Source organism: Streptomyces sp. NPDC055400 (assembly GCF_053644375.1).
On sequence record NZ_JBSHLM010000005.1, the window covers coordinates 265296 to 322467 of the forward strand.

A 57172-nucleotide genomic window follows, 5' to 3' on the forward strand; every position below is an offset into this window, starting at 1 on the left:
CAGAACCACCCCGGTCCGCCGCCCGCCGACGACCTGCGCCACCGCATCGGGTGGCTGCGGCACGAGCCCTGGCTGTACGCGCGCCGCGCCCCCGGCAACGCCTGCCTGAGCGGCATCGAGGCGGGCTTCGCCCCCGAGCCGTACGGGAAGCCCACCGGTGAGCCGGGGCCGGTGAACCCGGACTCCAAGGGCTGCGGCGCCGTCATGCGCTCCGCGCCCTTCGGCCTGACGGACCTGGGTGCCCGCCGGTCCTTCGAACTCGCCGCCCAGTGCGCCCAGATCACGCACGGACACCCCACCGGCTACCTCGCCTCCGGTGCGTTCGCCGCCCTCATCAGCCACCTCGTCGACGGCGAGTCCCTGGAGGGCGCGGTGCTGCGCACCCTGCGGCTGCTCGCCGGTTACCGGGGCCACGAGGAGACCACGGCCGCGCTGGGCCGGGCCGTCGCGCTCGCCGAGGAGGCGGGCGACGCGACCCCGGAGAGGGTCGAGACGCTCGGCGCCGGATGGGTCGCGGAGGAGGCCCTCGCCATCGGGGTGTACGCGGCGATGGCCCGCACCCGTCCGCAGACCTTCCACGTCGGCAAGGAGGGCACGGTGTGCAACCCGAAGCCGCCGCGCACCCCGATCGAGGCCGCGTTCCTGCTCTCGGTCAACCACTCGGGCGACAGCGACTCCACGGGCTCCGTGTGCGGCAACATCCTCGGCGCGCTTCACGGTGACGTGCACCTCCCGCACCCGTGGCTGACGGAGATCGAGGGACGTACCGCCGTCGCCCGGCTCGGCGACGACATCGCGGCCGAGATCCGGCCCGGCGAGAAGCGTCCCTGGAACTACTGACGCCGCGACCCGCGCCTGCCGGCCAGCACCGCCCGCTCCTTCGCCGCGCGCACCGACGCCGACAGCCCGTCGATGTCGTACGCCCCATGATGGCGCCGACCGTTGACGAAGAACGTGGGGGTGCCCGAGACGCTGCTGAGGTCGGCCGACTCGAGGTCCTCCGCAACCCGTCCCCCGCCGCTGTGGGCCCGCAGATCCTTGTGGAACCTGTCGGTGTCCAGACCGAGTTCACCCGCGTACTTCAGGAGGTCGGCGGCCCGCAGGGCGTCCTGGTGGGTGAACAGCAGGTCGTGCATCTCCCAGTACGCGCCCTGCTTCCCCGCCGCTTCGGCCGCCTCCGCGGCGAGCTGGGCGTGCGGGTGCACATCGTTCAGGGGCAGGTGGCGCCAGACGTAGCGGATGTCGCCGAAGCCGGCGAGGAGTTCCCGCACGACGGATTCGGCCTGTCCGCAATAGGGGCACTCGAAGTCGCCGTACTCGACGACCGTCACGGGCGCGTGCCGCGGTCCGCGCACGTGGTCGCGCTCCGGGTCGACCGGCACAGCCAGGTCGACGATGGCTTCGGCCGTGCCGAGGAGAGCCCTCATCCGGGTGGGGCGGGGCAGGAGTCCGATGACCCAGGAGACCAGCCAGGTCATCAGGAACGCGCCGACGACCGCGCTGAGGATGCCGATCTTCGCCTCGGCCAGCCGGTCGCCGTCGAACGCGAGGGTGGCGATGAGCAGGGCCACCGTGAATCCGACGCCTGCGATGGTTCCCCCGGCCGCAGTGGCGCCCCAGCCGACGGACGGGCGCAGCCGGCCGCGGCTGAGCCGGGTCGTCAGCCAGGACGCGCCGACGATGCCGAGCGGCTTGCCCAGGACGTAGCCGAAGAGGATGCCGAGGGTGACCGGCGAGGCGAACGCGCGGGCCAGTTCGCCGCCGCTGAGCTCGATGCCGGCGTTGGCGAGGGCGAACAGCGGCACGATCACATAGCTGGTCCACGGGTGGTAGAGGCGCTGCAGCCGCTCGTTGGGGGACAGGGCCGACGCGAGGCCCCGGCGGACCGACCGCTCCAGTTCGGGGGTCGGCTGCTCGCGGAAGAGCCGGAACAGGCCGCTCGCCCGCTCCAGCGCGGTACGGCTCGCCGGATACGCGAAGGTCAGCAGCCCCATGGCCAGGCCGATCACGACGGGGTCCACCCCCGACTCCAGCAGCGCCACCCAGGCCGCGGCGGCCAGGACCACATACACCCAGCCGAGCCGGGTCCCGGTGGCCCGTACCAGCAGGATCACGCCGAACAGGCCGAGTGCCACCAGCAGGGCGGGAACGGCGATGTCTCCGCTGTAGGCGACGGCGATGATGATCAGCGCCACGAAGTCGTCGACGACGGCCACGGTCAGGATGAAGATGCGCAGCCCGCCGGGCAGCCGGTTGCCGAGCAGCGCCAGCATGCCGAGGGCGAAGGCCGTGTCGGTCGACATCGCGGCGCCCCAGCCGTGGGCGGTGCTCTGCCCCGCGTTGACGGCCAGGTAGACGGCGACGGGGACGACCATGCCGCTGAGTCCCGCGACGAGGGGCAGCGTGACGCGCCGGCGTTCGCGGAGCTCCCCCATGTCGAACTCGCGCCGCGCCTCCAGGCCGACGACGAAGAAGAAGAACGCCATCAGGCCGCTGTTGACCCACTCCCGCAGGTCGAGCGATACCCCGGCGGACCCGATACGGACGGAGAAGTGCGTCCCCCAGAACTCCTCGTACGTGCCGGGTCCGATGTTCACCCAGGCCAGTGCCGCGAGCGCGGCGACGAGCAGCACGGAGGCGCTGCCGGTCTCGGTGCGCAGGAAGTCGCGCAGCGGTGTGTGCAGCTCCTCGCCGCTGGTTGTCTGCCCGTCGAACCCCGAGCTCATCGGCGGCATTCCCGTCTCTCGATGGCCCGCGCGGACCTGGCCGGCGGCTGCTCGGGCGAGCGCCCGAGCGCGGTGAGACGGTAGTGGACACGCGGCCGCCGTGCGATTCGACACGGCGTACGGGTGTCGCGGCGCGGGTGAGGGAAGAGGGGCCACACCATGTCCGGGCAGCAACCGGGAAGCCGAACGCCGCGGCGGATCCGCCTTCTGTTCCCTACCTGGCGTTCCTGTCGAGCTTGAGGGCGTTGGCCCAGAGCGCGGTGGACGTCTCGACCAGCTCGTCGAGCGTGTGTTCCTCACCGAGCCCGTACGCGTAGTAGGCCATGCGACTCACCATGCCCGAGAGCGCCCGCGCCGCCATGAGGGGGTCGAGGCCGCGGTCCGCGAGCCCGCGGTCCTGGAGGTCCTTGATGGCGCGCGCGTTGCGGTCGGCGAACGCGCGGCTCCGGCGCCGGCGCACTTCCCGGAACCCGGAGTCGCCGGCCGCGACCTGGTCGAGGATCAGCATGAGCTTCGCGTTGCGCTTGTACGCCTCGAAGTAGGCCCGGTTGCTGGCCTCGATCACGCCGACGGGCGAGCTGTCCTCAGGACCGAGGCGCGGCATGCCCGGGTGCAGCATGTCGTCCTGCGCGGCTTCGAGCACGGCCTGGAAGATCTCCTCCTTGCCGGCGAAGTAGGTGTAGAAGGTGCCGGTCGAGCAGGCGGCCTCGGCGGTGATGTCGGTGAGGCGCGAGTCCAGATAGCCGTCGCGTTCGAACACGACGCGGGCCGCGGCCACGAGCGCGGCGCGGGTCCGGGCGCCGCGCGCGGTGGCGGGGGGTTCACGCAGGGCGGAGGTGTCCGCGAGCGAGGGGATGTCCTCCCCGTCCGCTGGGTGGCCGCGGGTGGTCATGTCGTGGGGCCTTCCTGTGCTGGCTTCTGCTGCTCACGTGCGTGCCCGCCGGTACGGGAACGGAGGCGATCTTCGCACACCCGCGTGCGCCGATCGCCTCCGTTCCCCCTTGGCCCGGCAGGGCCGTTCGCCGGTGCCGTGCGGTCAGCGGGTGCGGCCCCACTGCGGTTCCCGGCGGCGCAGTTCACGCATCGCGATGGTGCGCTTGTGGACCTCGTCGGGGCCGTCGGCGAGGCGCAGGGTGCGCAGATGCGCGTACATGCTGGCGAGCGGGAAGTCGTCGGAGACGCCGCCTCCGCCGTGCACCTGGATGGCCCGGTCGACCACCTTCAGCGCGACCTCGGGTGCGGCCACCTTGATCGCGGCGATCTCGGTGCGCGCGTGCCGGTTCCCCACGGTGTCCATCAGGTACGCGGCCTTGAGGGTGAGCAGCCGGACCATGTCGATCTCGATGCGGGACTCGGCGATCCAGTCCTGCACATTGGCGCGGTTCGCGACGGGCTCGCCGAAGGTCGTACGTGCCTGGGCCCGGTCGATCATCAGGTCGAGGGCGCGCTCAGCCATGCCGACGGCACGCATGCAGTGGTGGATGCGGCCGGGGCCGAGCCGGGCCTGGCTGATCATGAAGCCGTCGCCCTCTCCGGCGAGCAGGGCGGTGACCGGGACGCGGACGTTCTCGAAGACGACCTCGGCGTGCCCCTCGCGGTCCTTGTACCCGAAGACCGGGAGATTGCGCACAACGGTGACGCCGGGGGTGTCGATCGGCACGACCATCATGCTCTGCTGCCGGTGCGTCGCGGCTTCCGGCTCCGTCTTGCCCATCACGATGAGCACCTTGCAGTTCTTGTGCAGGGCGTTGGAGGTCCACCACTTACGGCCGTTGAGGACGTAGTCGTCGCCGTCCCGCTCCATGCGGAGCTGGATGTTGGTGGCGTCGGAGCTCGCCACGGCGGGCTCGGTCATCGCGAAGGCGGACGCTATCTCGCCGTCGAGGAGCGGCTTGAGCCACTTCTCCTTGTGCTCGTCGGTGCCGAAGAGGGTGAGCACCTCCATGTTGCCGGTGTCCGGTGCGTTGCAGTTGGTGGCCTCGGGGGCCAGGTGCGCGCTGCGGCCCATGATTTCGGCGAGCGGGGCGTACTCGAGGTTGGTGAGGCCGGGGCCCCACTCGGGGTGCGGGTGGAAGAGGTTCCACAGGCCGCGCTTCTTCGCGTCCGCCTTGAGCTCTTCGAGGATGGGCGGATGGAAGTGCGGATCGCCGGACTCCGCCATCTGCGCCTCGTAGACGGACTCGGCCGGGTAGATCCGCTCGTCCATGAAGGTGAGCAGCTTCTCCTGGTACTCCTTGGCCCTGTCGGTCAGCTCGAACACGTGGTTCTCCTCACGGGGGATGAATTTCAGGGACCGGCGCAGCAGCGCGGCGCGGCCGGCTAGCGGGACCGGGGATCGGGCTGCGCGTCTGCCCGTGTTGCTTGTGCTTCGAGTGCTTCGTGTGCTGCCGCTGCCTGTGTCGTCTCTGTCGCACCGTCCAGGTGGAGCAAGGCCCTCAACTCCTCGGCGGTCGTGGCCGCTTGGCGGTGGACGATCCCCGCGAGGCCGGCACGTCGTGCCGCGACGATGTTGTGTTCGAGGTCGTCGACCATGACGGTCTGGGCGGGCTCGGTGCCGAGCCGCTCACACGCGATGGCGTAGGCCCGCCGGGACGGTTTGCGCACGCCGATCTCACCGGAGATGGCCACGGCGTCGAACATGGACCCGAGGTCGAAGCCCGCGTAGCAGTCGTCGCCCAGGGAGTTGGAGAGCAGGCCCACGCGGTGTCCCGCGTTCCGCAGCTCGGCGACGAGGTCGAGCATCGCCTGGTCGGGGCGCAGTTCGGTCTGCATCAGGGACAGGAGTCCGGGGCCCTGTACATCGGCTCCGTGTGCGCGCAGCCGCTCGGCGAAGCCGTCCTCGAAGTCACGCTGGCCGAGTCGGCCTTCCTCGTGCTCCACGAGGAGGGCGCCGGAGGGCTCGTCCTTCGCGAGCAGCCGGAGCGGGAGCCGCGGATCCACCCCGAGCTTGGTGCCGAAGGCCTCGAACGCCTTGAACACGCTGGTGGTCAGCACTCCCCCGAAGTCGAAGAGGACGGCGCTGATTCGGGTACCCAAGAGACAGCCTCCTGGTCGCAGGTTCGGGAAGCATTCGCAACGTACCTGAACCCGGACTCAACTTCAATGGCTGCCCCTGTGGTCGACCGCCTCAGGGCATGCGCGAAACCCGGACATCCCACGCGTGTCGCCCCGGTCCACCGGCCCCTCCGGCGAAAGTGACCGGACAGCCGACCACCCGCCCCTTGCCATTGCCGACGCTCGTGACGCTCTTCGGGGCGGGCCTCGGCTGGTGGAACTACGCGGGGACCGAGTACGTCGCCCTCGGTTTCGACGTCGCCCTGCTCTTCGGCTGAGGTCTGAGGGCGGCCCGTGTCAGCGGCAGGTCGTGGGCCCGGTCGCTGCTTCTCGGCGTGGGCGACGCGCTGCTCGGCCTGATCGTCGTCGTGGCCAACGCGCTGATCACATAGCGGGCCGGGCGCGCGTCGTTCGCGGAGTGTCAGGGCGTGCCGTGCGCGGCCATGACGTGCTTGATCCGCGTGTAGTCGTCGAAGCCGTAGCGGCTCAGGTCGCTGCCGATGCCCGACTGCTTGTATCCGCCGTGGGGCATCTCGGCGAGGACCACCTGGTGGCAGTTGAGCCAGACGCAGCCGAAGTCGAGTTCGGCGCTCAGCCGCATGGCGCGGCCCAGATTTGCGGTCCATACGCTGGACGCCAGGCCGAAGTCGACGCCGTTGGCCAGGGCGACAGCCTCCTCCTCGGTGTCGAAGGGCTGGACGGTGACGACGGGGCCGAAGATCTCGCCCTGCACCACGTCGTCGTCCTGGCGGACGCCGGAGATGACGGTGGGCGGGAAGAAGTAGCCGGGGCGGTCGACGCGCCGGCCCCCGGTCTCCACGTGGGCGTGCACGGGGAGCGCCGCGATGACGGACTCGACGCGGGCGGCGTGGGCGGCGCTGTTGAGAGGACCGTAGAAGGCGTCCTCGTCCGGTGAGCCGGTCCGGGTGTCGCGCGCGGCGTCGACGAGGGCCGTCAACAGGGCTTCGTGGAGCGGGCGTTGGACCAGGATCCGGGTCACGGCAGTGCAGTCCTGGCCGCCGTTGAAGAAGGCGGCGTCGGCGAGGGCGCGGGCCGTGCGGACGGGGTCGACGTCGGCGAAGACGACTGCCGGTGCCTTGCCGCCCAGCTCCAGGTGGACGTTCTTGACCTCGCGGGCGGCCTCGGCCATGACCTCGGAGCCGGCCCGGGTGCTGCCGGTGATGGCCACCATGTCGACGTCCGGGTGGGCGACGAGCGCGCGTCCGGTGTCCCGGTCGCCGCACACGATGTTGACGACGCCCGGCGGGAAGACGCGCGCGGCGAGTTCGCCGAGCAGCACGGTCGACCAGGGGGTGGTGTCGGACGGCTTGAGGACCACCGTGTTGCCCGCGGCGAGCGCGGGGCCGAGCTTCCACACGGCCATCATCAGCGGATAGTTCCAGGGCGTGACCTGGGCGACGACACCCACGGCCTCGCGGCGGACGTACGAGGTGTGGCCCTGCGCGTACTCGCCGGCGGCAACGCCCTCCAGGACCCGGGCGGCGCCCGCGAAGAAGCGCAACTGGTCGGCGCCGCGGCCGACCTCGAGGGTGCGGGTCGTCTCACGCGGCTTGCCGGTGCTGCGCACCTCCGCGTCGACCAGCTCGTCCGCGTGGGCGGTCACGAGGTCGGCGAGGCGCAGGAGTGCCTCCTGCCGCTGGGCCGGAGTGCTCCGGCGCCAGGCGGGCAGGGCGCGCCGTGCGGCGGCCACGGCCGCGTCCACGTGCGTGGCGGACGAGCGGGGCGCCGTGCCGTAGACCTCTCCCGTTGCGGGGTCGGTCAGCTCCATGCGGTCGGCGACCTCGGTACTGCGGCCGTCGACGATGTTGTGCAGGGTCAGGTCAGACATGGCAGCTCTCCGTGCGCAGGGAGGCGACGGTGACACCCGGGGCGAGACGCCCGTCGGTCACCTTCAGCTCGATGAGGGCGGCCTTGCCGCTGTCGAGGGACCGCTGGAGCGCGGGCCCGAACTCGCCTGTGACAGTGACGGATTCGCCGTGGGCGCCGAAGGCGCGGGCGTACGCGGCGAAGTCGGGGTTGCCGAGCCCTGTGCCGCTGACCCGCCCCGGGTAGGCCTGCTCCTGGTGCTGGCGGATGGTGCCGTACTTGGCGTTGTTCAGCACGATGATCAGCGGCTTGGCGCCCTCGGCCACGGCGGTGGCCAGCTCCTGACCGTTCATCAGGAAGCAGCCGTCGCCCGCGACGGACACGACCCGGCGCTCCGGATCGTGGATCGCGGCGGCCACCGCGGCGGGTATGCCGTAGCCCATGGACCCGTTGCGCGGGGCGAGTTGGCGGGTGTCGTCGTGGTAGGTGAGGAAGCGCTGCGCCCAGATGGCGTGGTTGCCGGCACCGAACGTGATGACGGCGTCCGCGGGGAGCCGGTCGTCGAGCGTGGCGAAGACGGTGGCCAGGTCGAGCGGATCGTCCTCCGGGACCGGGGTGCGGAACGCCAGGTGTGCGGCCCTGTCCTGCTTGGTCCGCACGGCCCACGGCACGGGGCTGCCGGGGCGCAGGGCGCGTACCGCGTCCGCGAAGGCCTCGGGGGCGGCGAGCAGGGTGAGTTCGGCGGGGTACAGGGCGCCCGGCGGCTGCGGTTCGGGCAACACCTGGACGAGCCGGGGTCCGGTTCCGTCGGCAGGAAGCAGCGTGAACCCGTCGGTCGCGACGTCACCCGGTGCGGTCCCGAGGGCGAGCAGCAGGTCGGCCTCGCGCACCCGCTGAGCGAGCGCGTCGTCGCGACCGAAGCCGAGCGGGCCGACGTATACCTCGGACTCGTTGTCGATGAGGTCCTGGCAGCGGAAGTCCACCGCCACGGGCAGGGACCACGCCTCGGCCCAGTGCCGTACGGCGGCGCGGGCGTCCGAGGTCCAGCGGCCGCCACCGAGGAAGAGGAGGGGCCGCTCGGCGGTCGTCAACAGCCGTTCCAGGGAGACGAGTTCGGCCGGACTCACGCCGCCGCCGGGGACGGGCAGCGGGGTGGCGTCGGCGACGCGTACGACATCCGTGAGCATGTCCTCCGGCAGACCCAGGACCACGGGTCCCGGCCGGCCGCTGCTCGCGACGGCGAACGCGCGGGCGACGTACTCGGGGATGCGCGCGGCGTCGTCGATGGTCTCGACGAGCTTGGCGCTCGCCCCGAACGTGCCGCGCAGGTCGAGTTCCTGGAAGGAGGCCCGGTCGGTGTGCCCGCGCGGCACCAGGCCGATGAACAGAACCACCGGCGTGGCGTCCTGGTAGGCGGTGTGCAGGGCGACCAGCGCGTTGGTGGCACCGGGACCCCGGGTCGTGAAGCAGACTCCGGGGCGCCCGGTGAGCTTGCCGTGGGCCTCGGCCATGTAGGCGGCGCCGCCTTCGTGGCGGCACACGACCAGGTGGACGGGGGCGTCGTGCAGGGCGTCGAGCGCGGCGAGGTAGCTCTCGCCGGGCACGCCGTAGACGGTCTCGACGCCGTGTGCGGACAGCTGGTCGATGAGGACCTGGCCGCCGGGACGGGCGGGGTGGTGCTGGGTCATGCGGTGGCCTTCTGAGGTGCGGAGGTGTTCTCGGGCGTGGTGGCGGACCGGCTGCCGAGCAGCGGGCCGGCCAGGAAGGAGCCGGCCGCGGTGCAGGCGGCGATGAGGACGAGGAGGAGGGCGACGCCCCAGGACGCGCCGTCGGTGACGCCGGTCAGCCAGGCGGCGACGAGCGGGACGAAGCCGCCGAGGACACCCGAGAGGTTGTACGACATGGCGACGGCGCTGTAGCGGAAGGTCTCCGGGAACAGGCCCGTGACGACGGCGCCGATGGTGGCGTACGGGATGGAGATGACGGCGACGCCGAGCGTCACACCGAGGACGACGAGGGCGGTCTGTCCCGTGTCGACGAGCCAGAAGACCGGGAAGGCGACCAGGACGGACAGCACACCGCCGACGGCGCACACCTTCCACGGGCCGACGCGGTCCGCGATCCGGCCGCCGATGTAGATCACGACCATCTCGGCCACGGCGGCAAGGAGCGTGGCATTCAGCATCACGGACTTCGCGATGCCGAGCTGTTCCGTGCCGTACGAGATCATGAAGGTGGTCAGCAGGAAGAAGCCGCCGATGCCGAGGAAGGCCGCGAGCACGCTGATGATCATGCGGCCCCAGGTCTTGCGGAAGGCCTCGATGAGGGGAGCGGGCGCGGGTCCGTTCTTCTCGGCGTCCTCGATCATGGCGCGGAAGACCGGGGACTCCTCGATGCGCAGGCGCAGGTAGAGGGCGAAGACGAGCAGACCGAAGGCGGCGAGGAACGGGATGCGCCAGCCCCACGCGTAGAAGGCGTCGTCGGGCAGCAGGCCGACCAGGGCGAAGGCGCCGCTGGAGAGCAACGTACCGACGGGCGAGCCGAGTTGGGGAACCGCCGAGTAGCTGCCGTGCTTCTCCTTCGGCGTGTGTTCCAGGGTCAGGAGCATCGCGCCGCTCCACTCCCCGCCGACCGAGATGCCCTGCACGAAGCGGAGTACGGCGAGCAGCACGGGCGCCCAGATGCCGATGGTGTCGTACGACGGGAGGAGGCCGATGCAGCCGGTGGCGACGCCCATCATGACGACCGTGATGATCAGCGCGGCCTTGCGTCCGTAGCGGTCGCCGATGTGGCCGAAGACCGCGGCGCCGACGGGCCGGGCCGCGAAGCCGACGGCGAAGGTCACGAAGGAGGCGATGGTCGCCGTCGTGGCATCGAGCGAGGGGAAGAACAGCTTGTTGAAGACGAGCGCGGCCGCGGTGCCGTAGAGGAAGTAGTCGTACCACTCGAGGGCGGTGCCGATGAACGCGGCGGACAGGAGGCGCTTGATGTCGGCGGTGCCGGCGACGGTGCGGCCTGTTGGCGGCGTCGTGCTGTTGGAGCTCACGGAATCTCCCGGGGGACGGTGACCGCTGGGCGGTCGGGGGGACGGTGGAGCGGGGAGGGCGCCTCAGGTGGAGGCGGTCATGCCGAGCGGGTCGTGGGCGACGGTCCCGCCGACGGAGGTGGCCAGGATCCGGATCGCGCCGATGCGGTCCGGCGAGACGCGGGTGGGGTCGGCGTCCAGGACGGTGAAGTCGGCCAGGTGACCGGGGCGGAGGACGCCCTTGCGGTCGCCGTAACCGGTGGCGTGCGCGGAACCGACGGTCCAGGCACGCAGCGCGGCGAGTGCCGTGACGCTCTCGTCCGCGCCATAGGGCGTGCCGGTCTCGGTGAGGCGCTCCACCATGGACTGCATCGCGGGCAGTGGGGCGCCGGGAGCGACCGGCCGGTCGGAGCTGCCGGGCACGACGATGCCCAGGTCGAGCAGGGAACGCAGCCGGTACGACCACGGGGTGCGCCGCGGCCCGAGCGCTGCCGCCATGGCGTCTCCGAAGGCGTACAGGAAGTTGTGCTGCGGCACGGGGACGGCGCGCAGCTCGGCGAAGCGGGCGAGCTGGTCGGGGCGGACGACTCCGGCGTGCTCGATCCGGTGGCGCGCCTCGGGGCGTGGGTGAGCCCGTTGGGCTCGGGCGAAGGTGTCGAGTGCGAGGTCGACGGCCCGGTCGCCGATGGCGTGGGCGGCGACGGTCCAGCCGGCCCGGTGCGCGGCCACCACGGTGTCGGCCATTGCCTCGGGGTCGCCCTGGAAGTATCCGGTGGCGGAGGTGTCGTGGGGGCAGCCGCAGAACGGGTCGGTGACGGCGGCGGTGCGGCCGAGCAGCGAGCCGTCGAGGAAGATCTTTACGGGTCCCAGCGAGAGCCGGTCGTCGCCGAACCCGGTGCGCATGCCGAGGTCGAGGCCGAGGGTGATGGCGTCGTCGGCGTGAGCGGTGAGCGGGTGCAGCACGTCGGAGGCGGCCATCACCTGGGCACGGGTGTGCAACTGGCCGCTGTCACAAGCGAGTTGATAGGCGGCGAGCTCCACCGGGCTGTGCCCGATCCAGCCGCCGCCGATGCCCGCTTCGGTGAAGCTGGTGATGCCCTCGGCGAGGTAGTGCCGGGTGGCGGCGCCGATGGCGTCGGCGAGGGCGGCCACGGGGTACGGCAGCACCTGGCGTTGCACGAGCTGCTGCGCGGTCTCTTCGAGGAGTCCGTTGGGCCGGCCGTCCGCGTCCCGGGCGACGACGCCGCCGGTGGGGTCGGCGAACCCGTCGGCGAGCGCTCCGGCCTCCCCCAGGACAGGCGAGTTGACGATGCAGGCGTGCCCGGAGGTGTGCTTGAGCCACACCGGGCGGCCGCCCGCAGCGCGGTCGAGGGCGTCGCGGTGCGGCTGGACGCCGCCGAGTTTGTGGTGGTCGAGTCCGGCGCCGATCACCCACGCGTCCGGCGGCGTTCCTTCCGCGTGGCCGGCGACGGCGGCGTACACCTCGTCCACCGACCGGGCCTTGGACAGGTCGAGCTGGGCGAGGGTGAGGCCGAACCACGCGGTGTGACAGTGGGCGTCGTTGAAGCCGGGGACGAGGGTGGCGCCGCCCGCGTCGAGGACGCGGCGCGCGGGCAGGGCTTCGACGTCCTCGTCGAGTCCCGCGATCCTGCCGTGCAGGACGCCCAGGGTGCGGGCGGTGGGCCGGTCGTCGTCGAGGGTGAGGATGCGCGCGTTGCGCACCAGCAGATCGAGAAGCATGGGGTGGGTCCGTCCCTCAGGCGAAGTGGTGCAGTTGGGCGAGGGGCAGTTCGGTGACGGCGCCGGTTCCGGTGGGGACGTCGTCGACCAGGACGGGAGCGGGCTCGCGCGGCACGTGGACGCGTGGCGTGGCGGTGTTGTGCAGCATGTCGGCCCGGGTCAGGCCGCGTGCCCCGGCGATCGGCGCGTACTGCAGGCCTTGCGGCAGCGCGGCGCGGGCGGCCCGGTCCTCCAGGGCGGCCTGCGCGACGAAGATCCGGGAAAGGCGCGCGGGGGCGTCGCCGAGTGCGCCGAAGTAGGGGCGGTAAGTGCGGGGCTGGGTCAGGCGGGTGGAGCCGGAGCCCGATCCGGTGTTGCCCCAGGCCACGAAGCCGCCCTTGACGACGAGTTCGGGCTTGGTGCCGAACCACGCGGGGTGCCACAGGACGAGGTCGGCCATGCGGCCCGGCTGGAGGGAGCCGACCTCGTGGGCCAGGCCGTGCGCGATCGCCGGGTTCAGGGTGATCTTCGCCAGATAGCGCAACGCCCGTGCGTTGGCGGCGTGTTCTACCCCCCCGGCGCCGTTCGCGAGGGCCTGCACATGGGCGAGCTGCCAGGTCCTGCGCACGGTCTCGGCCATCCGGCCCATGCCCATGGAGTCGGAGTTGACGATGCTGATCGCGCCCAGGTCGTGCAGGGCGTTCTCGGCGGCGATGGCGTGGCCTCGGATGCGGCCCTTGGAGATCTCGATGTCGCTGGGCGAGTGGTGGTTCTGCCGGTGGACCGTCATCGTCATCGGGAACAGCTCGCCGACGGTGTTGGCGGTGTACGGAACCGTCGGGGTGGTCGACGAGGGAAGCACGTTGGGTTCGGAGAGGATCTCCAGGAGGTCGGGGTGACCGCCGCCGCCCTCTACGTGGTAGGCGTGCACGGTACGGCCGCGGGTGGCGCCGATGGTGTCGCGCAGATAGCCGGACTCGTTCATGGAGTCGGTGTGCATGGCGACGGGCAGGTCCGCCTGTTCCGCGGCGCCCAGGCACGTCTCGATGATGCGCGGGGTGGCGCCGAAGTCCTCATGGATCTTGAAGCCGCCGGCGCCCGCGAGTACGGATTCGTCGAGCAGGGCGCGTGAGGTGGAGGAACCGCGGGCGAGGAAGCCGATGTTGAGCGGGGTGCCGCGCCAGGACGCCATCAGGGTGTGCAGGTTGTGCGCCGGGTTGCAGCCGATCTCCCACACTCCGCCGAGGCCCATGCCGACGAGCGTGGTGACTCCGGCGGACAGCGCTGCGGGAGCCACCTCGGGCGAGGAGAGGTGGACGTGGCTGTCCACGATGCCCGGGGTGGCGATCAGGCCCTCGCCCGGGATGACCGAGGTGTGGGAGTCGATGGCGAAGTCGACGTCCATGACATCCGGGTTGCCGACGCCGCCGACGGCGACGATCCGGCCGTCCTTGATGCCGATGTCGGTCTTGCGGACGCCCAGCACCGGGTCCATCAGGACCACTCCGGCGACCACCATGTCGAGCGCGGAGTCCCGCTCGGAGCGCGGAGATGCGAGCAGTCCGTCGCGTACCGTCTTGCCGCAGCCGCCGAGCAGTTCGTCGCCCGGTGTGCCGTCGTCCTGTTCCACCTCGACCCACAAGCAGGTGTCGCCGAGCCGGATCCGGTCGCCGGTCGTGGGCCCGTAGAGAGCGTTGTACGTGCGGCGGTCGACCTGCGTCATGACGCCTCCTCATGGCGTGCCGTCACCACGTCGACTTCTCGTACGGCGCCGGGTCCGAAGGACAGAGCGGTGCCCGCCGGGATGTCGAGCCGCATGCCCGCGGCGGCCTCGCGGTCGAGCTCCAGGGCCGCGTTCGCCTCGGCGAGCGGGTAGTGCGAGGACAGGTAGACGGTGCGGTCGCCGTTGTTGCGGACGGTCAGCCGCGAGCGGGGCCTGCCGGTGTTGATCAGGACCGGGTCGGGTGCGGTGCGGACGGCTCCCGGGCCGGGTTCGCCGCTCCCGCCCGTGGTGGGGATCGGGTGGTCGATCGCCACCAAGGACGTACCGCTCGGGAACAGGGCCTCGACCTGGATCGTGGTGACCATCTGCGGCACCCCGTCCATGACGTCGTCCTCGGTGAGGACCTTGCGGCCCGCCGCGATCACTTCGTCGAGGCTCAGGCCGTCCCAGGCGGCTTCGAGAACCTCGTCGCAGATCAGGGCGATCGCCTCCGGCGCGTTCAGCCGGCGCCCGCGCGCCCTGCGGCGGCGCGCCAGTTCCGCCACGGTGAACAGCTGGATCCGCTCCAGCTCTCGAGGGGTCACATGCACAGCTACCCGGCCCTCCCTGCAGTGGAATTCCGGCCACGGCCTGCCGGACACTCCAAGAATTCACGGGGTCCGGCGCGAAGCCAACGTTGATATGGCGCCGATGGAACGGCCAGGATTGTGCACATGAACAGTGATCCCGTCCTCTTCCCGCCTCCTGATCCCCGCGTCACCGAGCTGGCCCGGCGCTGCCTCGAGGACATCGACAGCCTCGTCGGCCTGTGGGTGGAGTGCGTACGGCCGGTCCGTGCCTCCTACGTGGACCGCGTCTCGGAGGAGGACTTCCGCGCCACGGCCTGGCAGGCGTTCGAGTACCTGCTGCGCAAGGTCGCCTGCCTGCCCCTGCCCGAGCACATCGCCACGGTCTCCGAAGAGATCGGGGAGAGGCGCGCCCGTCAGGGTGTCCCTCTGGACTCCCTCCTCGCGGCGGCACGCCTCGACTTCCGCGTCGTCTGGGCCGCTCTGGTCGACAAGGCGGGCGAGGAGGACAAGGCCGAGCTGGTGACGTCCGCGTACCACGTGTGGGAGGCCGTGGAGAAGCACGTCACCGGGATCATGACGGCGTATCAGCGCACCATTTTGGACATGGGGCGCCGCGCGGCGGACGAGCGGCGCATGTGGTTCGCCCGGCTCCTGGACAGCGAGGGCCGCAACCCGACGGTGGTGCGGGACGCGGCGCTCGCCCTCGGCTTCCAGGCCGACGACCGGTTCCTGTGCGCGGTGGCGCCGCCACAGCACGGGGCCGGGCTGCGCAGGACCGCGGCGGCGCTGCGCACGGCCGAGGCTCCCGTCCAGTTGCAGGAGGTCGCGTCGGATCTGGTGCTCGCCGTGCAACTGGGCCGGCGCACCACGGCGGAGTCGGTACTCGCGCTGCTTCAGGACACGCCGTGCGGGGTCGCCTCCGCGGCGGCGGGCCTTGCCTCAGTGCCGCGTGCGGTGGTCCTCGCGACGGCCACGGCGCGCGTCCTGCCCGCGAACGCCCCGGGTCCACGGCGGCTCGAGGACAGCTGGCTCGATGTCCTGGTGCAGCGCGCCGAGGGCTTCGGGCGGGATCTCGCCGACGACGTCCTCAGCGGGCTGCACGCGGAAGCGGTGCCCGCCGTCGAGGCGAGGCGCCTGCTCGATACCGTACGGTCGCACCTGGCCGGGACCGGGTCCGTCGCGGACACCGCGGCCGCCCTGTACTGCCATCGCAACACGATCCAGCAGCGCATCAACCGGTTCGCCGGGCTGACCGGCCGCGATGTGCGGCGCCCCGAGGACGCCGCCCTGGTGGCCCTCGCCCTGCGCGCCCGTGACCAGCACGAGAAGGACCACCGGCCATGAACAGCAAGCACGTCGCGTTCGACGACCTCGACCGCAAGATCGTCGCCGCCCTGATCGCCAACGCCAGGACGAGTTTCGCGGAGATCGGCGCGGCCATCGGCCTGTCCGCCACCGCGGTCAAGCGGCGCGCCGACCGGCTGCGGGAGAACGACGTCATCACCGGCTACACCGCCACGGTCCGGCCGGCCGCGCTCGGCTGGAGCACCGAGGCGTTCGTCGAGGTGTACTGCGACGGCGCGGCGCCGCCTCGCCGGCTCGCCGAAGTCGTGCGCAACCATCCGGAGATCACCTCCGCGATGACCGTGACGGGCGGCGCCGACGCGTTGCTGCACGTCAGGGCCACGGACGTCGGCCATTTCGAAGAGGTGCTCGAACGCATCAGGGCCGAGCCGTTCATCCGCAAGACGATCAGCTACATGGTCCTTTCCCATCTGCTGCCGGACAGCGCGGAGGCCGGCGCCCGCGAGCCCGCCCCGGACGACGCAGCAAACCAGCGCTGACCTCCCCATCTGCGCAGCATTACTGCGGGCACACGCAGCCAAATACACTTGTCGAGCGCGACTGCCGCTTCCTACCGTGGAGACACCCTCTGATCGTTGTCTTCGCCGGAAGCGGAGGTACCCGTCTGTGCCCAGGCGCTATCTGGTGTGCGAGCCTCGATATTTCGACGTTCAGTACGCCATCAACCCGTGGATGCGTGACGACGTGCGGGTCGACACCGCGCTCGCCATCGCGCAATGGCAGAACCTCATCGAGACCTACCGCGCGCACGGACACACGGTGGAAACCGTGCCGCCCGTCCCGGGCCTGCCCGACATGGTGTTCGCCGCGAACTCGGCGCTCGTCGTGGCCGGCCGCGTCCTCGGCTCCCACTTCCATGCGGAGCAACGCCGACCCGAGTCCGCGGAGTACGAGACGTGGTTCAAGGCGGCGGGCTACGACGTCCACCGCCCGGAGTCGGTCTGCGAGGGCGAGGGCGACCTCGTCCCGGCGGGCCGCTACCTTCTCGCGGGCAGCGGATTCCGTACGACGCGTGCCGCGCACGACGAGGCGCAGGAGTTCTTCGGCGTACCGGTCATCGGCCTGCGCCTGGTCGACCCGTACTTCTACCACCTGGACACCGCGCTGTTCGCCCTCGACGACCCCGACGATCCCGGCGGCACCGTCGCGTACTACCCGGAGGCGTTCTCGGCCGGGAGCCGCGAGGTGCTCGCGCGGCTCTTCCCAGGCGCGGTGCTCGCCACCCGCGACGACGCGATGGCCTTCGGCCTCAACTCGGTCTCCGACGGCCGCCATGTCTTCGTCGCCCCGCGGGCCACCGGCCTCATCGAACAGCTCACCCACCGCGGATACGTCCCCGTCCCCGTCGACCTCTCCGAGTTCCACAAGGCCGGCGGGGGCATCAAGTGCTGCACCCAGGAGATCCGTTCATGACCGTCGCCCCCGTCCAGGCCCCGCGTTCCTCCGCCGAGCTCATCAGCGCCGAGACGCCGGTGCTCGCGCACAACTACCACCCCCTTCCCGTCGTCGTCGCCCGCGCCGAGGGCACCTGGGTCGAGGACGTCGAGGGCCGCCGCTACCTCGACCTCCTCGCGGGTTACTCGGCCCTCAACTTCGGCCACCGCCACCCCGCCCTGATCGAGGCCGCCCACCGTCAGCTCGACCAGCTCACGCTGACGTCGCGCGCCTTCCACAACGACCGGCTGGCCGGCTTCGCCGAGGGCCTCGCGGAGCTGACCGGGCTCGACATGGTGCTTCCGATGAACACGGGCGCCGAGGCCGTGGAGAGCGCCGTCAAGGTCGCCCGCAAGTGGGCGTACGAGGTCAAGGGCGTTCCCGCGGACCGGGCGACGATCGTCGTGGCCGACGGCAACTTCCACGGCCGCACGACCACGATCGTCAGCTTCTCCACGGACGAGTCGGCCCGCGCCGGGTTCGGACCGTTCACGCCGGGCTTCCGCGTGGTCCCGTACAACGACCTGGCGGCGCTCGAAGCGGCCATCGACGAGACGACGGCCGCCGTCCTGCTCGAACCCATCCAGGGCGAGGCCGGGGTGGTCATCCCGGACGACGGCTATCTCACCGGGGTACGCGATCTGACGCGGCGGGCCGGCTGCCTGTTCATCGCCGACGAGATCCAGTCGGGGCTCGGCCGCACGGGCCGCACGCTCGCCGTCGACCACGAGGCCGTACGCCCCGACATGCTGCTCCTCGGCAAGGCGCTCGGCGGCGGCATCGTGCCGGTGTCGGCGGTCGTCGCGGGGCGGGACGTCCTGGGGGTGCTGCGGCCGGGTGAGCACGGTTCCACGTTCGGCGGGAACCCGCTCTCCGCGGCGGTCGGCTCCGCCGTCGTCGACCTGCTCGCCACCGGCGAGTTCCAGCGCCGGGCGGCGGATCTGGGCGAGGTGCTGCGCGCCGGGCTCGAGGCCCTGACCGGTAAGGGGGTCAAGGCCTTCCGGGCCCGCGGTCTCTGGGCGGGCGTCGACATCGACCCGGCCATCGGCACGGGCCGCCGGATCAGCGAACTCCTCCTGGACGAGGGCGTGCTGGTCAAGGACACCCACGGTTCGACGATCCGCCTGGCCCCGCCCCTGACCATCACCCGCGAGGAACTCGAGTCGGCGCTCGCGGCGCTGGGGAGGGTGCTCGGCTAGTCGGGCACGCTCGGTGTACGGCCCTGGCCACCGGCAGCGGTGGCCAGGGCCGTGACCTCGGGCCCAGCGCCGGAAGGACCGCTCTGCTCGGGGGAGCACGCACCAGACCCCGCGAGCCCGGCCTGATCCGACCGAGAGGACCTAGCGCCCCTCGCGCCCCACGTCCCGTACGAGATCCAGCGCCCTGCCCAGGGTGGTCAGACGGGCATCCAGGGTGTCGCCGGCCGGGTAGAGGCGGACCGTGTCGACGCCCGCGGCGCTCCAGACCCGCAGGCGTTGGCGGACCATGGGCTCGGTGCCGATGAGGGTGGTGGCCAGGACCATGTCGTCGGTGATCAGTTCCGCCGCGCCGTCCCGGTCGCCGGCCTGCCACCGCGTGCGGACCTCGGCCGCCGTGTCGGCCCAGCCCTGCCTGCTGTAGGCGTTGTTGTAGTAGTTCGTGGTCGCGGATCCCATGCCGCCCAGGCTGAAGGCCAGTTCCTTCTTGCGGCCCGCGACCATCGCGCGCAGCGCGTCCTCGTCGTCCGCGAACGCCACCTCGGCGCCCTGGCAGATGTCCAGGTCGGACCGCTTGCGGCCGGCCGCGGCGAGCCCGGCGTCCAGATGGTCGAAGTAGGCCTCCTGCGCGCCTTCCGGCACGAAGCTCGTGCCGAGCCAGCCGTCCGCGACCTCGCCCGTGAGCCGCAGCATCTTGGGCGAGAGGGTGGCCAGATAGATGGGCAGGTCGTGCTCGGCGCGCATCGACAGGCGCATCGGCTTCGCCTCGCCCCCCGGCAGCGGGAGGGTGAACTCCCGCCCCTCATAGGAGAGTTTCTCTCCCGCCACCGCCTGCCGGACGATCTCGACGGTCTCGCGCATACGGGTCAGAGGCCGCGCGAAGGGGACCCCGTGCAGCCCTTCGATCACCTGCGGTCCCGACGGGCCGAGTCCGAGCAGGAAGCGGCCTTCGGAGATGTTGGAGAGGGTGATCGCCGCGCGGGCGATCGCGGCCGGGGTGCGGGTCGCCAGCTGGATGATCCCGGAGCCGAGCAGCATCCTCTCCGTGCGCGCCGCCAGATATCCGAGCGGCGAGGGCGCCTCCGAGCCCCATGCCTCGGCCACCCAGCAGATGTCCATCCCGAGCCGTTCGGCCTCGGTCACGAAGTCGACCGTCTCGCGCCAACTGCCGCCCGAGGCCTCGATCGTCGTGGATGTACGCATCACTCGCCCCGCCCTTCCGGAGCGGGGCCGCCCTCGGCCAGGTCCTTGATCGCGTCGAGCGTGGCGGTGATGCTCCGCTCGAACTCCCGCAGCCGCACGAACACGATCTTCTCCTCCTTCTCCGGCATCCGGTCGATCGCGTACGAGAGCCCGGAGCGGCCGGGGCCCAGCTGCATCCACTGGGCAAGCTCGGTGCCGCCGCCGTCGAGCGGTGTCAGGGTGAACTTCCACAGGGAGCTCGGATGTTCGGGGTCCTCGACTGCCCAGGCGAACACGCGGGGCGCCTCGCACCGGACGACGTACGAGGTGGTCTGCCACTCCCCCAGCGACTCGTGCTTGCTGCGTCCGGCGAACCGCGCGCCGAGCGTGGGGCCCACCGCCCCGTCCAGCCAGTCGACCGACTGGAGTTCGGCGCTGAGCGTGGGCATCAGGTTGATGTCGGAGACGAACTCCCACACCCGCTCCGGCGACGCCAGGACCCTTCTACGGACCTCGACCGTCGGTTTGTCGGCGTAGCGCGCGCCCGTCCACTCCATTGCCGGTTGCCTCTCCGTCTGCGGGAAGTTCACTGTGCGGGGTCCTAGAGAGCGGCCCTGACCATGAGAGTTGCGTAGATAGACTCACTCGTCAAGAGGGTGGGACAGGGGCGGGGCCACGGAAGGTCAGCCGGCGAATCGCGCCTTGATGTCAGGGCGTTCGGCCAGCCGGGGCGGATAGCCCGGGCCGAGACGGGGCCGCGTGTTCTCGGCCGTCATCGGCTCCTTGCACTCGCTGCACACGACCTCGGCATGGCCTTCGTGGCCGCACCGGTCGTGGTGGAACACGACGGGCGGTCCGGCCTCCTCCGCGAGCCAGCGGTCGCCCCACCTGTTCATGGCGGCGAGCACGCCGAAGAAGTCGCGTCCCATGTCCGTGAGGACGTAGTCGTAGCGGACGGGCTCGTGCTGATAGGCGCGCTTCTCCATGAGCCCCTCGTCGACGAGGCGCCGGAGGCGGTCGGCCAGGGTGTTGCGCGCGATGCCGAGCTCCTCCTGGAACACGTCGAACCGCTTGATCCCGTAGAACGCCTCACGCAGGACGAGCGGCGTCCACCAGTCGCCGAGCAGGTCCATGGTGCGCGCGATGGAGCAGGGCCAGTTGGCAAAGGAGGTCCGCCTCATGCCGCCAGCATACGAGGGTCTCGGAACGAGACCCAGCAGTTCGGGCCCCGAGGACACGCCGGCAGCCGGCCGGTTCGGGCGTTCCGTACGGCTGTGGCACGTGACCTACGACGCAAACAGCGCGTCCCTGTTGTGGAGCCCCTCGCGGAACTGATCCAGTAGCCGCAGATCAGCCGGCGCGCGGCGCCGCACGAGGAGGGGGTTCACGCATGACGACCGGGTACTTCACGTCCGTCGACGATGTGTCCGCGCGGCTCGCCGCGACGGGCTACCTGGCGTCCCCCGCGGTGGCCACCACCGTCTTCCTCGCCGACCGCCTCGGCAAGCCGCTTCTCGTCGAGGGCCCCGCGGGCGTCGGCAAGACCGAACTGGCCAAGGCGGTCGCCGAGGTCGCCGGCGCCACCCTCGTCCGGCTCCAGTGCTACGAGGGCGTGGACGAGTCGCGCGCCCTGTACGAGTGGAATCACGCCAAGCAGCTCCTGCGTATCACGGCGGGCCGCGACGAGTCCTGGGACGAGACCCGCACGGACATCTTCAGCGAGGAGTTCCTGCTTCCGCGCCCGCTCCTGACGGCGATCCGCGGCAGCGACCCGAAGGTGCTGCTCATCGACGAGACCGACAAGGCCGACGTCGAGGTGGAGGGCCTGCTTCTGGAGGTGCTCAGCGACTTCCAGGTGACGGTGCCCGAGCTGGGCACGATCAGCGCGACGCGCCGCCCGTTCACCGTCCTCACCTCCAATGCGAGCCGCGAGCTGTCCGAGGCGCTGCGCCGCCGCTGCCTGTTCCTCCATATCGGCTTTCCCGAGGAGGAGTTGGAGCGGCGGATCGTACGGCTCAAGGTGCCGGGGCTCGACGAGGCGCTGGCGCAGGCCGTGGTGCGGGTGGTCGGGGCGCTGCGCGCGATGGACCTGCGGAAGGTGCCGTCGGTCGCGGAGACCATCGACTGGGCGCGCACGCTCCTCGCCCTCGGCGCAGGAACCCTCGACGAGGAGGTCGTACGCGACACGCTCGGCGTCGTCCTCAAGCACCAGGAGGACGTGCTGAAGGCGGCGGCCAAGCTGGATCTGGACGCCGTGTGAGCGCGACGGCGGCCGGTGTCCCGGAGCGGCTCACCGCGCTCGTGCAGGCACTGCGCTCGCACGGGGTGCGCATCGGCACCGGCGAGACCGTGGACGCCGGGCTCGCCATCGAGGCGCTCGGCCTGACCGACCGCGAGCACCTGCGGGAGGGCCTGGCGGCGGCGCTGCTGCACAGCGAGGGGCAGCGGGCCGTCTTCGACCCCGTCTTCGATCTGTACTTTCCCCGGAGCGTCGGCGCCCCGCAGGACACACGGCACGAACCGAGCGACTCGAAAACGTGGCAGCAGTCCGACACGGCCGACCTGCGCGAGCGACTGGCCGCCGCGCTGGCCGCCAACGACCAGGAGATGCTTGACCAGTTGGCGGCCGAAGCGGTGGACGGCCTGGGCGGCTACGGCATCGCGAACGGTGCGGGCGGCTCGGGCGGGTCCGGCTCGGGTCCGCCGGGCCGTTCGGACGGCTGGTCCTCGTACCAGACACTCGCCCGGCTGCGCCCGGAGACCCTGCTCGCCCGGATCCTCGCCGGGATCCGGGCCGGGGCCACCGGCGACGACGAGTTCACCGACCGGCTCCACGCGGATGAGATCCGCCGCCGCATCCAGGCGTTCCGCGGGCGCGTGGGCACGGAGGCGCGGCGCCGGGTCGCCGAGCGTCGGGGCACCGACGAGATCGCCCGCCGCGCCATCGCCCCGACCGCCGACCGTGTCGACTTTCTCATCGCGGGCCGCGCCCAGCTCGACGAGCTGCGCAGGGCGGTTCAGCCGCTGGCCCGCAAACTGGCCACCCGTCTCGCCGCCCGCAGACGCCGTGCCGCGCGCGGACGGATCGACCTGCGCCGGACGCTCCGTGGCTCTCTGTCGACGGGTGGCGTACCGATGCGGCCCGTGCTGCGTCGCCGCCGTCCCGCGCGCCCCGAACTCGTCCTGCTGTGTGACGTGTCGGGCTCCGTCGCGGGCTTCGCCAACTTCACCATGCTGCTGGTGCAGGCGCTGCACGACCAGTTCAGCAAAGTGCGCGTGTTCGCCTTCGTCAACCGCGTCGACGAGGTGACCGACCTCATCGGCCGCGACACGGCGGGGCCGGAGGGACTCAGTACCCGCATCCTGTCGGCGGCGGCCGTGACCGGCTGGCACGGGAGCAGTGACTACGGCACCTCGCTGGGCGAGTTCGCCGAGCGGTACACGGACGCGGTCGGCCCGCGCAGCACCGTGTTCGTCCTGGGCGACGCCCGTACGAACATGAGCGACCCCAACACGGGGGCGCTGCGGGACGTCGCCGCGCGCGCCCGCAAGGTGTACTGGCTCAACCCCGAACGGCGCTCGCTGTGGGACACCGGCGACTCGGCGGCCGACACGTATGCGGAGATCGTCGAGATGCATGAGTGCCGGAACGCCCAGCAGCTGAGCGCGCTGATCGCGCGGCTGCTGCCGGTCTGAGCGCTGTTCGCGGTGGCGGGGTCGGACGGGTCGGTTGTGCGCGCCGGGACGGTCTGACGCGCGTACCGGCGTCAAAGATGCGCGAGGAGCCGGTCCAGCGGGCGCGGTACCCGGTCGAGGTCGAGCCGCTCCACGAGTGAGCGCGCGTACTGCGCCTTGCGGCCGCTGTGCGTCCCCATGAACCGGCGCAACTGCCGCTCCACGCCCCGGTCGCGCTGCGCCGGCTGCTTCTGGAAGGTCCGAAAGGACCTCAAGTCGCCCTCCACGTCCAGGACTTGCTGCACGGTGTCCGCACCGAGGCCGCGGATCAGCTCGTCCTCCAGGTCCGCGACGCACACGTAGAAGCCGAGCTCCTCCATGTCCGCGTGGGTGAGGTGGGGGCGCGGGCCGGTCCGCTCCAGAACGCTGCGGAAGTAGTGCTCCTCCCCCGCGTCGCACAGCCCGGCGACAGTGACATCGAGCCCGTCCGGACCGCACACGGCGAGGAACCTGCCGATGCTCATCGCGCCGCCGAGCGGCAGCACCGCGACACCCTCCTCGTCGAGCCTGCGTCCCCGCCGCCGGGCGAGCGCCTCGACGGCCACCAGGTCGCTCTCCCCCTCGACCAGGACGACCTTGCGCACACCGGCCGTGACGGCCAGGTCGCGGGCCGCGTCCGCGGCGGACCCGCCGTCACCCCCGCGTGCCGCCCACGCTCCGGCCGCCCGACGGAACCGTCTCATCTCGTCCACACGCCCAGTTTCGCAGGCCCCAGGGTGTCCGCGTCCAGCCAATTAGCGCATACGTTCGAATCAAGGAGTACGCTGTCCACATGGCAACGCACCAACTCCAGGGGTCCCTGTTCGACCAGAGCGACGACGTGCGACTGCGGCCACTGGACGGGGTCCGCAGGACCGTGCTCGGCGACGGCGCCTGGATCGACCTGCTGCCGGGCTGGCTGAGCGGCGCCGACGCCCTGTTCGAGCGGCTGGCGAATGACGTGCCGTGGAAGGCCGAGCGGCGGCAGATGTACGAGCGGGTCGTGGACGTGCCGCGCCTGCTCGCCTTCTACGGCGCGGGCGAGCCCCTCCCGCACCCCGTGCTCGACGAGGCGCGGCAGACACTGTCCGCGCACTACGCGGCCGAGCTCGGCGAGCCCTTCACGACGGCCGGGCTGTGCCACTACCGCGACGGGCGCGACAGCGTCGCCTGGCACGGCGACCGCATCGGGCGCGGCGCCCGCGAGGACACGATGGTCGCCATCCTGTCCGTGGGCGCGCCGCGCGACCTGTTGCTCCGCCCCCGCGGCGGCGGCAACGTGGTCCGCCGGCCGCTGGGCCACGGCGACCTGATCGTGATGGGCGGCTCCTGCCAGCGGACGTGGGAGCACGCCATCCCGAAGACGACGCGGGCCGCGGGCGGACGGATCAGCATCCAGTTCCGCCCGCACGGGGTGCAGTGATCCCGCGACGCGGCACGGATGCCAGGATCCATGGCGTGACGGACACGAACGAACTCACGGTGCGCCCACGCGCCGACGCCGACCTGCCCCACTGCGTCGCGGCGCTCTCCGGGGTCCAGGCGGCCGACCGCTATCCGGTGGACTGGCCCGCGGATCCGGCGGGCTGGCTGACCCCGCACGGCATGACCGACGCCTGGGTCGTCGTGGCAGGTGCCGACGTCGTCGGGCACATGGCCCTCACTCCGCCGGGACCTGACCTGGCCTCGGCCGCGGGACTGCCCGAGCAGCGCCTGGTGGCCGTGGCACGGCTCTTCGTCAGCACCGGCGCCCGGCGGCGCGGGGTGGCCGCGCTGCTGCTCGCCCGGGCGATCGAGGCCGGCGCCGCGCGCGGACAGACACCGGTTCTGGAGGTCGAGACGGCCGCGAGCGCCGCCATCGGGCTCTACGAGCGCGCGGGCTGGCGCTACGTCGGCACGGCCACCGCCGACTGGACAACCGCCGACGGCCGGCTCGCCCGGATGCGCGTATACCTGGCTCCCTCGACACCATGAACTCCCGGCATCCCGCGAGCTTCTGACGGTGCATCGGAAAGCCGCACGAGCTTCCGGGTCGATCCACCCATCACCCTGGCCGAGCCTCCGCCGGACGCGACTCCGTCGGAGGTCAGGACCCGAAGCGACGGCAACGGAGAAACCTTGACATCCGTTCGACCGGCTCTCTACGGTCGGCCGTGGATCTTGAGCCTTCACGGCTCGGCATCGAGCGAGCCGCGAGCAACCTTGTCTCCGTCGCCTTCGACTCCCACCACACCGGCGCGCGCCCGCCGCATCCCACGCCGGGCCACCGCCGACGGCCCGCCCACGACGAGCAGGACTGCCACGGCCCCACCTTCACACGCCGGCGACTCACCCGAGCGCGACGCGTTCACCCCGACCTTCCGGACCATGACGGGCCCCTGCCGCTGCGCGCCCGGCTCCACCACATCCGCGCGGGCGAACTGGACGGCGACACCGCCCAGACCGGTGGCATGCGGCGGTTCGCGGCGATCAGCGGGAGCGCGGTCGGCTCCGAGCGCATCTGGACGGGCCAGACGCACGTGGCCCCCGGCACCGCCTCCTCCAATCACCACCACGGAGCCTCGGAGACGGCGGATCGGATCGCCCGATCGGATCGGCTCCGCCAGAAAGACGCCGCGACGCTCCGTGCCGCAACCACCAGACTCGCCTCACCACCGGCCTGAAGCCCGATGCACTGCGAATGAATGCCGGAAGCCGTCGCGATCCGTCATGCCGAGGACCTTAGGAGCCCGAACCGCGCCCTCGCGCCCTTACGGAACGGGGTGGCGGCCGAGGTGATGGTCCGCGAGATTCAGCGCCTCGCTCACCAGGCGTCGCAGATGCCCGTCGAGCAGCGCATAGATCATGCGGCGCCCTTCCTTGCGGACCGTCACCAGGCCCGCGAGACGGAGTTTCGCCAGGTGCTGGCTGACGGCGGGGCGGGCCGCGCCGCACGCCTCGGTGAGCGTCGTGACGTCCGCCTCTCCCTTGCCGAGCGTGTGCAGCAGTACGAGACGTGTGCGGTCGGCGAGGAGGCCGAGGAGATCAGCGGCGTATGCCAGTTGCTCGCCGCTCGGGTCTTGCGGGTGCGCACCGTGCGCAGGTGATAGGTGCATGCGTGCGCTCATACGCACATAATGGAACGGGACGCCTTCCGGTGTCCACCTCGGCCCCGATTCCCGCGGCCTTCGCCCTCCGCCCCGGTCCAGGAAGGCCCGACCCTTGAGCCCTCAGCACGGACACGCACCCCACGACGGCACGCATCACCACGGCCACGAGCACGGCCCCGCGTCAGCAGCGGCCCGGTGGCGGCACCGGCTCGCGCACGTCCTCACCCCCCACTCCCACGAGACCGCCGACAAGACCGACCGGGCACTCGAGGCCTCGGCCCGGGGCCTGCGCGCCCTGTGGATCTCGCTGGCCGTTCTGGGCGTGACCGCGGCGGCCCAGGCGGTCGTCGTCGTGCTCTCGGGTTCGGTCGCGCTGCTCGGCGACACGGTCCACAACGCGGCGGACGCCCTCACCGCGCTGCCGCTCGGCGTCGCCTTCGTCCTGGGCCGGCGGGCGGCCAACCGCCGCTTCACCTACGGATACGGGCGCGCCGAGGACATCGCCGGGCTCGTCATCGTCCTGACCATCGCCGCCTCCGCAGCGTTCGCCGCGTGGACGGCCGTCGACCGGCTCGTCAACCCACGCGACATCACGTATCTGCCGGCCGTGGCCGCCGCCGCCGTCATCGGGTTCCTCGGCAACGAATGGGTCGCCCGCTACCGCATCCGCGTCGGCCGTGACATCGGCTCCGCGGCGCTGGTCGCCGACGGACTGCACGCGCGGACGGACGGGTTCACCTCGCTCGCCGTTCTCATCGGGGCGGGCGGCGCCGCCGTCGGCTGGCGGCTCGCCGACCCCATCGTGGGGCTGGCCATCACCGCCGCCATCCTTCTCGTGCTGCGCGACGCCTGCCGTGAGGTCTTCCGGCGGGTGATGGACGCCGTCGACCCGGCCGTCGTGGAGAGCGCCGAGCACGCCCTGGGGCACGTGCCCGGGGTGCTGGCCGTCAGCGAGCTGCGGATGCGCTGGATCGGGCACCGGCTGCGCGCCGAGGTGGCCATCGTCGTCGACGGCGCCCTCAGCGTGCGCGCCGCCCACGAGGTCGCGGTCGCCGCGGAGCACGCCCTGCTGCACGCCGTCCCCAAGCTCACCGGCGCTCTGGTGCACGCCGACCCGGCGCCCGCCCCCGGCGCGCCCGACCCGCACGCGGCACTCGCCCACCACGCCGCGTGAAGGCCGCCGTACTGCGCCCCTGGTCGACAGAGCACTCACAGGCACCGCAGACGGGGACGGCCGGCGCGGACATCGAGGCGCCCGGCGCGGTGATCGGCAACGGCACACCCCTCGCCGACGCCTGCGCCTTCGGGCAGTGGCGCGCCGCGTTCCGGCTCGTGGAGCACGGCGGCCACGCCACGTTCGGGGAGGCCGCGCCGCTCGGCCTGACCGACCGGGTCAGGGCATGGCGGACCGCCGGGGAACCGCCGACGCCGGAAGAGGTGCCCACGCCTTCCGGTGCGCCTGTCACGGCGGCCGCCTGGCCACCGCCCAGTACTTGTACGGACGGGGGCGGATCCCGGCCGAGTCGGCTACGGCGACAGGACGCCCCTGGACGTCAGGCGCGAGCAGGAGGCCACGAACGTCGTCGAGTGGCTTGCCGCTGTCGCAGCGAAGCCGCTGGATGACTCCACGTAATCCCTGCAATTCGATGCCGCTCCCGGGGTGCCCAATCGGCCGGTGGCGGCTCCAATGGAGGGTGGGGAACCTCGGCGAGGAGGCCTGTTCCATGACGAACGCGACGCGACTGCTGACCGCCCTTCCTCACGAGCACCGCGAGCGGCTGATGACGCTCGCCAAGGAGGTGTCGTTCGACGAGGACGAGCGGATCTTCGAGGAGGGCCACATCGCCGACCGGTTCTGGGTCGTGCGCTCGGGCGCGGTCTCTCTGGACCAGCAGGTCACCGAGCACAGGAAGGTGACTGTCGCCTCGCTGGGCGCGGGTGATCTGCTCGGCTGGTCATGGCTGTTCCCGCCGCACAAGTGGGACTTCGGGGCCGAGGCGTTCAGCCCCGTGCGCGCCTACGAGTTCGACGCGCAGGCGGTGCGCCACCTCTGCGATACCGATCCGGCGCTGGGCATGACCCTGATCCGTACCGTCGCCGAGATCCTGGCGTACCGGCTCGGGGCGACCCGCGCCAAGCTCATGGAGCAGTACTCCATCCACCGGACGCAGCCGATCTGACGGCGGCCCCGCGCCCTTGAGTACCTCAGGCCGACTGTGAACGCCTCGATAAGCGCCTGTCGGATCTGTTGACTGCCCCCACCCCCGGCGGTATGAATCTCTGCACATAGGTGATTGTGCACATAGGGGTGAGGGCCGTGAAGTTCGAGTACGTCCTGCTCGCGCTGCTGTCGTACCGCCCGTTCAGCGGGTACGACCTGCGCAAGTGGCTGGAGACAGAAGGGCAGTTCCTCCGTTCGCGCGCCCATCACAGCCAGATCTACCGGCTGCTCGGGCGTATGGTCGACGACGGCTGGGTGGCGTACGAGGTCGATCCGCGCGAGGGCCGGCCGGACGCGAAGGTGTACCGGCTGACGCCGCGGGGACGCGATGTCCTGATGGAGTGGGTGCGCTCCCCGTACGACCCGCCCAGCCGCTTCCAGGACGCCGACTTCCTGGCCAGGTTCAGCTTCGCCGCCCCGCTCGACAAGGACGCGGCGATCAGACTGATCAGAACCGAACTCACCTATCGGCGCGCCCAGATCGCCGCCAGCCGCGACCGCGACCGGCGCATCGGATTCGAGAACCCGCTGCCCGAGCTGGACCAGGACCTGGCGCGCGAGATCAGCGACGAGCTGCACGCCTACGGCGCCGCGTCCGTCGACCGCTGGGTGGCCTGGCTCGAAGGGATGCTGCGGCGCCTGGAGACCGGACGGCCGGGGTCCGAAGGCCGTACACCCACGCAGACAGGGGACGCCGCGTGAAGGCGATCATGGTGATGTACGACAGCCTCAACCGGCGCATGCTGCCGCCGTACGGAGGTGACTGGACGCACGCTCCGAACTTCGCCCGGCTCGCCGAGCGGTCCGTCACGTACGACAACTGCTACGCGGGCTCGATGCCCTGCATGCCGGCCCGCCGTGAGATCCACACGGGGCGGCACAACTTCCTGCACCGCAGCTGGGGTCCGCTGGAGCCGTTCGACGATTCCATGCCCGAACTGCTCAAGCAGAGCGGCGTCTACACCCACCTCGTCAGCGACCACCCCCATTACTGGGAGGACGGCGGCGCGACGTATCACGGCCGGTACAACACCTGGGAGTTCTTCCGCGGGCAGGAGGGCGACCCGTGGAAGGGGCAGGTCGCGGATCCCGAGATGCCCGAGGACCTCAAGAAGGTCCGGTTCGGGGGCATCTACCGGCAGGACTGGGTGAACCGGCCGCACATGGCGACCGAGGACCGTCATCCGCAGACGCTGACGTTCGACGCCGGCCTGGAGTTCGTCCGCACCAATCACGACGCGGACAACTGGTTCGTACAGATAGAGACCTTCGACCCGCACGAGCCGTTCTTCAGCCACCAGCGCTTCAAGGACTTCTATCCGCACGACTACGACGGCCCGCACTTCGACTGGCCCGACTACAAGCGCGTGGTGGAGACGGACGACCAGGTCGGACACGCACGGTACGAGTACGCGGCGCTGCTGTCCATGTGCGACCACTCCCTCGGGCGGGTCCTCGACACGATGGACGAACTCGCCCTGTGGGACGACACGTTGCTCGTCGTCTGCACGGACCACGGTCTGCTGCTCGGCGAGAAGGGGTGGTGGGGCAAGAGCGTGCAGCCCTGGTACAACGAACTCGTCCATCTGCCCCTGTTCGCCTGGGATCCCCGGACCGGCGCGGCGGGCGAGCGGCGCCGGGACCTCGTGCAGACCATCGACCTGGCGCCCACCCTCCTGGAGTTCTTCGGCGTCCCGCGGCCCGGCGACATGCAGGGCGCGCCGCTCTCGGACACGTCCGTACGCGAGGCGGGCCTGTTCGGCATGCACGGCGGGCACGTCAACGTCACCGACGGCCGCTACGTCTACATGAGGGCGCCCGTCTCCCCCGACAACGCTCCGCTGCACGAGCACACGTTGATGCCGACGCACATGCGGGGCCGCTTCACGCCGCAGGAGCTCGCGGACCTTGAGCTCGCAGAACCCTTCGGCTTCACCAAGGGCGTCCGCACGCTGCGCGTGTCCGGGCGCACGCTCTTCAACCCGTATCAGCACGGCACGCTGCTCTACGACCTGGAGTCCGACCCCGAGCAGTGCACCCCGCTCGCCGACGACGCGGTGGAGCTGCGCATGGCGCGTCTGATGGTGGACCTCATGCGGGCGAACGAGGCACCGCCCGGCCAGTACGAGCGGCTCGGCCTCCCCGCGGTGGGGCCCGTCGACGAGAAACACCTGCTGGTGCGCGCCCAGCGCGAACAGGCCGAGGTCGCCACGCAGCCCCTGCCGCGCGCCGAGGACTACCCGGAGGGCCGCTTCTCGCTGCGCACACCGATCCGGGCTCTGATCTCCGACCCTGTGGCCATGGAGGTCCTGCGCCGCCACCTGCCAGGCGTGGTCGACTCGGAACTCCTGCAGATCCTGGGGCCGACGCCCCTGATCGACGTCGCCGCCATGGCGGGCGGGCTCTTCCCGGCGCCGCGGCTGCGAACGGTCGCCGAGGAACTCGCCGCGCTCTGACCGAACCGCGGCCCGGGCCCGAAGGTCCGTGCCGCCGCACCACCGAAAGTACGCCGGTGACGGGGCGGCCACCCCGTCACCGGCAGGCACCTCTCCCTCCCGCACCGCTCCAGCGAAGAACCATGCCAAGAAAGGGTGGCGCCATGCCCGAGCTTATCGATGGCCCAGCGAGAACGACCAAGGACATCGGACCTCCCTCAGTGCCCGGGCGCCGACGGCAGTTGTCGCTGCTCGGCGGCGCGCTGCTGGTCGACAGCACCGAGGCGAGCCTCGTCAGCGGACTCTTCCCCCTGATCCGGCAGTCGCTCGGCATCTCGCTCGGGGCCCTCGGCGTCCTCACCGCCGCGAGCAAGATCGTGGGGGTGTTCACTGGCCCGTTCTGGGTGTGGGCCGCACAGCGCTGGTCCCGCAAGGGCGTCCTCGTCCTCGCGACGGGCCTGTGGGGTGTCTGGGGTGTGGCCGCGGGCTTCTCCCAGAACTTCGCCCAGCTCCTCGTGCTCTACACGATCCTCGCGGCGGGCTACGCGGCCGCCCACCCCGTCATCACCGAGATCGTCGGCGACCTCTTCGACAGCTCGTCACGAGGCCGCGCCGTCGGACTCGTGTACGGCGCCGTGGCACTGGTCAGTTCGGTGATCGGGCCGCTCAAAGGCCAGTTGGCCGGCGTCGACGACGGCTGGCGCTGGGGTCTGTGGGGCATCGGCGCGTTCAACATCGCGCTCGGCTGCGGGATCTGGCTGTGGTTCCGCGACCCCGGCCGGGGCGCCGCGGAGCGGCAGCTCGCCGACCTGGGCCAGGAGGCCCGCGCGGCCCACGCCACCAAGGTCACCTGGTCGCAGGCGATGGCGCTGTTCAGAGTCCGCAGCCTGTTCATCCTGCTGGTGTCGCGGCTGTTGTCCGGCCACCTCCTGATCTCCACCTTCGGTGTGGTCTATCTGGTGGACGTGTTCGGCTTCAGCACCCAGGTCGCCTCGGTGGTGCTCCTCCCCATGGGCATCGGCTACTTCCTGGGCACCGTCCTCGGCGGCTTCGCGGCCGACTGGGCCGCGCGCCGCAGTCCCCGCTACGGGCTGGTCGCGGTGTTGCAGGGCGCGCAGTTCGCGTTCGCCGTGGCGGCGTTCTTCGGCACGCAGATCGAGTACGACGGCATCGCCCTGTTCGCCGTCTTCTTCGGCCTCATGGGCGTGGCCCAGGGGATCAACCCGCCGGTCAACCGGCCCATGGTCATGGCGGTCACCCCACCCGAGCAGCGTGCCGCCGCCTTCGCGATCTACGTGTCCGTCTTCGAGGCGGTCGCCTGGGCGGCGTTCAGCCTCGGCGCGGGATTCCTGGGCGACGTGGTCGGACTCCGGCCGGTGTTCCTGTGGGTCCTCGTCGTCCTGATGCTCGTCAACGGCGCGGTCCTCACCCTGCTCTACCGCCCCTACGCGCAGGACGTGGCACGGGTGCAGAGGGAACTCGACCGGCGCAGGAGCCAGGCTCTGGGCACGGGGTGACGTCCGTGTGGCGACAGCACCGCGGCCGGGCCGGATCCGTGCCGCCCGGCGCGCGGTGCGCCGCGGCGTGCACGGGTCCTGCCCGGCCGCGGTGAGCGGCTGGCGATGCTCAGACCCCGCTCGCCACCTCCGGTTCCGTCACCGCGGACAGACCCTCTCCCGGCTGCGGCACCCGCAGGCGCCGGAGCCGGGCCGTGCACCAGATGCCGACGGCCGAGATGGCCATGAGCATGAGCGCCGTCGGCCAGTAGTGGCCGCCCGCGGCCGCGGCGAGGGAGACCGCCGCGAGCGGCGCGAGGCCGCCGAAGACCATGTTGCAGATCTGGTAGGACAGCGAGATGCCGGTGTAACGGACGTGCGGGGCGAAGCCCTCCGCGAGGATCGAGGCGATGGGCCCGTACAGCGCGGACATCACCAGGCGCATCGCCAGCATCATCAGCCAGATCAGGGCGACGCTGCCGGTGCCGAGGGCCATGAACTGCGGGATCGACAGGACGATCACGCCGGCCAGGCCCGCGATGACGACCTTGTGCGGGCCGATCCGGTCCGCCAGCCAGGACAGCCACGGCGTGACCAGGAGTTCCAGGAAGGCTGCCAGGGTGAGGCCGTTGAGGAGCATGGACTCGGAAAGGTGGAGGTCACCTGTGCCGTACGAGAGCAGGAAGCTGGTCACGACGTAGTAGCCGCCGGTCGCGGTGGCCAGGGCGAAGACGCCGATGAGGACCGTGCGCCACGCCTTCTGGAAGACCTCCACGACGGGCAGCTTCTGTTCGGCGGCGGCGTGCTCGTCGTGCACCTCGGACATGACGGGCGACTCCTCGAGCTTCACCCGTACGACGAGGCCGACGATCACCAGGACCGCGGACGCCAGGAACGGCACGCGCCAGCCCCAGCTCATGAACGCGTCATTGCCGAAGAGGTTCATGAGACTGAAGGCGCCGGTCGACAGCAACGCGCCGACGGACGAGCCGAGTTGGGCGAAGGAGCCGAAGAACGCGGCCTTGCCGGGCGGGGCGTTCTCCACCGCGATCAGTACGGCGCCTCCCCACTCTCCGCCGATCGCGATGCCCTGGATGAGTCGCAGCGTGATGAGCAGGACCGGGGCCAGCGCGCCGACCTGGGAGTAGGTGGGGAGCAGGCCGATCGCGAACGACGCGACGCCCATCATCATGAGCGTGATGACGAGGGTCTTCTTCCGGCCGACGCGGTCGCCTATGTGGCCGAAGACGATGCCGCCGAGCGGGCGCAGCAGGAAGCCGACGGCGAAGGTCGCGAACGCCGAGAGGGTCTTGAGGTAGGGCGACATGTCCGGCGGGAAGAACACGTCGTCGAAGACGATCGCCGCAGCGGTGGCGAAGGCATAGAAGTCGTACCACTCGATGGAGGTGCCGGCGAGGGCCGCGAAGGCGGCTCTGTACGGGCTCTGTCGGGTGGCGGCGGGCTGTGTCGGCATGAAGCCTCCGGGGACAGGAGAGGCGGGGAAGGGGAGGGGCGGAGGGTCAGCGGCCGGGGGCGGCCCAGGCGCGGGCGCCGCCGATCCAGGTCTCGCGCACGCCGATGGAGGCCAGTTCGGCCGGGTCCGCGGTGAGCGGGTCGCTGTCGAGGACCACGAAGTCGGCGAGCATGCCGGGGGCCAGGGCGCCGACCGCGTGTTCGCGGTGCAGGGCACTGGCCGCCGCCGCGGTGTGCGCGTGCAGGCCGTCCGCGACGGGCATGCGCAGCGCGGCGTCGCCGAGGACGGTGCCGAGTACGGTGCGCCGGGTGGCCGCCGCGGAGATCGCCTCGAGGGGGGCGGGCGGTGCGACGGGCGCGTCGGAGCTGAAGACGACGGGCACGCCCGCGGCGAGGCAGGTGCCCGCCGGGTTGTAGCGGTGGCCGAGGTCGCCGACGGCAGTGAGCGTGCCGTCGCCGGTGCGAAGGTGGTGCTGGGGCTGCATGACGGGTACGACGCCCAACTCGCCCATGCGGACGATCTGTTCGTCGGTAGGCAGACCGGAGTGCTCGATGCGGTGACGGATGCCGGGCCGCTCGCGGTCGGCCTGCGCCTTCTCGACGGCGTCGAGCACCATGCCGATGGCGAACGGGGACTGGGCGTGGGTGGCGGTCTGCAGGCCCGCGCGGTGGGCGCGGCCGAGAAGCCCGGCGTACTCCTCGGCCGAGTGGTACAGCTGCCCGTGGTGGCAGCAGTCCGCCGCGTATCCGTCGGGGAAGTACGCGGTCCAGCCGCCGAGTGTGCCGTCGGCGTAGAACTTCACGCCCTGGACGCGGAAGTGGTCGTCGCCGAAGCCGTTCACGACGCCCAGGTCGAGCGCGGTGTCGAGGAGCGCGGACGTGAGGTAGGCGGAGACGCGCAGCCGCAGTGAGCCGTCCTGACGGGCCCTCAGATAGGTCTCCGTCTCGCGACGTGAGGCCTGGGCATCGCCGACAGTGGTGACGCCGGCGGCGAGGAAGACCTCCTGGGCGCGCAGGAGGTGGTCGGCCATGATCGCGTCGGGTTCGGAGAGGTGGAAGTTCGGTCCGTGGTTGCCGATCTTCACGCCTCCGGGTCCGGTGAGCAGGTCGCAGGCCGCGTCCCACAGCTGTCCGTCGGGTTCACCGGAGGACAGACGGCCGATGCTGCCGCCCTCAGGGTCGGGGGTGCCCGCGGTGACGCCGCAGGTCCGCAGGGTGCGGGAGTTGACGACGCCGCCGTGGCCGGAGGCGTTCATGACGTACACCTCGCGGTCGGTGGCGACGCGGTCGAGGTCGTGGCAGGTGGGGTGGCGGCGTTCGGCGAGCCTGCGGTGCTCGTACCCGAAGCCGCGCACCGGGACTCCGGCGGGGAGTTCGCGGGCGGCGTCGGTGAGGACGGCGACGAGGGTCTCGATGTCGGGGACGCGTTCGGGCCGGCAGTCGACCCAGGCCAGGGCCTGTCCGTACATCACGGGGTGGCAGTGGGCGTCGACGAAGCCGGGGTGGACGAGGCCGCCGTCGAGTTCGAGGTGCTCGTCGATGCGGCCGCCGAGCGCGGCGCGTGCCTCGTCGGCGGTGCCGACGTGGACGACGCGGCCGCCGCGTACGGCGAGCGCCTCGGCGCGTACGGGGCTTCCGGCGGCGGCGACCGCCGCGCCGGTCACCAGGAGCGTGCGGTCGGCGTCATCGAGGGGGTGGTGCATGAAGGGGCCTGCTTTCGACCGTGGGACGACCATGAGGGAGGCCGCGCACAGACCGGCGCGGCGAATGATTCGTTCGCATGGACGATAAGCAGCCGACGTTGACTTGACTAGATGTACTGCTGAGAAATTTTTCGGAAGTTCAAGCGAGCAATCACCTACGTATCATCCTGCCTGCCCCTCACCGGCGGCCGGATCCTCGTAGCGCTCCTTGATGAGTTCCAGATGCACCCAGCTCTCCACCGTGCGCACGCCCTTCACGGCCCGCATGTCCTCGATGGCCGTCCGGATCGCCGCGAGGGATTCCACCGTGATCGTGCCGACCAGGTCCGCACGGCCCATACAGGAGGACAGGAAGGAGACCTGGTCGCGGTCGGCGAGGCGGGCCGCGACCTCGTCCCGCTCCGCCTCGACGCGCACGGCGAAGCCGCAGAGGAGACCGAGGCCGAGGAGTTCCGGGCGCACCAGCGCGAGGACCTTCGCGACGCCGCCGTCGAGGAGCCGGAGCGTGCGCGCGCGGGCCGCCCCGGCCGAGAGGCCGACCCGCTCGGCGAGCTCGGCGAACGGGAGGCGGCCGTCGGCCTCCAGCTCGCGCAGGACGAGCTGGTCGGTCTCGTCGAGTTCCGTGACGGCCGGCTCCCCCGCGAGCAGATACGGGTCCTTGAGGTGGCGGGTGGAGATGAGCGGGTCCACGACGTCGACGCCGGGCAGGCAGCGGACGCGTTCGACCGCCCGGTCCAGATCGGCGATCCCCTTCGTGCGCAGCTCGGCCATGACCGCGTAGCCCCCGGCGGTCAGAGTGACGAACGGCGCCTCGGGCATGGCGGCGATGGCGCGCGCCACCGGCCCGGCCGGTCCGCGGACGCCGATCGACAGATGCGCCGACGCGGTCAGACCCCGGACGGCGGGGTGCACGACGGCCACCACACGCACACCGCCGCCCTCGAGCAGCCGCTGGACGCGGGCCCGGGTGGCGGGCCGGGAGAGGCCGACCCGCTGCGCCAGCGTCTCGTACGTCAGACGGCCGTCCGCCTGCAGCTCGCGGACGACGGCGAGGTCGATGTGGTCCAGGTCCACCGGGGCTTCCCCTCAGCTCGGCTGCCCGGGTACGGCCGCACCCGGGGTCGGCGCCCATTGTCGACCACGGGGGCACGGGCGCCGGACACCCGTGACGCCCCTCACAGACGCCCGTCTCATGCGGACTGGACAATTATGGAAGACGAAACGTAACTTCAACACCGAAGCGACCGACGAATCATTCGTCGCTCAGAGTTCGTCGCTCCAAGCGTGGGGAGAATGTGATGGGTCAGCCGGTGGTGGTCTTCACCGACCCCGAGGAGCTGGATGTCGAGCCGGGCGCGCGCCTGCTGCGCGACGCGGGCTTCGAGGTCCGCGTGGTCGGGAGCCGCGACCCCGCCAGGATCGCGGCTGCCGCGCACGACGCCGAGGCACTGATCGTCGGCTACGCCCCCGTGGACGCGACCCTCCTGGACCGGCTGCCGACGGTGCGCATGCTGGCCACGATGTCCGCCGGCTACGACATGGTGGACACCGCCGAGGCCCGCCGTCGCGGCCTGTGGGTGAGCAACCTGCCGCACGCGGCCACCGAGGACGTCGCCGTGCACGCACTCGCCGCCACCCTCTCCCTCGTACGCCACCTGCCGCACGCCGACGCCACGGTGCGCAGCGGCGGCTGGAACACGGAGTTCGGTGAACTGCCGCGCCGGGCCAGCGAGTTGACGCTGGGCCTCGTCGGGTTCGGCCGTATCGCGCGCGCTGTGGCGCGGATGGCGGCGCCCGTCTTCGGCCGCGTGGCCGCCTTCGACCCGCACGCCGACCCGGCCGGCTGGCCGCCCGAGGTCGAACGACTCGGCCTCGACGAGCTGGTGAGCCGCGCCGACGTGCTGTCCCTGCACACCCCCCTCACCCCGCAGACCCACGGTCTCGCGGACGAGGCCCTGCTCGCCCGGATGCGGCCGGGCTCGTTCCTCGTGAACGTCTCACGCGGTGAACTCGTCGACCCCGACGCGCTCCTGCGCGCGCTGGACAGCGGGCACCTCGCCGGGGCCGCGCTCGACGTGTTCCCGGTCGAACCCCCGCCCGCCGACGACCCGTTGCGCACCCACCCGCGCATCCAGCTCTCCCCGCACAGCGCGTTCCTGTCCGACGCCTCGCAGCGCGCGTACGTGTGCGCGCCCGCCGAGAACGTCATCGCCTGGCACCGCACCGGCCGCCCGCTCACCCCCGTGGTCGACCCGACTCTCGAAGGAGCCGTCTCGTGACCGACCTGCTGACCCCCGCCGCCGACCAGGACGCCGCGCAGACGGAGCTGCGGCTGCGCCGCGAACTCGCCGCCGTCTACCGGCTCGTGGCCCACTTCCGCATGACCGACCTGATCTTCACGCACATCTCGCTGCGCCTGCCGGGCCCGGACCACCACTTCCTGATCAACCCGTACGGGCTGCTCTTCGAGGAGATCACCGCCTCCAACCTGGTCAAGATCGACCTGTCCGGGAATCCGGTCGAGCCGACCCCCTATCCGGTCAACCCGGCCGGGTTCGTCATCCACAGCGCCATCCACGCCGCCCGCGAGGACGCCCACTGCGTCCTGCACACGCACACCAAGGCGGGCTGCGCCGTCGCCGCGCAGCAGGGCGGGCTGCTGCCGCTGAACCAGATGTCGATGGAGTTCCACAACCGGGTCGGTTACCACGACTACGAGGGCGTGGCCCTCAACCTGGACGAGCAGAAGCGCCTCGTCGACGACATCGGCGGCCACCCCGCGCTGATCCTGCGCAACCACGGCCTGCTCACCGTCGGCGGGAGCGCGGCCCAGGCGTTCCTGCGCATGTACTACCTGGAGAAGGCCTGCGAGATACAGGTCACCGCACAGGCCGGCGGCGTCCCGCTGACCGTGCCGTCGCCGGAGGTGTGCGAGTACACCGCCCGGCAGCTCGCGGGCGAGGCGGAGGCCGACTCGGACTTCCAGGACGAGGACGCGTACGAGCTGGCGTGGGCGGCGATGCTGCGCCTGCTCGACCGGATCGCGCCCGACTACAAGGACTGAGCAGGAACCGGGCGCTGAACCGAGCGGCTGCGTAAGTGCAAGGTGGGCGAGCGGGCCCCCGTCGGGCCCCGCTCGCCCTTCGTACGGTGGTGCTTCGCCTGGAGTTCACCCTCACGTCACCCCACGACCGCCATGATCGGTAAGCATTTGTCCTTCCGATCGCGGTTTCACCAGGGGGAACGACAGTGCAGAGCGCCCGTGCCAGACGTGTGATCAAGCGGAGCGCTCCGGCCGGCGTGGCTTCCCTCGCGGCCGTGCTCCTGCTCGCGGGGTGCGGCGCGGGCGGCCCGGGTGACTCCGACGGCCAGGCGTCCTCGGCCGGCGCCTCCCCCGTGGCCGACATCGACTGCGCGGGCAAGAGCCAGGTTCCCGGCTCGGGTTCGACCGCCCAGCAGAACGTGATGAAGTACTGGATCGACCAGTACCAGCGCGCCTGCCCCGGCGTTCAGATCGCGTACAACCCGCTCGGTTCGGGCGCCGGTGCCGCCCAGTTCCTGCGCGGGGCGACCGCGTTCGGCGGCTCGGACAGCGCGCTGAAGCCCGAGGAGGTCGAGCTGTCGAAGCAGACGTGCACCGGGGGCCGGGCCATCAACCTGCCCATGGCGGGCGGCCCCATCGCGGTCGGCTACAACCTGCCCGGCGTCGACAACCTGGTCCTCGACGCCGCGACCCTCGCCAAGATCTTCGACACCCGGATCACCACCTGGGACGCCCCGGAGATCCGCGCGCTGAACCCCGGCGCGGAACTGCCCTCGACCCGCATCCGCCCGGTGCACCGCTCGGACGACTCGGGCACGACGCAGAACCTGCAGGCCTACCTCGCGGGAGCCGCCCCGGCCGCCTGGCCCTACTCGGCGGAGAAGTCGTGGCAGGGCAAGGGCGGCGGCTCGGCGAACGGCTCCAGCGGTGTCGTCTCGCAGGTCAACTCCTCGTACGGGTCGATCGGCTACTTCGAGCTGTCCTTCGCGGCGAGCAGCCAGGTACCGACCGTCAGCATCGACACGGGCACGTCGGAGCCCGTCGCCCCGTCGCCGGAGTCCGCGTCCGCAGGAATCGCCGCGGCCCGTGTCGCCGGCGAGGGCAAGGACATGTCGCTGAAGTTCCGCTACGGTCACTCGGCCGCGGGGGCGTACCCGATCGTCCTGGTCACGTACGAGATCGTGTGCGACAAGGGCAACCGGGCCGCCACGCTCCCCGCGCTCAAGTCCTTCCTGACCTACACCGCGAGCGACGAGGGCCAGCAGGCGCTGACCCGGATCCACTACGCGCCGCTTCCGGACACGGTCGCGACGCAGGTGCGGGAGACGGTGCAGTCCCTGTCCTGACGGCCGCAGGACCGCGCCGTCCAAGCGCACTCGGCCCCAAGTACCCTGAGGTCTCCGGGAGTTCACGCGGCAGTGCGTGACGCCCCGTTCCCCTCGCCGCCCGTGAGTGTCACCATGCTGAGCCCGGGCATGTCCCGCGGCCCGACGGGAGGCTCGTATGGCTCAGGTGTACTTGCGGCGGCTGTCTCGGTGGCAGGCGGAGCAGCAGCGGGACGCCGTCGCTGACGTGTACGTCTCGGCGTACCACGGGGCCGCGGGGGCCGAGTACCGCGACCGGCAGGGGTTCCTGACCCGTTTCGAGAATCACGGCCGGCGTCCCGACTTCGACATGGTGGTGGCCGACTCGGGCGGCCTCGTCGGCTGCGTGTACGGGTTCCGGGCCGACCGCACCGGTGACTGGTGGGCGGGCTTCCGGGGTGACCTGCCGACCGAGTTCGAGGAACTCACCGCGTCCGGCCGGGCCTTCGTCCTCGCCGAACTGATGGTGCTGCCCGCCCATCGGCGCCACGGCGTCGCGACGGACCTGCAGGTACGGCTCCTCACGCGCCACGACACCGATCTGATCGTCGCCGCGGTGGACCTGCCGGACCCCGCAGGCCCCGAGGCGCCGGGCTCCACGCTGCTGCGCTCCTGGGGCTGGCTGAATCTCGGCACATCGGACCCCGCCGACGCACCCGGAGCGCACGACAAGCAGCTGTGGGTGCGCAGGCCCCTGAGGTAAGCGCCCGCCCCTCCCCCACGCGCGGTCCCTAGCCTCTCCCCATGATGACAGCCTGCGGACATCGCAGGACCGCTGAAGACCGCTGCCGCCGAGGTCCCGTACCGCCTCCCACCTCCTGCGACCGGCCTCGGAGCGCTGTTGACGCGCATGGGATGCTGAGGCGTCCGCGGATCATGGCTGGATCAGGAGGGTGCGGCAGAGTGAGGGCAGTGACACGCGTGACGGGGATCGGGGGCACGTGGGACCGGTTCGTGGCGTCCGATCCGGGGCTGCTGCGGCTGATGGCGGGACTGCGGACGGTCGGCGCGATCGCGCTCACCCTGGCCGTTCTCGCGGCGTTCCACACCGATGTGACGCACATGGTCGCCGGCGCCATGGCCGCGATGGTGGCCACGTTCGCGATCAGGGAGAAGGACGTACGCGGCCAGGCCGTCACCCTCGCCCTCGGCCTGCCCGTGGCGCTTGCGGCGGTGTCGCTGGCCGCGCTGTTGCACAACCAGGTCGTCGCCGGTGACCTCTTCTTCATCGCCCTGATCTTCGGCGCCGTCTACAGCCGCCGCTTCGGGGACCGCGGCACCGCGCTGGGCCTGATCGGCTTTCAGATCTACTTCGTCTCCCTGTTCGTGAGCGCGACGGTGTCGTCGCTGCCACACCTGTACGCGACGCTCGCCGTCGCCTTCGCGTGCAGCGCGGTCGTGCGCTTCGCCGTCGTACCGGAGACACCGGAGCGCGTGCTCGGCCGGCTGCGTGACGCGTTCAGGGCGCGGCTCGCGCAACTGGTGGACACGCAGGCGGAACTGCTCGACGCCGAACCGGACCAGCTGGAGAAGGTCCTCGACGACCTGCGGCGGGGCACCGCACGGCTGCACGAGACGGCGCTGATGATCCAGGGCCGCCTGGAGGAGGGCACCCGGGACTCGGCCACGGCCGCCCTCGTACAACGCAGGGTCGCCGACGCCGAGATCGCGGCCGAACGGCTCGGCGTCCTGCTGCTCAACGCCCGCAGCGCCGAGCGTGCCGACACCCTCACCCTGCATCTGCCGCACGCGCCCGTGCCGGAGCCGTCGAAGCGCCTGTACGCCGACGACGACGCGACCGCGACCCTGCGCCGCGACCTGGGCGCTCTGCACCTGCTCGTCGCCCGCCCGGTGACGGGCAACCGCGGGACGGCGCTCGCGCACGTACGCAACCGGCTGCTCGCCTACCGGGACGAGGACAATCTGCCGCGCGGCTCCGCCGCCGTGCAGGACGTCTTCCGCGGGATCGGTGAGGCGGCGCGCGCCGTCATGGGCCTGCGGGTCGCCCTCGACGGGCCGCAGGACGAGTCCGACGACTCCCCGGCGACGACGCGCTCCCGCGAGGAACTCGACGCCGAGGACCTCGCGATCACCAGCTCCGAGCAGGACGAGGACGACAAGGACGACCGCACCGGGCTCCAGCGGCCCACCACGCGGGCCGCGTTCCAGGTCGCGGTGGGCTCGTCCCTGGCCATCGTCGGCGGCGAGTTCCTCTCCAGTCAGCGCTGGTACTGGGCGGTCCTGACGTGCTGGGTGGTCTTCCTCAACACCGCGTCCACGGGCGAGATCCTGGTCAAGGGCTACCGCCGGCTCCTCGGCACGGTGTTCGGCGTGGTCGCCGGTGTCGCGCTCGCGGGCGTGGTCGGCAACCACACCTGGACGGCGTTCGCCCTCGTCCTGGTCTTCATCTTCGCGATGTTCTTCACGGCGCCGCTGTCGTACGCCCTGATGTCGTTCTTCGTCACCGCGATGCTGGGCCTGCTCTACACACTCCTCAACACGTACAGCCTGGACGTGCTCGTCCTGCGGATCGAGGAGACGGCGCTCGGCGCCGCGTGCGGCATCATCGCCGCGGTGCTCGTGCTGCCGGTGCACACGGACCGTCGTACCGACGAACTCCTCAGTACGGTCCTGGTCAGGCTCGGTGACGTCGTGTCGGCCGCGGTGGAGCAGCTCAGCGGCGGGCCGGCGGTCGATCTCCTCGACAAGGCGCGGGACCTGGACACGGCCCTCGACGATCTGCGCGCCTCCACGAAGCCGCTGACGCACCCGATCACGCCGCTACGGGTGCGGAGGCAGACAGCCCGCTATCTGGTGGCACTCCTGGAGACCTGCGCCTATCACGCGCGTTCTCTGGCGGCGACGGCCGAGCTCGTGCCGTACAGCAAGACCGTCGCGGCGGATCCGCGGCTCGAGCGGGCCGGGGTGCGTATCGCGCACAACATCGACGTGATCGACGCGCATGTGCGGGACGAGGAGACCGGCGGGGAGGTCGAGGCGGGCGCGAGCATCGCCTCGATGCTGGAGGCGGACGGCACGGGGGCGCTGCGCTCGGGCACGGTCACCTTCCGCGTGCTGCGGCATCTCCAGCGTCTCGACGAGGGGGTCGTGGGTCTCGCCCGGCCGCTCGATGTGCCGGTCGCGGGGCGCCGGCGCTGAGCGCTGTGGCGTGGTGAGAAGTCGGGCACGGAGCGGGCCGGGGCGGCCTGATCGGCTGCCCCGGCCCGTCGACTGTGCCCGTCCCGTCCGCCGGCCGTCGAGTGGCCGGCGGTCAGGCGTCGTTCCGGAGGCTAGAGGACGCCGGACTCGGAGATGGTGACCTTCGCCGAGGGCGCGCCGCTGCGGGAGCCGAGGGCCTCGATCTTCTTGACGAGCTCCATGCTGGACTCGTCGGCGACCTCACCGAACACGACGTGCTTGCCGTCGAGCCAGTCGGTCACGATCGTGGTGATGAAGAACTGCGAGCCGTTCGTGTTCGGGCCCGCGTTGGCCATGGAGAGCAGGCCCGGCTTGGTGTGCTTGAGCTGGAAGTTCTCGTCGGCGAACTTCTCGCCGTAGATGCTCTTGCCGCCCGTGCCGTTACCGGCGGTGAAGTCGCCGCCCTGGAGCATGAACTGCGGGATGATGCGGTGGAACGACGACCCCGCGTAGCCGTAGCCCTTCTCGCCCGTGGCCAGGGCGCGGAAGTTCTCCACCGTCTTCGGGACGACGTCGTCGAAGAGGTTGAAGCTGATGCGCCCGGCGGGCTTGTCGTCGATGGTGATGTCGAAATATGCCTTGATTGCCATGGCGACATCCTTGCACTCCCCATGGCCCGTGCGCTCCTCGGGCCGGGCTTTCGCAGGTCGCTCGTGCCGCGCGTCCACTCGTTCGGCCCGCTCCCGCATCGGCGACGGCCCGGCGACCGGGCAGCTCCCCGCTGAACGAGGCGCCCCGCCCGTACGTACGTGAAGCGAGGGGACGGGGCCGGTCGGCCCGCCCAACGCCCGTTCCCCTCAAGGTCGTTGACCTGTTGCCCGTACGCCGTTTCGCACGTTGGGGAGTCTGGATGAGGCATGCGCGACGCACCGCCCGGCGGATCACACGCCTTGCTGCCGTGGGCGGCCTGCTCTGCGGCAGCCTGCTGGTGACGCACGCGATAGCGAGCGAACCCGGCACCTCCGCTCCGCCCGTCCCGGTGGGCGAACGGCTGGTGGCGCAGCTCGGCACCGCCCGTACGGCGGGCAGCTGGCTCGGCGCGGACGGGCGGACGGTGGTCGCGGTGACCGACGCGGGCGCCGCGGCGGACGTGCGGCGGGCCGGGGCGCGGGCCGAGGTCGTGCGCCACAGCATGCGCGACCTGCGCTCGGCCGCCGCGACACTGCGGGCGGCGCCCCGCGTGGCCGGTACGGCGTGGGCGATGGACTACGGCTCGAACGAGGTCGTGGTGCGGGCCGATTCGACCGTCTCCGCCGCCGACTGGTCGCGGCTGGCCGACGTCGCCAGGTCCATCGGCGCGTCCGTCCGCATGGAGCGGACCCGCGGCACGTTCACCACCCGCGTCGACGGCGCCTCGCCGGTCTTCGCGAGCGGCGGGCGCTGCTCGGCGGGCTTCGACGTGACCGACGGCAGCGACGCGTTCCTGCTCACCGCGGGGCACTGCGGCCCGGTCGGCACGACATGGTTCGCACGACCCGGCGACGCCACGGCACTGGGCACCACCGTGAGCGGCACGTTCCCCGGGAACGACTTCTCCCTCGTGCGGTACGACGAGGGGGTGCCTCGCGCGGAAAGTGACGTCGTCGCCATCGGCGGAGGCCGTGGCGTCCGCATCACCGGGGCGGCCGATCCCGTGGTGGGCCAGCGAGTCTTCCGCAGCGGCAGCACCACGGGGTTGCACTCCGGCCGGGTCACCGCGTTGAACGCGACGGTGAACTACCCGGAGGGCACGGTCACAGGACTCATCCAGACCACGGTGTGCGCCGAACCCGGCGACAGCGGCGGCCCCCTGTTCGCCGACGGGCTCGCCCTGGGCCTGACGTCGGGCGGCAACGGGGACTGCGATGCCGGGGGCACGACGTTCTTCCAGCCCGTCGGCGCGGCGATGACGGCCCTCGACGTACGCCTGGCCGGCGCGTCCGGGGACGACGGGCCGCAGGCGGGGGCCGGTTCCGGGCAGGCGCGGTCCGGCGGCGACGGCTCAGCACCGTCCGCGCCTCCCGCAGGCTCCGAGGCGGGCGCTCCGGGCGGGCGCGGGACGGGCACGGGAGTGGGCACGGGTACGGGTCCTGGTACGCACATCGGCGGGGCCGCCGCGACCGGGGACGGCACCGCCTCCGGCACGGGAACCAGCACGGACACCGGCCCGGTCGCCGCGATCTCCAGGGTCGTGAACACCCGCAGTGTCGGCCCGGGCCTGCTGGTCGTCGGCGGAAGCCTGATCGCCCTGGTGGCGGCGCGCTCCATGCGTGCGTCACGTCTGTCACGGCGGGGGCGCGGGGCCTGGTCTTAGGTGATTCGGCGATTCGGTCGTCATCTTCCTCCAGAGCGCAGGAGCCGTACCGCGGACCCCCACACGCCAGGTCTTCAGCCCAGACTGGACAGCCTGGGCTGAAGGTTCTAGCGTGGACGCATGAACAACGCCGAGGGCATCGACCACGCCGAGGGCATCTCAGAATCCGCGGACCGTGCCGCACGGGAACTGCGCGTGATGTTCAGCCGCCTTCGGCGCCGCCTCCGCGAGGTGTCCGACAGCCAGGACCTCACCCCGTCCCAGGTCTCCGCGCTCAACCGGCTCAGCAAGGCGGAGGCCGCCACGGCCAGCGGCCTCGCCGCCTCCGAGGGCGTCCGGCCGCAGTCGATGGCCGCCACGCTCGCCGCGCTCGACCAGCGCGGGCTGATCGAGCGCCGGCCCGACCCCGAGGACGGCCGCCGCCAGCTGGTCACCCTCACCGACGCCGGCCGCGAGAGCGCGGAGGGCACCCGGCAGGCCCGCGGGGAATGGCTGGCCCGCACCTTCCAGGACAGCTACTCGGAAGAGGAGCGCCGGACCATCGTCACCGCTCTGACCCTCCTGGAACGGCTCACAGAAGCCTGACCGGAGCACTCTCCCCACAAAAAAGCAATCGATCCACCCCGAAAGGCCCCCCATGGCTCTCACCACCCTCGACGAGCGCACCGCTCTCGTTGTCGTCGACCTTCAGAACGGCATTGTCGGCGCACCCACGACTCCGTACAGCGGCCCTGAAGTCGTGGCCCGCTCGGTCGAGTTGGCCGATACCTTCCGCGCGCACGGCCTGCCGGTCGTCCTCGTGCGCGTCAGCGCCTCCCCCGACGGTGCGGACGCCGTGCCGGGGCGCAACGAGACTCAGGGCCGCACCGGCGCCCGGCCCGAGGGCTGGGACCTCATCGTCGACGAACTGTCCGGCCACCCCGAGGACATCACGGTCACCAAGCGCAACTGGGGCGCCTTCTACGGCACGGACCTGGACCTCCAGCTGCGCCGCCGCGGCATCACGCAGGTCGTGCTGACCGGCGTCGCCACCAGCATCGGCGTCGAGTCCACGGCCCGCGCCGCCCACGAACACGGCTACCACGTCACCCTGGCCACCGACGCGATGACGGACCTGGACGTCGAGGCGCACCACAACAGCATCGAGCGGATCTTCCCGCGTCTCGGCGAGACCGGCACGACCGAGGAGATCGCCGAACTCCTGGCAAAGACCCGTGCCTGACAAGCGAGTTGAGCCGGCGGCCGCCCCGCGCTGGTCGGGTTCCGGCCGTTGCGCCGCCCGACCTTGGCGGAACCGGTCCGTCCGCGACAGGATGCCCGCATGAAGGGTGATCTCTTTTCCAGCGAGCACGTCGTACAGCCCGCCTCCGCACCGGGAATGACCGCACAGAACGCCAAGTCGATCCGCTATGCCGTCGACGGCGACATGATGGCCCGCCAGGGCGCGATGATCGCCTACCGCGGGAACCTGCAGTTCGAGCGCAAGGGCCAGGGCATGGGCGGCATGCTCAAGCGCGCGGTCACGGGCGAGGGCCTGCCCCTGATGACGGTGCGCGGACAGGGCGAGGCCTGGTTCGCGCACGAGGCGCAGAACTGTTTCATCGTCGACGTCGAAGCGGGCGAGGCCCTGACGGTCAACGGGCGCAACGTCCTGTGCTTCGACTCCACGCTGTCGTACGAGATCAAGACCGTGAAGGGCGCGGGCATATCCGGCGGAGGGCTGTTCAACAGCGTCTTCACCGGGCAGGGCCGGCTGGGGCTCGTCTGCGAGGGCAACCCGCTGGTCATCCCGGTCTCGTCGCAACAGCCGGTGTTCGTCGACACGGACGCGGTCGTGGGCTGGACCGCCCATCTGCACACCTCGCTGCACCGGTCGCAGTCCATCGGGTCGATGATCCGCGGCGGTTCGGGCGAGGCCGTCCAGCTGAAGCTGGAGGGTGAGGGGTACGTCATCGTGCGTCCCAGCGAGGCGACTCCGCAGAAGGCCCAGCAGCACTGACGCCGCACGGTCCCCGCGCACTCCGAGGTGGCGGCCCCGAGATCCGGTGAGCCGTCACCCCAGGGTGCGCTGCCACCGGATCTCGCCGTCGTGCATCCGGTCCGTGGGCGCCAGTCCGCAGGCCTTGGCGACGGCTGCCGACGCGGCGTGGTCCGGGCGGATGTGCGCGACGACGGCGTGTACGGGCCGCTGCCCGAGCCAGCCGACCAGTCCGCGCGCCGCCTCCGTGGCGAGGCCCCGGCCCTGCCACGGCACGCCGACGACCCAGGCGATCTCGGCTTCGGGCCCGTCCTCGCCGGGGCCGACCGTGGCCTGGACCGTCCCGGCCAGACGCCCTTCCTCCCTGACCCGGAGCACCCAGTTGCACCACGAGTCGGCCGGATCCGGGGAGCCCGCGATGAGGCGCCCGTAGCGTTCACGCAGCTCCGGCGGTGTCAGCGGTGCGCCGCCGATGAACGTATGCAGAGCTGGGTCGCCGAGCACCGCGGCCATCTCGTCGGCGAACTCTGCCTGGAGCGGCAGAAGTTCGAGCCTTCCGGTCGCGATGACCGTCGCCGTCACGGATACGCGGAGTCTGTCCATCGCGTCACCGTACGTCCCCGCCGGTGCGCCGGACACCGCGACCACGGCATCCGGCGCACCGGCCCACCCGGGCTCTACTGAACCGTGATCGCGAACACGTGGATCGCGTCCGCGTCGGGCAGGGTGACCGTGCGGATCGTCTTGCCCGCGGTGAGCGGGACCGAGTTGCCGAACAGCTTGTAGCCGGTGCCGAAGTTGGCGGGACCCGTCGGGGTGTTGCGGTGGTCGGACGTGGCGACCGTCGTCGCGCCGTACTCCGTGCCCGCCGTGCAGCACCAGTTGGGGAAGCCGAGGCTGCCCGTGCTCGTGGTGCCGTCGGTGTAGGTGACCTTGACCTGGCCCGAGGTGAAGCCGGCCTCCGCGCCGAGGAACCAGAGCTTGGAGCCGCTGCCGGCGAGGGTGATCGACTGGCCGGCGAGTTCGACGTTGTTCGGGGTGCCCGGCTCGGCAGCCGGGAACGTCCAGGTCACGCCGTCCTTGCTGACTTTGGCGCCGGGGGTGACCCCGGCGGCGGCGAGGGCCTGCGCGGAGTAGCTGTCGCCGCCGCCGTCGAAGTTGCCGGTCGTGTAGTTGCCCTCGGCGGGCGGCGCCCCTTCGTTGGTCACGCCGACGTTGTTGAAGGCGGCGTCCAGGCTCGGGTACGGCACTTCGGTGACGATCGAGGCGCGTCCGGTCACGGAGCCCTCGCCGGCGCCACCCGCTCGATAGCGGGCCGTCGAGGTCAGGGTCGTGACGGTGGTGCCGGGCTCGGCGTCGGGGCCCTTCGCTGTGACGGTCGCGGTGGCCGAGCCGCCGGGCCTGACCGTGCCCAGCGACACCTTGGACGTGCTGAGGCGCCAGCCTTCCGGGGCGCTGATACGCAGTTGCGCGTCGGTGAGTCCGGTCGGGCCGTGGTCCGCGAGCGCGACCTTCCAGGTGGAGGTGGCGCCTTCGCCGCCGGTCCGCGTCCAGGTGATCGCGGTCGCGGGCTGCGCGCGGTGGGCGGTGCCGGCGTGGACGCGGTAGAGCACGGTCGCGTGGGCGGGCACGTTCGCGGCAATCGTCCCCGTGGTCTGGGTGGTCCGCTTCGACCAGAGGTCCTTGAGAAGGTACGAGGATCCGGCGGGCAGCCCGGCCTCGGTGGCCGTCGTCGTGATGGTCCGCGCCTCGTCGGACGAGTTGAACAGGGCCACGGCCCGGTCGCCGTTCGCGAGCGGCTTGGACAGGACGTCGTAACCGTCGCCCTGCTGGACGATGCGGCCCTGGAGGCCCTTGGCGTCCTGGTCGACGGCGATGACGTCCTTGTTGCCGAGCACGGCGAGTGCCTCGGGCGAGGCCGTCGTCAGGTCGGTACTGGAGATGAGCGGGGCGGCCATCACGGACCACAGCGACATCTGGCTGCGGATCTCGTCGCCGGTGAGCCGGGACTGCCCGGCGAGCAGGAAGTCCGGGTCGTTCCACCGGCCCGGGCTCTGCAGGTCGGCCAGCGGCACGTTGTAGGCGTAGTTGTACTTGATGGAGGCCCACTTGCCGCGCGCGGACGACGACTCCATGGCGACGTCGGCGCCCTCCCGCCACAGGTTGCCGACCTCGGCGGACCAGGAGATGACGTGGTGCCAGTCCTTCTCGCCCTCGAAGTAGGCGGGCGCGGAGACGGAGTAGACGATGGGCCGGCCGGTGTCGAGGAGCGCCTGGCTCATGTCGGCGTAGAGCTTGTGGTAGACGTCGTCCGCACTCTGGCCCGTGGGAACGGGCACATTGCAGCCGTCCAGCTTCAGGTAGTCGACCTTCCACTGGGCGAAGAGGTCGGCGTCCTGCTTCATGTGCCCGTACGAGCCGGGGTAGCCGCCGCAGGTGGCCGTGCCGGCGTCTTCGTAGATGCCGAACTTCAGTCCCATCGCATGCAGTTGCTCGCCGACGTAGGCCATGCCGTGCGGGAAGCGCGTGGGGTCCGGGACGAGGTTTCCGTCGGCGGCGCGGGTGTGCGTCATCCAGCAGTCGTCGGTGGTGACGGTGTCGTAGCCCTTGGCGGCCAGGCCGGAGGAGACGAGTGCGCGGGCGTTGGCGAGGACGGTTTCCTCGCTGATGTCGCAGCCGTAGTAGGACCAGTTGTTCCAGCCCATGGGCGGGGTCGGGGCGAGGTTGGGGTACGGGGTGGTGGCCGCGGCGGCCGGTGCGGCGGACGGTCCCGCGAGGCCGCCGAGCGCGAGTGCCGTGGCGGTGGCGGCCACGGACAGGGCGCGAAGGGTGCGGACCCGGCCGCGGGGCGAGGGGTGCGGGGAGGTGCGGCGCCGTGCGGATCTGTGCTCTCTGTGAGCTCTCCCGGACAAGGGATCTCCCGTCTACGAGCGTCTACGAGCGCGCCGGGGATGACGCGACGGGGACACCGTGCCGAGGGAAGCTCGTTCCTGCAAGATGTACGGAGATTTCTTGCACAAACAATCAACTGATGGGGCGGTTCGGTGCCGTCTGTACCAATTCACCCCCGCCGCTTGCCAGTTGATCCCCCGGAACGTCGGTGAACCGCAGGCAAATTCCCGTACAACCCTTCCTCCTCATGCACTGTCAAACAGGGCGCCGGACAAGGAACGGGCCCTTTCCGGACACCCCCCGCGCTGCCCGGCCGTCCTTCTCATCAGGAGCCGCTCGTGCGCAAGAACCGTTCCGCCGCCCTGGCCGCGGCGTCATTCCTCCTTCTGTCCGGTGCGGCCATCGCGACCGCCCCCTCCGCCTACGCCGGCACTCCCGGAGGCACGCACGCCAACGACCGCAACAGCGATTTCAACGGCGACGGTTACGAGGACGTCCTCGTCGGCGCGCCCGGCGCGACCGTCAGCGGGAAGAAGGGCGCCGGCCTCGTCACCGTGCAGTACGGGTCGTCGAGAGGCATCGGGACCACCAACGTCGCCCGCTTCAGCCAGTCCACCTCCGGTGTGGCCGGCGCCGCCGAGACCGGTGACGCGTTCGGGAAGGCCGTGGCCACGGGCGACCTGGACGGGGACGGCTACGACGACGCGGTCGTCGGCATCCCCGGCGAGGACATCGGCACGACCGCGGACGCGGGCGGAGTGGCCGTCCTGTGGGGCTCCAAGGCCGGCCTCACCGGCGCCGCAAGCGACTGGCTGGAGACCCAGGAACCCACCGCCGGCGAGAAGTTCGGCACGGGCGTCACGGCGGCGCACTTCACGAACGACACGCCGGGCGACGTCCTCGCCGTACTCGACCGCGACGACCTGGAGCTCTTCGCCTACGACTCCGCGCCCCAGCCCGCGTCGAAGGCGCCGCTGGAGCGCCGCTCCACGAGCCGCCTGTCCAAACTCGCCGACGAGCGCGACATCGTGCCCATGTCGCTGACCACAGGCGACTACGACAACAACGGCTTCGCGGACCTCGTCGTCTCGGGCGTGACGGCGGGCTCCGAGCCGGGACACGGCTGGTCGTCGTACCTGTCCGGGCACGCCGACGGCCTCACCTACGAGCGCGATCTGCGCGGCGGACCCGTGGCGGCCTCGGGCGACATCAACCGCGACGGATACGACGACCTCGTGACCGGCGAGCCCAACTCCCCCGACGACGGCGGCGCTTCGATGACCGGCGGCACGGTGGGCGTGCGCCTCGGCGGGCCCGACGGGCCGTCGTCCGACGCGCAGTGGTGGACGCAGGACTCCGCGGGCGTGCCCGGCACCGCCGAGCGCGGCGACGGCTGGGGCACGGACCTGTCCGTCGCGGACACGAACGGGGACGGGTACGCCGACGTGGCGATCGGCGCGGCCGGCGAGGACATCGGCACGGTCGCCGACGCGGGCGCCGTGTGGGTGCTGCGCGGGACGTCGACGGGCCTGACCGCGACCGGAGCGCAGTCCTGGGACCAGAACTCGGCGAACGTGCCGGGCGCGCCCGAGAAGGGCGACAAGTGGGGCGGCCAGGTCCGCCTCACCGACCCGAACGGCGACGGCCGCTTCGGCCTGCTCACCGCGGCGCCGGGCGAGAACACGAACGACGGTGTCGTCTGGGTGTTCTCGGCGGGCTCCGGCGGCATCACGGCCTCCGGCTCATGGACCTACGGTGCGGGCTCCCTCGGAGCGCCGTCCGCGGACGCCATGTTCGGCGCGGCGATCGACGAGTAAGGCGGTCAACGCGTAGGACCAGCAAGGAAGGTCCAGGCCAGGCCGCCCGCCTCCCCACCCCTTCGGAGACGGGCGGCCTTCCGTACTTCCCGTACGTCCATGTGATGACTGGCCGACGCCGGCTAGCACTCAAGTCGTACGGCACAACACATACGTGGACGGATCCGCCGGGACCCTCGCCGCTCGTACGTTCTTGATCAGAACGCAGCGGCACGACGGGACCGGCGAAGGGACACGGCTACATGTACGGCAAGGCATTCGCCCCTGAGTATCAGGGCGAGTTGCGCACGGCCCTCGGGGTGAACACCTCCTACGAGGATGTGCGCGCGGCGGCGGGCCGGTCCCTCGACACGGCGGCCGGCCCCCTGGAACGGGCACGCGCCGCACTGGCGCTCGCCGAGGCGAACCGGCGGCTCGGCCGCGTCCGCGAGGCGGGCGACGCGTGGCGCGGCAGCTATCGCAGTGCGCGGACCGCCGGGCACACGGGGGCGATGGCCTGGGCGCTGTGGAGCGGCGGCACACTCGCCCGCCAGTGCGGCTCCTTGCGCCTGGCCCGGCGTCTGCTCGGACACGCCGTCACCCTGGCCGCCCACGGCGACGACCGGCTCGCCCACGGTTACGCGCTGGCGGGCCTGGCCGAGACGGGACGCATCCAGGGCGACTACGCGGCGGTCGCCGCCCTCCACGAGGAGCTGCTCGAACAGGGCCGCGCCCACGGCGAACCGCGGCACATGGTCTGGGCGATGTCCGGCATCGCGCAGATGCACCGCAACACCGGCGACCACGCCAAGGCCCTGGAGCTCTTCGAGGAGTCGGTCCGGGTGGCCACCGAGGCGGACGACGCGCGGGGCCGCGCGTGGTCGCTGCGCGGCGTGGCCGATGTGCTGTCCTTCCGGGGCGAAGCCGACCGGGCGTTGTCCCTGCTCTCGGAGGCCGAGAGCATCTGCCGCTCGATGGATCTGGCGAGCGCGCTCGCGTACAACCACAAGATGCGCGCCAACGTCCTTTACCGGGACGGGCGTTATGAGGCAGCCCGGGACGCCTACGCATCGACGCTCGCCGAGTTCCGCCGTCTGCACGAGCCGCGCGGTGTCGCGCTGTGCCGGCTGGGGCTGGTCAAGTCGCGCTCCCGGCTGGGCCGCGACCGGCGTGACACGCTCGCCGAACTCGATGTTCTCGAGGCCGACTTCACGCGGATCGGGCTCCGGCACGCGCGGGAGGCGGTGGTCGCGTTCCGCGCGGAGACGGCTCCAGGTGCCCTTCGGCCCGGGCACCGTGAAGCGGCCTGACCGCCTCGGTCACTCGTCGAGCGTGATGCGGATGCCCACGGTGCCGTCGAGGCCGCGGCGCAGGCGGCTGCCGAACAGCGTCACCTTGCCGAGCAGGCCGTACTTGCTCCCGATCAGCTTGCGATAGCGGGCCGTCACCTCGGGGGAGCAGATCTCCGCCGTGGCGGGCGACTGATCGCCGGTCGGGTTGCCGCGCGCGTCGCACGGCCCCACCAGGACGTCCGCGCGATTACGGATCCGCTTGACCTTCCACGAGTCGGCGGGGGTCCAGGCGCCCAGCGCGGACCCGTCCCTGACCACCCAGACGGGGGTGGCCACCGGACTCCCGTTCTTCCGGAAGCTGGTGACCAGCAAGTACTTCCCGGCGCCGAGCCGCGCAAGTCGCGTGGTGTCCATGTCTCGAGTCTACGGCTCCCCGGCGGGCGGCTGTCGGGACCCTGTCATGTCCGCCACTCCGGGTGTAGACGTTGCAACACATTGTGAAGAAGGTGAAAGCTTTCTCTGCATGCCGGTGATCCGCGCGTGCGAGCCCGGCCCGGCCCGCGACGATGATCACGCCGCGCGCCTCCTCATGGCATCCAGATCGGGGTGCGCAGGGCCAGGAGACTCCAGAAGCGCCGACGCCTTCGGCGCTTCTGGAGTCGCGCGGGCCGCACCGGCGCGGGGCCGGAGCGGGAGTCAGCGAAGCGCCGTCGCCAAGAAGGTGCTGAGCGACAGGGTGAGCCCCACCAGCGCCATCAGCAGCGTCCCGTACTCACGCCAGGCCCGGGGTCTGCGCTCCACCTCCGGCCGATACTCACCGGGGCGCAAACTGGCGGAATCGGCAGGGCTCTGCTGTCTGTACGACGGGGTCACATGGCATCAACTCCCCGCCGGACCAGGGCGATGCGGCCGAGATCAGCCACGCAGGACGACTCCGTGGCGGGTTCGCGTCCTCCGCAGCTCCCACAGCGAGACGGCCGTGACCGACAGCGGGCCGCCGGACAGGGCGCAGAGCTGCGCCGCCGTCGGGCCGTCCGGCATGGCTTCGTCGGCGTCACCTCACTCCAGGAGGTCCGCGACGAGTCCGGCGAACTCGTCCGGCGTGGCGAGGCGGATGCCCAGGTCCTCGGCCTTGGCCCGCTTGGAACCCGCGCCCTCACCGGCGACCACGAGCGAGGTGCGCTTGGAGACGCTGGAGGAGGACTTGCCGCCGGCCCGCTCGATGAGTTCGTTCATCTGGTTGCGGCTGAGCTTCTCGAGAGGGCCGGTCATGGCCCCCGTGACGACGACGGTCATGCCGTCCAGCGGTCCCGAGGCCGCCGCCGGCTCGCCCGCTGCGTCCGTCCCGGCCTCGTCCTCGGGGGGAGGCGGGGTGGCGCCGGGTTCGGTCATGTTCACCCCCGCCGCGGCCAACCGGTCGATGAGCGAGGCGAGTTCGGCCAGCTCGGAGACGATCACCGGGGCCTTCTCGGCGCCGATGCCCTCGACCCGCTGCATCGCCTCGGCGTCCGCGACGCGGATGTGGTCCATCGTGGCGAAGTACCGGGCGATTCGGCGGGACATGGACCGTCCGGTGCCCCGCACCCCGAGGGCGCACAGCACCCGGGACAGCGGCTGGGCCTTGGCGGCCTCGATCGCGGCGAGGAGGTTGTCCGTACTGGTCTCCCCCATCCGGTCGAGCGCCAGGAGCCCGTCACGGGTCAGCGCGAACAGATCGGCGAGATCGGCGACCAGGCCCGCGTCGACGAGCTGGACGACGCGGGTGGCGCCGAGGCCCTCGATGTCGAGCTGGTCGCGGCCCGCCGCGTAGGAGAGCGATGCCACCAGGTGACAGTTCCGCCCCCGCTCGCAGCGCCAGCGCTGCTCGCCCGTGTCGATGCCGGAGCCGCACTGCGGGCATACGTCGGGGAAGGCGATCGGCCGTTCGTCGCCGGTGCGCAGATGGGCGACGGGCGCTTCGATGCGGGGGATGATGTCACCCGCCTTGTAGACCATCACGTGGTCGCCGAGCCGCAGGTCGCGGCGGGTGATGTCGGCCGGATTGTGCAGCGTGGCGTACGTGACCGTGCTGCCGTCGATGTCGACGGGTTCGAGGACTGCGCGCGGCGCGATGATGCCCGTACGGCCGACGTTCCACTCGACGTCGAGGAGCCGGGTGATCTTCTCGACCGCCGGCAGCTTGAAGGCGATGGCCCAGCGCGGGGCGCGCGTGCCCGTTCCGACGGCCTCTTGGTCGGCGGCGAGGTCCGCCTTGACGACGATCCCGTCGATCCCGAACGGCAGCTCGGCGCGCAGTCCCGCGATGTGCTCGACCCGCGCGAGCACCTCCTCGACGGTGTCGACGGTGAGTCCCGAAACAGCAGTCGTGGCCGGTGTGTTGACGCCGAGCGCGGCCGTGCGGTCCATCAGTTCGCCGTGGGCCAGGGAGCGCAGCGCGTCCGTGTGCTCGGCCGACGTGTCCGGCAGGGGCAGCAGGCCGTACGCGAAGAACGTCATCGGCACCGTGTAGGCGCGCTCCTTGGCCCTGAGCGTGCCCGCCGCGGCGTTCCTCGGGTTGGCGAAGGGGGCGCCGCCGTGCTCCGTACGCACCTCGTTCGCGTGCTCGAACTGGTCGAGGGTCATGAGGACTTCGCCCCGCACCTCGACCGTGTGCGGCTCGGTGAGGCGGTCGGGCAGGCCCTCGATGGTGCCGATCGCGTGCGAGACGTCCTCCCCGGCCGTCCCGTCGCCCCGGGTGATCAGCCGCGTGAGGCGGCCCTCGTGGTAACGAGCTGCGATGGCCAGGCCGTCCAGCTTGGGCTGGACGTTCCACCGGGTCACGTCGTGGCCGATCCTGCGGGCCACCGACGCGGTCCAGGTGCTGAACTGCTCACCGTCGAAGACGTTGTCCAGGCTCAGCATCGGGACCGTGTGCGCCACGTCCCCCTCGACGGCGCCGCCGGCGACCTTCCCCGTCGGCGACTGCGGCAGCACCTCGTCGGGGTGGTCCGCCTCGTACGCGGCGACGGCCCGGACGAGCCGGTCGTACGCGTCGTCGTCGAGGGCGGACGTACCGCCCGTGTAGTAGGCGCCCGCCGCCAGGGACGCGTCCGTGACGGCCTGGGCATAGGCAGCGGCATCGGCCAGAGCGAACTCACCAGAAGTCGTTGTCATGCTGCCATCGTGCCTGGTGGCACTGACAATCGACCGGCGGCGACGGCGACGCCCGGACTCAAGCGCTCCGCTTCACACCCTCAACCGGTCCTGCGCCTGCACCCCGTCTGCGAGGCTCGCGACGCCGAACGCCTTGGCGAGGCCCTGGGCCGGCATGTCTCCGTAGATCGTCTCGTAGGAGCCCTCGGGTACGACGTACGTCTCGTGCCAGA

Annotated in this window: 50 protein-coding genes and 1 pseudogene (2 of these 51 only partly in view); 26 read left to right on the top strand and 25 right to left on the bottom strand. The window is 71.7% G+C overall.

The window, feature by feature from the left end; all coding sequences use genetic code 11:
• Positions 1–840: the 3' portion of an ADP-ribosylglycohydrolase family protein gene (locus ACWIGU_RS15360; RefSeq protein WP_454401034.1), read on the top strand. It extends 324 nt beyond the left edge of the window; only the last 840 of its 1164 coding nucleotides appear in the window; its start codon lies beyond the left edge, outside the window; it ends in the stop codon at positions 838–840.
• On the opposite strand, the gene nhaA is transcribed toward ACWIGU_RS15360, so the two are convergent.
• The 10 genes from nhaA to ureA form a co-directional block, all read right to left on the bottom strand.
• Positions 834–2735 carry a Na+/H+ antiporter NhaA gene (gene nhaA, locus ACWIGU_RS15365; protein WP_454401036.1) on the bottom strand — a complete coding sequence of 634 codons (1902 nt, stop codon included), beginning with the start codon at positions 2733–2735 and terminating at the stop codon, positions 834–836. The genes ACWIGU_RS15360 and nhaA overlap by 7 nt on opposite strands.
• A 205-nt stretch (positions 2736–2940) precedes the next feature.
• Positions 2941–3618, bottom strand: a complete 678-nt coding sequence (locus ACWIGU_RS15370; RefSeq protein ID WP_454401038.1) for a TetR/AcrR family transcriptional regulator — start codon at positions 3616–3618, stop codon at positions 2941–2943.
• 144 nt (positions 3619–3762) lie between these two features.
• The gene (locus ACWIGU_RS15375) at positions 3763–4986 is read right to left on the bottom strand and encodes an acyl-CoA dehydrogenase family protein (protein WP_454401039.1); all 1224 of its coding nucleotides are present in this window, start codon (positions 4984–4986) and stop codon (positions 3763–3765) included.
• A gap of 59 nt (positions 4987–5045) precedes the next feature.
• Positions 5046–5762, bottom strand: a complete 717-nt coding sequence (locus ACWIGU_RS15380; protein WP_454401041.1) for an HAD family hydrolase — start codon at positions 5760–5762, stop codon at positions 5046–5048.
• Between the two features lie 439 nt (positions 5763–6201).
• Entirely contained in the window at positions 6202–7629 is a 1428-nt protein-coding gene (locus ACWIGU_RS15385) for an aminobutyraldehyde dehydrogenase (protein ID WP_454401043.1), read from the bottom strand.
• A complete protein-coding gene (locus tag ACWIGU_RS15390; protein WP_454401045.1) occupies positions 7622–9295 on the bottom strand; it encodes a thiamine pyrophosphate-dependent enzyme in 1674 nt (557 codons plus the stop codon). Before ACWIGU_RS15390 ends, ACWIGU_RS15385 begins: the two co-directional genes overlap by 8 nt.
• Positions 9292–10653, bottom strand: a complete 1362-nt coding sequence (locus ACWIGU_RS15395) for an MFS transporter (RefSeq protein WP_454401047.1) — start codon at positions 10651–10653, stop codon at positions 9292–9294. Before ACWIGU_RS15395 ends, ACWIGU_RS15390 begins: the two co-directional genes overlap by 4 nt.
• A gap of 63 nt (positions 10654–10716) precedes the next feature.
• Positions 10717–12372 carry an amidohydrolase gene (locus ACWIGU_RS15400; RefSeq protein WP_454401049.1) on the bottom strand — a complete coding sequence of 552 codons (1656 nt, stop codon included), beginning with the start codon at positions 12370–12372 and terminating at the stop codon, positions 10717–10719.
• Between the two features lie 16 nt (positions 12373–12388).
• The gene (locus tag ACWIGU_RS15405; protein WP_454401051.1) at positions 12389–14074 is read right to left on the bottom strand and encodes an urease subunit alpha; all 1686 of its coding nucleotides are present in this window, start codon (positions 14072–14074) and stop codon (positions 12389–12391) included.
• Complete coding sequence (gene ureA / locus ACWIGU_RS15410; RefSeq protein WP_454401053.1) at positions 14071–14658, bottom strand: urease subunit gamma; 588 nt, start codon at positions 14656–14658, stop codon at positions 14071–14073. Before ureA ends, ACWIGU_RS15405 begins: the two co-directional genes overlap by 4 nt.
• A 129-nt stretch (positions 14659–14787) precedes the next feature.
• On the opposite strand from ureA, the gene ACWIGU_RS15415 reads away from it, so the two are divergent.
• The 4 genes from ACWIGU_RS15415 (at position 14788) to rocD (ending at position 18641) form a co-directional block, all read left to right on the top strand.
• The gene (locus tag ACWIGU_RS15415) at positions 14788–15987 is read left to right on the top strand and encodes a PucR family transcriptional regulator (protein ID WP_454401055.1); all 1200 of its coding nucleotides are present in this window, start codon (positions 14788–14790) and stop codon (positions 15985–15987) included.
• A complete protein-coding gene (locus tag ACWIGU_RS15420; RefSeq protein ID WP_326772081.1) occupies positions 15984–16487 on the top strand; it encodes an Lrp/AsnC family transcriptional regulator in 504 nt (167 codons plus the stop codon). Before ACWIGU_RS15415 ends, ACWIGU_RS15420 begins: the two co-directional genes overlap by 4 nt.
• Positions 16488–16614: 127 nt before the next feature.
• Positions 16615–17421, top strand: coding sequence for a dimethylargininase (gene ddaH, locus ACWIGU_RS15425; RefSeq protein WP_454401058.1), 807 nt, complete (start codon positions 16615–16617; stop codon positions 17419–17421).
• Positions 17418–18641 (top strand): ornithine--oxo-acid transaminase, encoded by a 1224-nt coding sequence (rocD, locus tag ACWIGU_RS15430; protein WP_454401060.1) that lies wholly within the window; start codon positions 17418–17420, stop codon positions 18639–18641. The genes ddaH and rocD overlap by 4 nt, the downstream gene beginning before the upstream one ends.
• A 141-nt stretch (positions 18642–18782) precedes the next feature.
• Here rocD and ACWIGU_RS15435 read toward each other — a convergent pair whose 3' ends face one another.
• The 3 genes from ACWIGU_RS15435 to ACWIGU_RS15445 form a co-directional block, all read right to left on the bottom strand.
• Positions 18783–19841, bottom strand: coding sequence for an LLM class flavin-dependent oxidoreductase (locus ACWIGU_RS15435; protein WP_454401062.1), 1059 nt, complete (start codon positions 19839–19841; stop codon positions 18783–18785).
• Positions 19841–20377 (bottom strand): SRPBCC family protein, encoded by a 537-nt coding sequence (locus ACWIGU_RS15440; protein WP_454401064.1) that lies wholly within the window; start codon positions 20375–20377, stop codon positions 19841–19843. The genes ACWIGU_RS15435 and ACWIGU_RS15440 overlap by 1 nt, the downstream gene beginning before the upstream one ends.
• Positions 20378–20503: 126 nt before the next feature.
• Complete coding sequence (locus tag ACWIGU_RS15445; RefSeq protein WP_454401066.1) at positions 20504–21001, bottom strand: winged helix-turn-helix transcriptional regulator; 498 nt, start codon at positions 20999–21001, stop codon at positions 20504–20506.
• A 209-nt stretch (positions 21002–21210) separates the two neighbouring features.
• Here ACWIGU_RS15445 and ACWIGU_RS15450 point away from each other — a divergent pair, with 209 nt between their 5' ends.
• Both ACWIGU_RS15450 and ACWIGU_RS15455 read left to right on the top strand, forming a co-directional pair.
• Entirely contained in the window at positions 21211–22080 is an 870-nt protein-coding gene (locus ACWIGU_RS15450; protein WP_356278060.1) for an AAA family ATPase, read from the top strand.
• Positions 22077–23516, top strand: a complete 1440-nt coding sequence (locus ACWIGU_RS15455) for a vWA domain-containing protein (RefSeq protein ID WP_454401068.1) — start codon at positions 22077–22079, stop codon at positions 23514–23516. The genes ACWIGU_RS15450 and ACWIGU_RS15455 overlap by 4 nt, the downstream gene beginning before the upstream one ends.
• A 71-nt stretch (positions 23517–23587) precedes the next feature.
• On the opposite strand, the gene ACWIGU_RS15460 is transcribed toward ACWIGU_RS15455, so the two are convergent.
• A complete protein-coding gene (locus ACWIGU_RS15460) occupies positions 23588–24247 on the bottom strand; it encodes a TOPRIM nucleotidyl transferase/hydrolase domain-containing protein (RefSeq protein ID WP_454401070.1) in 660 nt (219 codons plus the stop codon).
• 80 nt (positions 24248–24327) lie between these two features.
• Here ACWIGU_RS15460 and ACWIGU_RS15465 point away from each other — a divergent pair, with 80 nt between their 5' ends.
• From ACWIGU_RS15465 to ACWIGU_RS15475, 3 genes and pseudogenes are all read left to right on the top strand, one after another.
• Positions 24328–24957: an alpha-ketoglutarate-dependent dioxygenase AlkB gene (locus tag ACWIGU_RS15465; RefSeq protein ID WP_454401072.1), complete on the top strand. Its 630-nt coding sequence runs from the start codon at positions 24328–24330 to the stop codon at positions 24955–24957.
• A gap of 35 nt (positions 24958–24992) precedes the next feature.
• Positions 24993–25508, top strand: coding sequence for a GNAT family N-acetyltransferase (locus tag ACWIGU_RS15470; protein WP_454401074.1), 516 nt, complete (start codon positions 24993–24995; stop codon positions 25506–25508).
• A gap of 206 nt (positions 25509–25714) precedes the next feature.
• Positions 25715–26107: pseudogene (locus ACWIGU_RS15475) on the top strand (hypothetical protein); the annotation flags it as partial.
• Between the two features lie 177 nt (positions 26108–26284).
• On the opposite strand, the gene ACWIGU_RS15480 reads toward ACWIGU_RS15475, so the two are convergent.
• Positions 26285–26629 carry an ArsR/SmtB family transcription factor gene (locus ACWIGU_RS15480; protein WP_454401076.1) on the bottom strand — a complete coding sequence of 115 codons (345 nt, stop codon included), beginning with the start codon at positions 26627–26629 and terminating at the stop codon, positions 26285–26287.
• Between the two features lie 106 nt (positions 26630–26735).
• On the opposite strand from ACWIGU_RS15480, the gene ACWIGU_RS15485 reads away from it, so the two are divergent.
• The 5 genes from ACWIGU_RS15485 (at position 26736) to ACWIGU_RS15505 (ending at position 32796) form a co-directional block, all read left to right on the top strand.
• A complete protein-coding gene (locus ACWIGU_RS15485; RefSeq protein ID WP_454401077.1) occupies positions 26736–27797 on the top strand; it encodes a cation diffusion facilitator family transporter in 1062 nt (353 codons plus the stop codon).
• Positions 27798–28347: 550 nt separating this feature from the next.
• A complete protein-coding gene (locus ACWIGU_RS15490; RefSeq protein WP_454401079.1) occupies positions 28348–28803 on the top strand; it encodes a cyclic nucleotide-binding domain-containing protein in 456 nt (151 codons plus the stop codon).
• A 137-nt stretch (positions 28804–28940) separates the two neighbouring features.
• Positions 28941–29546, top strand: coding sequence for a PadR family transcriptional regulator (locus tag ACWIGU_RS15495; RefSeq protein ID WP_454401081.1), 606 nt, complete (start codon positions 28941–28943; stop codon positions 29544–29546).
• A complete protein-coding gene (locus tag ACWIGU_RS15500) occupies positions 29543–31300 on the top strand; it encodes a sulfatase (protein WP_454401083.1) in 1758 nt (585 codons plus the stop codon). Before ACWIGU_RS15495 ends, ACWIGU_RS15500 begins: the two co-directional genes overlap by 4 nt.
• 200 nt (positions 31301–31500) lie before the next feature.
• Complete coding sequence (locus tag ACWIGU_RS15505; protein ID WP_454401085.1) at positions 31501–32796, top strand: MFS transporter; 1296 nt, start codon at positions 31501–31503, stop codon at positions 32794–32796.
• A gap of 109 nt (positions 32797–32905) precedes the next feature.
• On the opposite strand, the gene ACWIGU_RS15510 is transcribed toward ACWIGU_RS15505, so the two are convergent.
• From ACWIGU_RS15510 to ACWIGU_RS15520, 3 genes are all read right to left on the bottom strand, one after another.
• Positions 32906–34249, bottom strand: a complete 1344-nt coding sequence (locus ACWIGU_RS15510; RefSeq protein ID WP_454401087.1) for an MFS transporter — start codon at positions 34247–34249, stop codon at positions 32906–32908.
• A 46-nt stretch (positions 34250–34295) separates the two neighbouring features.
• Positions 34296–35951: an amidohydrolase gene (locus ACWIGU_RS15515; protein WP_454401089.1), complete on the bottom strand. Its 1656-nt coding sequence runs from the start codon at positions 35949–35951 to the stop codon at positions 34296–34298.
• A 162-nt stretch (positions 35952–36113) separates the two neighbouring features.
• Positions 36114–37025, bottom strand: a complete 912-nt coding sequence (locus ACWIGU_RS15520) for an Lrp/AsnC family transcriptional regulator (RefSeq protein ID WP_454401091.1) — start codon at positions 37023–37025, stop codon at positions 36114–36116.
• A gap of 224 nt (positions 37026–37249) precedes the next feature.
• On the opposite strand from ACWIGU_RS15520, the gene ACWIGU_RS15525 reads away from it, so the two are divergent.
• From ACWIGU_RS15525 to ACWIGU_RS15545, 5 genes are all read left to right on the top strand, one after another.
• A complete protein-coding gene (locus tag ACWIGU_RS15525; RefSeq protein WP_454401093.1) occupies positions 37250–38230 on the top strand; it encodes a C-terminal binding protein in 981 nt (326 codons plus the stop codon).
• Positions 38227–39015 carry a class II aldolase/adducin family protein gene (locus ACWIGU_RS15530; protein WP_383003723.1) on the top strand — a complete coding sequence of 263 codons (789 nt, stop codon included), beginning with the start codon at positions 38227–38229 and terminating at the stop codon, positions 39013–39015. Before ACWIGU_RS15525 ends, ACWIGU_RS15530 begins: the two co-directional genes overlap by 4 nt.
• Before the next feature lie 236 nt (positions 39016–39251).
• Positions 39252–40340 carry a phosphate ABC transporter substrate-binding protein PstS gene (gene pstS, locus ACWIGU_RS15535; protein WP_454401095.1) on the top strand — a complete coding sequence of 363 codons (1089 nt, stop codon included), beginning with the start codon at positions 39252–39254 and terminating at the stop codon, positions 40338–40340.
• A 157-nt stretch (positions 40341–40497) separates the two neighbouring features.
• Positions 40498–41061, top strand: a complete 564-nt coding sequence (locus ACWIGU_RS15540; protein WP_454401097.1) for a GNAT family N-acetyltransferase — start codon at positions 40498–40500, stop codon at positions 41059–41061.
• Between the two features lie 281 nt (positions 41062–41342).
• Positions 41343–43517: an FUSC family protein gene (locus ACWIGU_RS15545; protein ID WP_454401595.1), complete on the top strand. Its 2175-nt coding sequence runs from the start codon at positions 41343–41345 to the stop codon at positions 43515–43517.
• 131 nt (positions 43518–43648) lie between these two features.
• Here ACWIGU_RS15545 and ACWIGU_RS15550 read toward each other — a convergent pair whose 3' ends face one another.
• Complete coding sequence (locus ACWIGU_RS15550) at positions 43649–44146, bottom strand: peptidylprolyl isomerase (RefSeq protein WP_116505392.1); 498 nt, start codon at positions 44144–44146, stop codon at positions 43649–43651.
• A gap of 260 nt (positions 44147–44406) precedes the next feature.
• Here ACWIGU_RS15550 and ACWIGU_RS15555 point away from each other — a divergent pair, with 260 nt between their 5' ends.
• The 4 genes from ACWIGU_RS15555 to ACWIGU_RS15570 all read left to right on the top strand — a co-directional run bounded on the left by ACWIGU_RS15555 (position 44407) and on the right by ACWIGU_RS15570 (position 47848).
• The gene (locus ACWIGU_RS15555; protein ID WP_454401100.1) at positions 44407–45849 is read left to right on the top strand and encodes a S1 family peptidase; all 1443 of its coding nucleotides are present in this window, start codon (positions 44407–44409) and stop codon (positions 45847–45849) included.
• A 120-nt stretch (positions 45850–45969) separates the two neighbouring features.
• Positions 45970–46434: a MarR family winged helix-turn-helix transcriptional regulator gene (locus ACWIGU_RS15560; protein WP_454401102.1), complete on the top strand. Its 465-nt coding sequence runs from the start codon at positions 45970–45972 to the stop codon at positions 46432–46434.
• A 52-nt stretch (positions 46435–46486) separates the two neighbouring features.
• Positions 46487–47071 carry a hydrolase gene (locus ACWIGU_RS15565; RefSeq protein WP_454401104.1) on the top strand — a complete coding sequence of 195 codons (585 nt, stop codon included), beginning with the start codon at positions 46487–46489 and terminating at the stop codon, positions 47069–47071.
• Between the two features lie 99 nt (positions 47072–47170).
• On the top strand, positions 47171–47848 hold the full coding sequence (locus ACWIGU_RS15570) for an AIM24 family protein (RefSeq protein WP_454401106.1): 678 nt from the start codon (positions 47171–47173) through the stop codon (positions 47846–47848).
• A 54-nt stretch (positions 47849–47902) separates the two neighbouring features.
• Here ACWIGU_RS15570 and ACWIGU_RS15575 read toward each other — a convergent pair whose 3' ends face one another.
• Together ACWIGU_RS15575 and ACWIGU_RS15580 are read right to left on the bottom strand one after the other, a co-directional pair.
• Positions 47903–48430, bottom strand: coding sequence for a GNAT family N-acetyltransferase (locus tag ACWIGU_RS15575; protein WP_454401108.1), 528 nt, complete (start codon positions 48428–48430; stop codon positions 47903–47905).
• A gap of 74 nt (positions 48431–48504) precedes the next feature.
• Positions 48505–50640 carry an NEW3 domain-containing protein gene (locus tag ACWIGU_RS15580; RefSeq protein WP_454401110.1) on the bottom strand — a complete coding sequence of 712 codons (2136 nt, stop codon included), beginning with the start codon at positions 50638–50640 and terminating at the stop codon, positions 48505–48507.
• A gap of 417 nt (positions 50641–51057) precedes the next feature.
• On the opposite strand from ACWIGU_RS15580, the gene ACWIGU_RS15585 reads away from it, so the two are divergent.
• Both ACWIGU_RS15585 and ACWIGU_RS15590 read left to right on the top strand, forming a co-directional pair.
• The gene (locus ACWIGU_RS15585; RefSeq protein WP_454401112.1) at positions 51058–52536 is read left to right on the top strand and encodes an esterase; all 1479 of its coding nucleotides are present in this window, start codon (positions 51058–51060) and stop codon (positions 52534–52536) included.
• A gap of 242 nt (positions 52537–52778) precedes the next feature.
• Positions 52779–53825 (top strand): tetratricopeptide repeat protein, encoded by a 1047-nt coding sequence (locus tag ACWIGU_RS15590; RefSeq protein ID WP_454401114.1) that lies wholly within the window; start codon positions 52779–52781, stop codon positions 53823–53825.
• A 9-nt stretch (positions 53826–53834) separates the two neighbouring features.
• On the opposite strand, the gene ACWIGU_RS15595 is transcribed toward ACWIGU_RS15590, so the two are convergent.
• From ACWIGU_RS15595 to ACWIGU_RS15610, 4 genes are all read right to left on the bottom strand, one after another.
• Positions 53835–54221, bottom strand: coding sequence for a PPOX class F420-dependent oxidoreductase (locus ACWIGU_RS15595; protein WP_454401116.1), 387 nt, complete (start codon positions 54219–54221; stop codon positions 53835–53837).
• Positions 54222–54722: 501 nt separating this feature from the next.
• On the bottom strand, positions 54723–54848 hold the full coding sequence (locus tag ACWIGU_RS15600; protein WP_454401118.1) for a hypothetical protein: 126 nt from the start codon (positions 54846–54848) through the stop codon (positions 54723–54725).
• An 18-nt stretch (positions 54849–54866) separates the two neighbouring features.
• Positions 54867–56960 carry an NAD-dependent DNA ligase LigA gene (gene ligA, locus ACWIGU_RS15605; protein WP_454401120.1) on the bottom strand — a complete coding sequence of 698 codons (2094 nt, stop codon included), beginning with the start codon at positions 56958–56960 and terminating at the stop codon, positions 54867–54869.
• 72 nt (positions 56961–57032) lie between these two features.
• Positions 57033–57172: the end of a DUF4188 domain-containing protein gene (locus ACWIGU_RS15610; RefSeq protein WP_454401122.1), read on the bottom strand. 340 nt of this gene lie beyond the right edge of the window; 140 of the gene's 480 nt are visible here — the last part of the coding sequence; the start codon falls outside the window, past its right edge; it ends in the stop codon at positions 57033–57035.

Excerpts from the sequence above, each read along its gene's own strand:
- nhaA (WP_454401036.1), bottom strand. The coding sequence starts at position 2,735 with ATGCCGCCGATGAGCTCGGGGTTCGACGGGCAGACAACCAGCGGCGAG.
- ACWIGU_RS15370 (WP_454401038.1), bottom strand. The coding sequence starts at position 3,618 with ATGACCACCCGCGGCCACCCAGCGGACGGGGAGGACATCCCCTCGCTC.
- ACWIGU_RS15385 (WP_454401043.1), bottom strand. The coding sequence starts at position 7,629 with ATGTCTGACCTGACCCTGCACAACATCGTCGACGGCCGCAGTACCGAG.
- ACWIGU_RS15390 (WP_454401045.1), bottom strand. The coding sequence starts at position 9,295 with ATGACCCAGCACCACCCCGCCCGTCCCGGCGGCCAGGTCCTCATCGAC.
- ACWIGU_RS15400 (WP_454401049.1), bottom strand. The coding sequence starts at position 12,372 with ATGCTTCTCGATCTGCTGGTGCGCAACGCGCGCATCCTCACCCTCGAC.
- ACWIGU_RS15405 (WP_454401051.1), bottom strand. The coding sequence starts at position 14,074 with ATGACGCAGGTCGACCGCCGCACGTACAACGCTCTCTACGGGCCCACG.
- ACWIGU_RS15415 (WP_454401055.1), top strand. The coding sequence starts at position 14,788 with ATGAACAGTGATCCCGTCCTCTTCCCGCCTCCTGATCCCCGCGTCACC.
- ACWIGU_RS15420 (WP_326772081.1), top strand. The coding sequence starts at position 15,984 with ATGAACAGCAAGCACGTCGCGTTCGACGACCTCGACCGCAAGATCGTC.
- rocD (WP_454401060.1), top strand. The coding sequence starts at position 17,418 with ATGACCGTCGCCCCCGTCCAGGCCCCGCGTTCCTCCGCCGAGCTCATC.
- ACWIGU_RS15435 (WP_454401062.1), bottom strand. The coding sequence starts at position 19,841 with ATGCGTACATCCACGACGATCGAGGCCTCGGGCGGCAGTTGGCGCGAG.
- ACWIGU_RS15440 (WP_454401064.1), bottom strand. The coding sequence starts at position 20,377 with ATGGAGTGGACGGGCGCGCGCTACGCCGACAAACCGACGGTCGAGGTC.
- ACWIGU_RS15445 (WP_454401066.1), bottom strand. The coding sequence starts at position 21,001 with ATGAGGCGGACCTCCTTTGCCAACTGGCCCTGCTCCATCGCGCGCACC.
- ACWIGU_RS15450 (WP_356278060.1), top strand. The coding sequence starts at position 21,211 with ATGACGACCGGGTACTTCACGTCCGTCGACGATGTGTCCGCGCGGCTC.
- ACWIGU_RS15465 (WP_454401072.1), top strand. The coding sequence starts at position 24,328 with ATGGCAACGCACCAACTCCAGGGGTCCCTGTTCGACCAGAGCGACGAC.
- ACWIGU_RS15480 (WP_454401076.1), bottom strand. The coding sequence starts at position 26,629 with ATGCACCTATCACCTGCGCACGGTGCGCACCCGCAAGACCCGAGCGGC.
- ACWIGU_RS15490 (WP_454401079.1), top strand. The coding sequence starts at position 28,348 with ATGACGAACGCGACGCGACTGCTGACCGCCCTTCCTCACGAGCACCGC.
- ACWIGU_RS15510 (WP_454401087.1), bottom strand. The coding sequence starts at position 34,249 with ATGCCGACACAGCCCGCCGCCACCCGACAGAGCCCGTACAGAGCCGCC.
- ACWIGU_RS15515 (WP_454401089.1), bottom strand. The coding sequence starts at position 35,951 with ATGCACCACCCCCTCGATGACGCCGACCGCACGCTCCTGGTGACCGGC.
- ACWIGU_RS15525 (WP_454401093.1), top strand. The coding sequence starts at position 37,250 with ATGGGTCAGCCGGTGGTGGTCTTCACCGACCCCGAGGAGCTGGATGTC.
- ACWIGU_RS15540 (WP_454401097.1), top strand. The coding sequence starts at position 40,498 with ATGGCTCAGGTGTACTTGCGGCGGCTGTCTCGGTGGCAGGCGGAGCAG.
- ACWIGU_RS15545 (WP_454401595.1), top strand. The coding sequence starts at position 41,343 with ATGGCGGGACTGCGGACGGTCGGCGCGATCGCGCTCACCCTGGCCGTT.
- ACWIGU_RS15550 (WP_116505392.1), bottom strand. The coding sequence starts at position 44,146 with ATGGCAATCAAGGCATATTTCGACATCACCATCGACGACAAGCCCGCC.
- ACWIGU_RS15555 (WP_454401100.1), top strand. The coding sequence starts at position 44,407 with ATGAGGCATGCGCGACGCACCGCCCGGCGGATCACACGCCTTGCTGCC.
- ACWIGU_RS15560 (WP_454401102.1), top strand. The coding sequence starts at position 45,970 with ATGAACAACGCCGAGGGCATCGACCACGCCGAGGGCATCTCAGAATCC.
- ACWIGU_RS15565 (WP_454401104.1), top strand. The coding sequence starts at position 46,487 with ATGGCTCTCACCACCCTCGACGAGCGCACCGCTCTCGTTGTCGTCGAC.
- ACWIGU_RS15570 (WP_454401106.1), top strand. The coding sequence starts at position 47,171 with ATGAAGGGTGATCTCTTTTCCAGCGAGCACGTCGTACAGCCCGCCTCC.
- ACWIGU_RS15575 (WP_454401108.1), bottom strand. The coding sequence starts at position 48,430 with ATGGACAGACTCCGCGTATCCGTGACGGCGACGGTCATCGCGACCGGA.
- ACWIGU_RS15590 (WP_454401114.1), top strand. The coding sequence starts at position 52,779 with ATGTACGGCAAGGCATTCGCCCCTGAGTATCAGGGCGAGTTGCGCACG.
- ACWIGU_RS15595 (WP_454401116.1), bottom strand. The coding sequence starts at position 54,221 with ATGGACACCACGCGACTTGCGCGGCTCGGCGCCGGGAAGTACTTGCTG.
- ACWIGU_RS15600 (WP_454401118.1), bottom strand. The coding sequence starts at position 54,848 with ATGCCGGACGGCCCGACGGCGGCGCAGCTCTGCGCCCTGTCCGGCGGC.
- ligA (WP_454401120.1), bottom strand. The coding sequence starts at position 56,960 with ATGACAACGACTTCTGGTGAGTTCGCTCTGGCCGATGCCGCTGCCTAT.